49 protein-coding genes (1 of these 49 only partly in view) are annotated in these 56,355 nt (G+C 68.9%); 19 read left to right on the top strand and 30 right to left on the bottom strand.

The genetic code is table 11. The features are described from left to right. Positions 1–160: 160 nt before the first annotated feature. The 10 genes from PLC66_RS05535 to PLC66_RS05580 form a co-directional block, all read right to left on the bottom strand. Positions 161–1,339 carry a cystathionine gamma-synthase family protein gene (locus tag PLC66_RS05535; RefSeq protein ID WP_324538245.1) on the bottom strand — a complete coding sequence of 393 codons (1,179 nt, stop codon included), beginning with the start codon at positions 1,337–1,339 and terminating at the stop codon, positions 161–163. An 85-nt stretch (positions 1,340–1,424) separates the two neighbouring features. Further along, the gene (doeB, locus tag PLC66_RS05540) at positions 1,425–2,417 is read right to left on the bottom strand and encodes a N(2)-acetyl-L-2,4-diaminobutanoate deacetylase DoeB (protein ID WP_324538246.1); all 993 of its coding nucleotides are present in this window, start codon (positions 2,415–2,417) and stop codon (positions 1,425–1,427) included. Positions 2,418–2,422: 5 nt separating this feature from the next. Further along, entirely contained in the window at positions 2,423–3,628 is a 1,206-nt protein-coding gene (gene doeA / locus PLC66_RS05545; protein ID WP_324538247.1) for an ectoine hydrolase DoeA, read from the bottom strand. Between the two features lie 49 nt (positions 3,629–3,677). Beyond that, on the bottom strand, positions 3,678–4,883 hold the full coding sequence (gene doeA, locus PLC66_RS05550; protein WP_324538248.1) for an ectoine hydrolase DoeA: 1,206 nt from the start codon (positions 4,881–4,883) through the stop codon (positions 3,678–3,680). A 38-nt stretch (positions 4,884–4,921) separates the two neighbouring features. Continuing rightward, positions 4,922–5,911, bottom strand: a complete 990-nt coding sequence (locus tag PLC66_RS05555) for a cyclodeaminase (protein ID WP_324538249.1) — start codon at positions 5,909–5,911, stop codon at positions 4,922–4,924. Between the two features lie 189 nt (positions 5,912–6,100). Then, positions 6,101–7,495, bottom strand: coding sequence for a MocR-like ectoine utilization transcription factor EhuR (gene ehuR / locus PLC66_RS05560; protein WP_324538250.1), 1,395 nt, complete (start codon positions 7,493–7,495; stop codon positions 6,101–6,103). 67 nt (positions 7,496–7,562) lie between these two features. Continuing rightward, positions 7,563–8,537 carry a hydroxyectoine utilization dehydratase EutB gene (gene eutB, locus PLC66_RS05565; protein WP_324538251.1) on the bottom strand — a complete coding sequence of 325 codons (975 nt, stop codon included), beginning with the start codon at positions 8,535–8,537 and terminating at the stop codon, positions 7,563–7,565. Positions 8,538–8,541: 4 nt separating this feature from the next. Continuing rightward, entirely contained in the window at positions 8,542–9,300 is a 759-nt protein-coding gene (locus PLC66_RS05570) for a maleate cis-trans isomerase family protein (protein WP_324538252.1), read from the bottom strand. A gap of 22 nt (positions 9,301–9,322) precedes the next feature. After that, on the bottom strand, positions 9,323–10,603 hold the full coding sequence (locus PLC66_RS05575; RefSeq protein ID WP_324538253.1) for a TRAP transporter large permease: 1,281 nt from the start codon (positions 10,601–10,603) through the stop codon (positions 9,323–9,325). A gap of 11 nt (positions 10,604–10,614) precedes the next feature. Beyond that, positions 10,615–11,184, bottom strand: a complete 570-nt coding sequence (locus PLC66_RS05580) for a TRAP transporter small permease (RefSeq protein WP_324538254.1) — start codon at positions 11,182–11,184, stop codon at positions 10,615–10,617. Positions 11,185–11,551: 367 nt separating this feature from the next. Here PLC66_RS05580 and dctP point away from each other — a divergent pair, with 367 nt between their 5' ends. Further along, entirely contained in the window at positions 11,552–12,586 is a 1,035-nt protein-coding gene (gene dctP, locus PLC66_RS05585) for a TRAP transporter substrate-binding protein DctP (RefSeq protein ID WP_324538255.1), read from the top strand. A gap of 177 nt (positions 12,587–12,763) precedes the next feature. Next, a complete protein-coding gene (locus tag PLC66_RS05590; RefSeq protein ID WP_324538256.1) occupies positions 12,764–13,618 on the top strand; it encodes a DMT family transporter in 855 nt (284 codons plus the stop codon). An 82-nt stretch (positions 13,619–13,700) separates the two neighbouring features. On the opposite strand, the gene PLC66_RS05595 is transcribed toward PLC66_RS05590, so the two are convergent. Continuing rightward, positions 13,701–14,036 (bottom strand): VanZ family protein, encoded by a 336-nt coding sequence (locus tag PLC66_RS05595; RefSeq protein WP_324538257.1) that lies wholly within the window; start codon positions 14,034–14,036, stop codon positions 13,701–13,703. 105 nt (positions 14,037–14,141) lie between these two features. On the opposite strand from PLC66_RS05595, the gene PLC66_RS05600 reads away from it, so the two are divergent. Beyond that, complete coding sequence (locus PLC66_RS05600) at positions 14,142–15,296, top strand: PQQ-dependent sugar dehydrogenase (RefSeq protein WP_324538258.1); 1,155 nt, start codon at positions 14,142–14,144, stop codon at positions 15,294–15,296. A 68-nt stretch (positions 15,297–15,364) separates the two neighbouring features. Here PLC66_RS05600 and PLC66_RS05605 read toward each other — a convergent pair whose 3' ends face one another. After that, entirely contained in the window at positions 15,365–17,737 is a 2,373-nt protein-coding gene (locus PLC66_RS05605) for a protein kinase domain-containing protein (RefSeq protein WP_324538259.1), read from the bottom strand. Positions 17,738–17,961: 224 nt separating this feature from the next. Between PLC66_RS05605 and PLC66_RS05610 the strand changes: the two genes are divergently transcribed. Further along, the gene (locus PLC66_RS05610) at positions 17,962–18,330 is read left to right on the top strand and encodes a diacylglycerol kinase (RefSeq protein ID WP_324538260.1); all 369 of its coding nucleotides are present in this window, start codon (positions 17,962–17,964) and stop codon (positions 18,328–18,330) included. A gap of 16 nt (positions 18,331–18,346) precedes the next feature. On the opposite strand, the gene mepK is transcribed toward PLC66_RS05610, so the two are convergent. Further along, on the bottom strand, positions 18,347–18,913 hold the full coding sequence (gene mepK, locus PLC66_RS05615; RefSeq protein WP_324538261.1) for a peptidoglycan L,D-endopeptidase MepK: 567 nt from the start codon (positions 18,911–18,913) through the stop codon (positions 18,347–18,349). Between the two features lie 85 nt (positions 18,914–18,998). On the opposite strand from mepK, the gene PLC66_RS05620 reads away from it, so the two are divergent. The 3 genes from PLC66_RS05620 to PLC66_RS05630 all read left to right on the top strand — a co-directional run bounded on the left by PLC66_RS05620 (position 18,999) and on the right by PLC66_RS05630 (position 22,788). Next, a complete protein-coding gene (locus PLC66_RS05620; protein ID WP_324538262.1) occupies positions 18,999–20,615 on the top strand; it encodes a L,D-transpeptidase family protein in 1,617 nt (538 codons plus the stop codon). Between the two features lie 68 nt (positions 20,616–20,683). Further along, on the top strand, positions 20,684–21,916 hold the full coding sequence (locus PLC66_RS05625) for a glycosyltransferase family 4 protein (protein ID WP_324538263.1): 1,233 nt from the start codon (positions 20,684–20,686) through the stop codon (positions 21,914–21,916). Next, positions 21,916–22,788 (top strand): UDP-2,3-diacylglucosamine diphosphatase, encoded by an 873-nt coding sequence (locus PLC66_RS05630; protein WP_324538264.1) that lies wholly within the window; start codon positions 21,916–21,918, stop codon positions 22,786–22,788. The genes PLC66_RS05625 and PLC66_RS05630 overlap by 1 nt, the downstream gene beginning before the upstream one ends. On the opposite strand, the gene PLC66_RS05635 is transcribed toward PLC66_RS05630, so the two are convergent. The 9 genes from PLC66_RS05635 to PLC66_RS05675 all read right to left on the bottom strand — a co-directional run bounded on the left by PLC66_RS05635 (position 22,771) and on the right by PLC66_RS05675 (position 36,622). Next, a complete protein-coding gene (locus PLC66_RS05635; protein WP_324538265.1) occupies positions 22,771–23,013 on the bottom strand; it encodes a hypothetical protein in 243 nt (80 codons plus the stop codon). The genes PLC66_RS05630 and PLC66_RS05635 overlap by 18 nt on opposite strands. A 27-nt stretch (positions 23,014–23,040) precedes the next feature. Beyond that, the gene (locus tag PLC66_RS05640; RefSeq protein ID WP_324538266.1) at positions 23,041–24,255 is read right to left on the bottom strand and encodes an MFS transporter; all 1,215 of its coding nucleotides are present in this window, start codon (positions 24,253–24,255) and stop codon (positions 23,041–23,043) included. A gap of 71 nt (positions 24,256–24,326) precedes the next feature. Beyond that, positions 24,327–25,247, bottom strand: a complete 921-nt coding sequence (locus PLC66_RS05645) for a glutathione S-transferase family protein (RefSeq protein ID WP_324538267.1) — start codon at positions 25,245–25,247, stop codon at positions 24,327–24,329. 114 nt (positions 25,248–25,361) lie between these two features. Beyond that, complete coding sequence (locus PLC66_RS05650; protein WP_324538268.1) at positions 25,362–26,585, bottom strand: ComEC/Rec2 family competence protein; 1,224 nt, start codon at positions 26,583–26,585, stop codon at positions 25,362–25,364. A 19-nt stretch (positions 26,586–26,604) separates the two neighbouring features. Further along, positions 26,605–29,562 (bottom strand): hypothetical protein, encoded by a 2,958-nt coding sequence (locus PLC66_RS05655; protein ID WP_324538269.1) that lies wholly within the window; start codon positions 29,560–29,562, stop codon positions 26,605–26,607. Positions 29,563–29,814: 252 nt separating this feature from the next. Continuing rightward, positions 29,815–31,467, bottom strand: a complete 1,653-nt coding sequence (pgi, locus tag PLC66_RS05660) for a glucose-6-phosphate isomerase (RefSeq protein ID WP_324538270.1) — start codon at positions 31,465–31,467, stop codon at positions 29,815–29,817. A gap of 120 nt (positions 31,468–31,587) precedes the next feature. Next, entirely contained in the window at positions 31,588–32,724 is a 1,137-nt protein-coding gene (locus tag PLC66_RS05665) for an ABC transporter permease (RefSeq protein ID WP_324538271.1), read from the bottom strand. Positions 32,725–32,765: 41 nt separating this feature from the next. Continuing rightward, a complete protein-coding gene (rbbA, locus tag PLC66_RS05670; protein ID WP_324538272.1) occupies positions 32,766–35,555 on the bottom strand; it encodes a ribosome-associated ATPase/putative transporter RbbA in 2,790 nt (929 codons plus the stop codon). Next, positions 35,552–36,622, bottom strand: coding sequence for an HlyD family secretion protein (locus PLC66_RS05675; protein ID WP_324538273.1), 1,071 nt, complete (start codon positions 36,620–36,622; stop codon positions 35,552–35,554). The genes rbbA and PLC66_RS05675 overlap by 4 nt, the downstream gene beginning before the upstream one ends. 284 nt (positions 36,623–36,906) lie before the next feature. Here PLC66_RS05675 and PLC66_RS05680 point away from each other — a divergent pair, with 284 nt between their 5' ends. From PLC66_RS05680 to PLC66_RS05695, 4 genes are read left to right on the top strand one after another with little or no spacing between them, the layout of a single operon-like run. Continuing rightward, a complete protein-coding gene (locus PLC66_RS05680) occupies positions 36,907–38,088 on the top strand; it encodes an MlaE family ABC transporter permease (protein WP_324538274.1) in 1,182 nt (393 codons plus the stop codon). After that, positions 38,085–38,900: an ABC transporter ATP-binding protein gene (locus PLC66_RS05685; protein WP_324538275.1), complete on the top strand. Its 816-nt coding sequence runs from the start codon at positions 38,085–38,087 to the stop codon at positions 38,898–38,900. The genes PLC66_RS05680 and PLC66_RS05685 overlap by 4 nt, the downstream gene beginning before the upstream one ends. A 1-nt stretch (position 38,901) precedes the next feature. Further along, positions 38,902–39,843: an MlaD family protein gene (locus tag PLC66_RS05690; RefSeq protein ID WP_324538276.1), complete on the top strand. Its 942-nt coding sequence runs from the start codon at positions 38,902–38,904 to the stop codon at positions 39,841–39,843. Then, a complete protein-coding gene (locus PLC66_RS05695) occupies positions 39,840–40,490 on the top strand; it encodes an ABC-type transport auxiliary lipoprotein family protein (protein ID WP_324538277.1) in 651 nt (216 codons plus the stop codon). The genes PLC66_RS05690 and PLC66_RS05695 overlap by 4 nt, the downstream gene beginning before the upstream one ends. 326 nt (positions 40,491–40,816) lie before the next feature. On the opposite strand, the gene PLC66_RS05700 is transcribed toward PLC66_RS05695, so the two are convergent. Then, the gene (locus PLC66_RS05700) at positions 40,817–41,635 is read right to left on the bottom strand and encodes an MBL fold metallo-hydrolase (RefSeq protein WP_324538278.1); all 819 of its coding nucleotides are present in this window, start codon (positions 41,633–41,635) and stop codon (positions 40,817–40,819) included. A 105-nt stretch (positions 41,636–41,740) separates the two neighbouring features. On the opposite strand from PLC66_RS05700, the gene PLC66_RS05705 reads away from it, so the two are divergent. After that, a complete protein-coding gene (locus PLC66_RS05705) occupies positions 41,741–42,448 on the top strand; it encodes a TetR/AcrR family transcriptional regulator (protein WP_324538279.1) in 708 nt (235 codons plus the stop codon). A 90-nt stretch (positions 42,449–42,538) separates the two neighbouring features. Here PLC66_RS05705 and PLC66_RS05710 read toward each other — a convergent pair whose 3' ends face one another. After that, on the bottom strand, positions 42,539–43,453 hold the full coding sequence (locus PLC66_RS05710) for a LysR substrate-binding domain-containing protein (protein WP_324538280.1): 915 nt from the start codon (positions 43,451–43,453) through the stop codon (positions 42,539–42,541). Positions 43,454–43,556: 103 nt separating this feature from the next. Between PLC66_RS05710 and PLC66_RS05715 the strand changes: the two genes are divergently transcribed. Then, the gene (locus tag PLC66_RS05715) at positions 43,557–44,390 is read left to right on the top strand and encodes a PhzF family phenazine biosynthesis protein (RefSeq protein WP_324538281.1); all 834 of its coding nucleotides are present in this window, start codon (positions 43,557–43,559) and stop codon (positions 44,388–44,390) included. A gap of 356 nt (positions 44,391–44,746) precedes the next feature. On the opposite strand, the gene hisN is transcribed toward PLC66_RS05715, so the two are convergent. Then, positions 44,747–45,538: a histidinol-phosphatase gene (gene hisN, locus PLC66_RS05720; RefSeq protein ID WP_324538282.1), complete on the bottom strand. Its 792-nt coding sequence runs from the start codon at positions 45,536–45,538 to the stop codon at positions 44,747–44,749. On the opposite strand from hisN, the gene PLC66_RS05725 reads away from it, so the two are divergent. Then, on the top strand, positions 45,532–45,849 hold the full coding sequence (locus tag PLC66_RS05725) for a hypothetical protein (protein WP_324538283.1): 318 nt from the start codon (positions 45,532–45,534) through the stop codon (positions 45,847–45,849). The genes hisN and PLC66_RS05725 overlap by 7 nt on opposite strands. Here the strand turns inward: PLC66_RS05725 and PLC66_RS05730 are convergent, their stop codons facing one another. The 3 genes from PLC66_RS05730 to PLC66_RS05740 form a co-directional block, all read right to left on the bottom strand. Beyond that, positions 45,850–46,614 carry an enoyl-CoA hydratase-related protein gene (locus PLC66_RS05730; protein ID WP_324538284.1) on the bottom strand — a complete coding sequence of 255 codons (765 nt, stop codon included), beginning with the start codon at positions 46,612–46,614 and terminating at the stop codon, positions 45,850–45,852. Positions 46,615–46,981: 367 nt separating this feature from the next. Next, the gene (locus tag PLC66_RS05735) at positions 46,982–47,116 is read right to left on the bottom strand and encodes a hypothetical protein (protein WP_324538285.1); all 135 of its coding nucleotides are present in this window, start codon (positions 47,114–47,116) and stop codon (positions 46,982–46,984) included. 4 nt (positions 47,117–47,120) lie between these two features. Next, positions 47,121–48,020, bottom strand: a complete 900-nt coding sequence (locus PLC66_RS05740) for a LysR family transcriptional regulator (protein ID WP_324538286.1) — start codon at positions 48,018–48,020, stop codon at positions 47,121–47,123. Positions 48,021–48,159: 139 nt separating this feature from the next. On the opposite strand from PLC66_RS05740, the gene PLC66_RS05745 reads away from it, so the two are divergent. The 3 genes from PLC66_RS05745 (at position 48,160) to ypfH (ending at position 50,159) form a co-directional block, all read left to right on the top strand. Then, the gene (locus PLC66_RS05745; RefSeq protein WP_324538287.1) at positions 48,160–48,612 is read left to right on the top strand and encodes a DoxX family protein; all 453 of its coding nucleotides are present in this window, start codon (positions 48,160–48,162) and stop codon (positions 48,610–48,612) included. An 88-nt stretch (positions 48,613–48,700) separates the two neighbouring features. Beyond that, a complete protein-coding gene (locus PLC66_RS05750; protein WP_324538288.1) occupies positions 48,701–49,528 on the top strand; it encodes a dioxygenase family protein in 828 nt (275 codons plus the stop codon). Between the two features lie 10 nt (positions 49,529–49,538). Continuing rightward, a complete protein-coding gene (gene ypfH / locus PLC66_RS05755) occupies positions 49,539–50,159 on the top strand; it encodes an esterase (RefSeq protein WP_324538289.1) in 621 nt (206 codons plus the stop codon). 128 nt (positions 50,160–50,287) lie between these two features. Here the strand turns inward: ypfH and PLC66_RS05760 are convergent, their stop codons facing one another. Continuing rightward, complete coding sequence (locus PLC66_RS05760; RefSeq protein WP_324538290.1) at positions 50,288–53,128, bottom strand: TIR domain-containing protein; 2,841 nt, start codon at positions 53,126–53,128, stop codon at positions 50,288–50,290. A gap of 301 nt (positions 53,129–53,429) precedes the next feature. Between PLC66_RS05760 and PLC66_RS05765 the strand changes: the two genes are divergently transcribed. After that, the gene (locus PLC66_RS05765; RefSeq protein ID WP_324538291.1) at positions 53,430–53,681 is read left to right on the top strand and encodes a DUF1805 domain-containing protein; all 252 of its coding nucleotides are present in this window, start codon (positions 53,430–53,432) and stop codon (positions 53,679–53,681) included. A gap of 102 nt (positions 53,682–53,783) precedes the next feature. Further along, on the top strand, positions 53,784–54,128 hold the full coding sequence (locus PLC66_RS05770) for a RidA family protein (protein WP_324538292.1): 345 nt from the start codon (positions 53,784–53,786) through the stop codon (positions 54,126–54,128). A gap of 150 nt (positions 54,129–54,278) precedes the next feature. Here the strand turns inward: PLC66_RS05770 and PLC66_RS05775 are convergent, their stop codons facing one another. Further along, positions 54,279–56,355: the 3' portion of a cation:proton antiporter gene (locus tag PLC66_RS05775; RefSeq protein WP_324538293.1), read on the bottom strand. 8 nt of this gene lie beyond the right edge of the window; the window shows 2,077 of its 2,085 coding nt (coding positions 9–2,085); its start codon lies off the right edge, out of view; it ends in the stop codon at positions 54,279–54,281.

Here is a 56,355-nt window from a genome sequence, read left to right on the forward strand (position 1 = left end):
TGATGCTGTCGCCGACCTTGACGAACAGCTCGATCACCGGCACTGAATCGAAATCACCGATGTCGGGCACCTTTACTTCGATCAGATTCATAGGGGGCTCCTGGAGCGCGCAGCGCCCCGAAGGGCGCTGCGATGTGTTGAGGTTTGACAGCGAGGCGGGTCAGGCCTTGGCCAGCGCCTGCTCGAGGTCGGCGATCAGGTCGTCGCCGTCCTCGATGCCGGCCGAGTAGCGGATGAGGCTCTCGGGAATGCCGGCATTGGCCCGCTCCTGCTCGGAGAGCTCGACGTGGCTGGTGGTGCGCGGCGGGCCGACGAGGGTGCCGACCGAGCCCAGGCTGGCGGCCTTGTGAGCGTATTTCAGGTTCTCGAGCACGGTCACGACCTTGTCGAAGCCGCCCTTGAGCGAGAAGCTCAGCATGCCGCCGAAGCCGGTCATCTGCTTCCGGGCGATGTCGTGGTTGGGGTGCGTCTCGAGGCCGGGGTAGAAGACCTTGTCGACCTTCGGGTGCTGCGACAGCCAGGTGGCCACGCGCATGCCGTTCTCGTTGTGACGCTTGATGCGCAGCTCGAGGGTCTTCATGCCACGCAGGATCATGTAGGCCGAGTGCGGGTGCAGCGTGGCGCCGGTGATCTCGCGATAGTGGAAGATGCGGTCGATCAGGTCCTTGCGCCCGACGGCGAGCCCGCCCATGACGTCGGAGTGACCGTTGAGGTACTTGGTGGCGCTATAGACGACGATGTCGGCGCCCAGGGTCAGCGGGCGCTGGTTGATCGGGGTGGCGAAGGTGTTGTCGACGACGACGACGGCGCCAACGGCATGAGCGGCCTTGGCCAGGCGCTCGATGTCGACGATCTTCAGGGTCGGGTTGGTCGGCGTCTCCAGGTAGAGCACCTTGCAGCCCTTGGCGACCTCGCGCTCGATGGCGTCGAAGTCGGAGGTGTCGCACAGGCAGACCTCGACCTGCATGCGCGGCAGGAACTCGATGAAGATCTTGTTCGAGCCGCCGTACGTGTCCTTCACCGCGACGACGCGGTCACCCGGGGCGAGCAGGGTGAACAGGGTGTTGCTGATCGCCGCCATGCCGGTCGAAAAGCTGGTCGCCTCCTCGCCGCCGTCCATGATGCGGATCTTTTCTTCCAGCGGGCGCACCGTGGGGTTGGTGTTGCGCGAGTAGATGTGGCCCTTCTTGCGGCCGAGGGCGACGTCGAACCATTCGTCCATGTCGTCGTAGCCGAAGGTCACCGAGTTGAAGACGGGCAGGCAGATCGCGCCCTCGGCGAACAGGTTCTCCTCGCCGGCCCAGACGGCGGCGGTGCTCGAAGTGTTGAAATCGCTCATTGCTGTTACTCCTTTGAAGTTGGGAATGACTTCCCGGGCCGCGTGTGCGGCAGTGTGTCCATGGGGTGGTGGGGCGGGGCCGGCCTCAGTCGACGATCTCGGCCACGACGGCAAGGGTGTCGCCGCAGCCGATCAGGCCAGGAAAGTGGCGCGCAGCCAGCAGACCGTCGCGCCGGGCGTGGTAGTCCACCGGCGCCGTGCCGGTGCGGCGGACATCGTGCACACGGGCGATCAACTCGCCCTTCTTCACCGTGTCGCCGAGATCGCGGCACATCTCGAGCAGGCCGTCGTGCAGACTGGTCACGTAGCAGTCGCCATCGGGCATGTCGAGGCGGACCGTGGGGCGCTGCTCCAGCTCGCCGCGGCAGATGCCGCAGTGGATCAGGAACTGGCGCACGCCGCGGTCGGCCACGGCGACGCTGCGCGCGGTGGCGCTGCCGCCGCCGCCCAGCTCGGTGGATACGAAGACCTTGCCGGCGGCCTCGGCGGCGGTGTCGAACATGCCGACCGCGTCGAGTTCGAGCAGGGTCATCGAGTACGGGGCGTTGAAGGCCTGCATCGCCGCGCTGCAGCGCGCCTGCTGCGCCTTGTCGTCGAGCACGTGGATCGCGGCAAAGGGCAGGAAGTCGAGCGTCCGCCCGCCCGAGTGGATGTCGAGCACGAAGTCGGCGCGGGGCAACAGGTGGCGCTGCACGTAGTCGGCGATCTTCTCGGTGGCCGTGCCGTCGGGCTTGCCCGGAAAGGTCCGGTTCAGGTTGCCGCGATCGATCGGCGAGGTTCGCGTGCCGGCGCGAAAGGCCGGATAGTTCATGAACGGCACGATGATCACGCAGCCGTTCACCTCTTCGGCACGCAGCGTGTTGGCGAGCTTGGCGAGCGCGATGGCGCCCTCGTACTCGTCGCCATGGTTGGCACCGGTCAGCAAGGCGGTCGGACCCTTCCCGTTGCGGATCACGGTGATCGGGATCATCACCGCGCCCCAGGCCGCGTCGTCGCGCGAGTAGGGCAGCTTCAGGAAGCCGTGCTGCACGCCTTCGGCATCGAGATCGATGGTCGGGCTGATGGGGGACGGTCTCATGGTGCTCAATCCTTGACGAACAGTTTTCTGGGCGTGTTGCAGAAGGTCTCGACGCCGGTGTCGGTGATGAGGATGCTCTCGGTGATCTCGAGGCCCCAGTCGTCCTGCCACAGGCCGGGCATGAAGTGGAAGGTCATGCCGGGCTGCAGCACGGTGTCGTCGGTGGGGCGCAGGCTCATGGTCCGCTCGCCCCAGTCGGGCGGATAGCTGGCACCGATGGGGTAGCCGCAGCGGCTGCTCTTTTCGATGCCGTAGCGCTTGAGCACGCCGAAGAAGGCGTTGGCGATGTGGGCGCAGGTGTTGCCGGGGCGGGCGGCGTCGAGGCCGGCCTGGATGCCTTCGACGACGGCCTTCTCGGCCTCGATGAAGTGTTGCGGCGGGGTGCCGAGGTAGACCGTGCGCGACTGCGGGCAGTGGTAGCGGCGATAGCAGCCGGCGATCTCGAAGAAGGTGCCGGCGCCGCGCGCGAAGGGGGTGTCGTCCCAGGTCAGGTGGGGCGCGGCGGCGTCGGCGCCGGTGGGCAGCAGCGGCACGATGGCGGGGTAGTCGCCGCCGTGGCCGGGGTGGCCGTTGGCGGCGGGCACGCCGCCGATGCCGGTGGCGTAGATACGGGCGACCAGCTCGTTCTTGCGCATGCCGGGCTCGATGTGCTCGACGATGTCCTGGTGCATGCGCTCGACGATGCGGGCGGCGATGCGCATGTATTCGATCTCGCGCGGCGACTTGACCGCGCGCTGCCAGTTGACGAGCGCGTTGGCGTCGATCCAGTGGGCGCGCGGCAGGTGCTTCTGCAGCGCGGCGTAGGCGGCGGCGCTGAAGTAGTAGTTGTCCATCTCGACGCCGATGCGCCGCGCCTCCCAGCCGCGCGCGGCGATCACCTCGGTCGCCAGGTAGTCCATCGGATGGCGCTCGGTGGACATCACGTAGTGGTCGGGGTAGCGGACGATGTTCTCCGGCTTCAGGTAGACCGTGCGGTCGGCGCCGTTGCCGTCCATGCCGCGGCCGTACCAGATCGGTTCGCCCTCGGGCCCGACGATGACGCACTGATGGACGTAGAAGGACCAGCCGTCATAACCGGTGAGCCAGTACATGTTGGTCGGGTCGCTGACGATGAGCACGTCGATGCCGCGCGCGGCCATCGCCGCGCGGGTCTTGGCCAGGCGGGCCGCGTACTCCGCGCGCTCGAAAGGCAGTTTCACTTCGCTTGTCATGGGTTGTCCCTCGCTCCTTGGGTGTTGTTGTCGGTGATGCGCAAGCCCCTCAGGGCTTGACGAACAGTTTTCTGGGCGTGTTGCAGAAGGTCTCGACGCCGGTGTCGGTGATGAGGATGCTCTCGGTGATCTCGAGGCCCCAGTCGTCCTGCCACAGGCCGGGCATGAAGTGGAAGGTCATGCCGGGCTGCAGCACGGTGTCGTCGGTGGGGCGCAGGCTCATGGTCCGCTCGCCCCAGTCGGGCGGATAGCTGGCACCGATGGGGTAGCCGCAGCGGCTGCTCTTTTCGATGCCGTAGCGCTTGAGCACGCCGAAGAAGGCGTTGGCGATGTGGGCGCAGGTGTTGCCGGGGCGGGCGGCGTCGAGGCCGGCCTGGATGCCTTCGACGACGGCCTTCTCGGCCTCGATGAAGTGTTGCGGCGGGGTGCCGAGGTAGACCGTGCGCGACTGCGGGCAGTGGTAGCGGCGATAGCAGCCGGCGATCTCGAAGAAGGTGCCGGCGCCGCGCGCGAAGGGGGTGTCGTCCCAGGTCAGGTGGGGCGCGGCGGCGTCGGCGCCGGTGGGCAGCAGCGGCACGATGGCGGGGTAGTCGCCGCCGTGGCCGGGGTGGCCGTTGGCGGCGGGCACGCCGCCGATGCCGGTGGCGTAGATACGGGCGACCAGCTCGTTCTTGCGCATGCCGGGCTCGATGTGCTCGACGATGTCCTGGTGCATGCGCTCGACGATGCGGGCGGCGATGCGCATGTATTCGATCTCGCGCGGCGACTTGACCGCGCGCTGCCAGTTGACGAGCGCGTTGGCGTCGATCCAGTGGGCGCGCGGCAGGTGCTTCTGCAGCGCGGCGTAGGCGGCGGCGCTGAAGTAGTAGTTGTCCATCTCGACGCCGATGCGCCGCGCCTCCCAGCCGCGCGCGGCGATCACCTCGGTCGCCAGGTAGTCCATCGGATGGCGCTCGGTGGACATCACGTAGTGGTCGGGGTAGCGGACGATGTTCTCCGGCTTCAGGTAGACCGTGCGGTCGGCGCCGTTGCCGTCCATGCCGCGGCCGTACCAGATCGGTTCGCCCTCGGGCCCGACGATGACGCACTGATGGACGTAGAAGGACCAGCCGTCATAGCCGGTGAGCCAGTACATGTTGGTTGGGTCGGTGACGATGAGCACGTCGATGCCGCGCGCGGCCATGGCGGCGCGGGTCGTGGCCAGGCGGGCGTCGAACTCGACGCGGGTAAATGGAAGGGAGGGGGTCGCGGTCATGATCGGGGCTTCGCTTGGGTGGCCGGGCAGGATGGGGCTCAGGACTCGAACCGGGTGCCGCGGCCGCTGCCCACAGCGCGCCCGAAGGCGAGCTGGGCGATGGCGGTGTCCTGCGCGCCGGTGCCGGTGAGGTCGCAGATCGTCACCTCGTCATCGCTGCGTCGGCCTTCGACCTGGCCGGCGATGACCTGCCCGAGCTCGGGCATCACCGCGTCCGCGGCGACGACGCCGGCGGCAATCGCGTGGTGCAGCTCGCCGAGCACCCGCACCTGGGCGAGGCGGTCGCACACATAGCGGGCAGCGGCGATCGCGTCCGGCGCGATCTCGTTCTTGTGTTCTGCATCCGAGCCCATCGCGGTCACATGCATGCCAGGGCGCAGATGGCGGGCATGGAGCAGCGGCTCGCGGCTCGGCGTGGTGGTGACGACGATGTCCGCGTCGGCAACGGCACGCTCGATGTCGGAGGTGGTGTCGATCTCGATGCCCAGGCGCCCGGACATCTCGAGCGCGAGCCGTACCGCCTGTTCGGGCCGTGGCGCCCACACCGTGGCGTGATTGATCGGGCGCACGAGGGCCAGCGCCTGCAGCTGCAGCCGGGCCTGCTCGCCTGCGCCCAGGATTGCCACCCGGCGCGCATCGCTGCGCGCCAGCCAGCGCGCGGCGACGGCGCCGGCAGCGGCGGTGCGGATGCTGGTCAGATAGCCGTTGTCGAGCAGCAGCGCCTCAAGCTGGCCGGTACGCGCCGACAACAGCATCATCATGCCGCTCAGACTGGGCAGGCCGAGCTTGGGGTTGTCGAAGAAACCCGGGCTGACCTTGATCGCGAAGCTGTCGAAGGACGGCAGGTAGGCCGTCTTCACATCCACCTCGCCGTTGTTGTCGGGAATGTCCAGACGCAGGACCGGCGGCATCGCCACCGCTTCGGTGGCCAGGGCGCGAAAGGCGCGCTCGACACAATCGATCGTCTCGGTGTCCAGGGTCACGAGCGAGCGCAGGTCGGTCTCGCTGAGCAGGGTGATGGTGGGCATGGTGCACTCGTCCGTGGGTGGTCTGGCGGCATGGCGTCCGCATCAGGCGCGACGCCCGCCTTGGCAGCAGGGGCCGACCCGGTCGGTCGGATCGTCGCGCCGGCTGTCCGTGTGCCGGCGGCGATTGACCTTGAAACCCAGTTTAGAGTGCTGAAACCGTCTCTCTCTTGTCCTAGTGCATTAAGCGCATCAGAAACTGTGGATCTGCGGGAACTGCTTGAAGACGCCGGCGATGGTGTTGATCGCCGTCTGTACCCGCACATCGCTGGCGTCCGCACCCAGGCACAGGCGGATTGCCGCGGGGCGCTGCGAGCCCAGCACCAGGAAGGGGTCGGGCGAGGTGACAGCGATGTTGCGGTCGCGCAACTCCTTCACCAGCGGGTCGAGCATCCAGTGTTCAGGGATGCCTACCCAGGCCGACAAGGCGTTCGGGTGCTGGCCGATGACAAGCTCGCCGAAGGCGTCGCGGACCATGTTCTGGCGCAGCTCCATGCGCTTGCGCTGGATCTCGATCAGCGCCTGTGCGGTGCCGTCGCCGATCCAGCGGGTGGCGATCTCGGCCAGCAGCGGCGTTGCCATCCAGCTGTTGACGCGCAGGATGCTGTCGGCGCGCAGGGCCATGCGGCGCGGCACGGTCAGGTAGCCGGTACGCAGGCCGCACATCACCGACTTGGTGAAGCTGGTGCAGTGAAAGCTCAGCTCGGGCAGATAGCTGCTGATCGGCGGCGGACGCTGACTGAGCAGCGGGCCATAGACGTCGTCCTCGATGACGTGAACGCCGAAGCGTTCGGCGATGCGGGCGATGGCGCGGCGACGCGAGTCGGGCATCATGGCCACGGTGGGGTTGTTCAGGTTGGGCGTGCACACCAGCGCGCGGATGCGCTCGTTCGAGCACATGTCCTCGAAGTGTGCCGGCTGGATGCCGCATTCGTCGATGTCCAGGCCCTTCAGCGTGAAGCCCAGCACCTGCGCCGAGCCGATCACGCCGTGGTCGGTGATGCCCTCGCACAGGACCACGTCGCCCGGGCTGACGAGCGAGGCCAGCGCGATGAACAGCGCATGCGAGGCGCCATTGGTGATGAGCACGGTGTCGAGCGAGGGCTGCAGGCCCAGTCCGGCCAGCCACTCGAGGGCAGCCACGCGGTGATACTCGAAGCCGGCGATCGGGCGGCAGTCGCGCATCCACGGCTGGTCGTCCTGGGTGGCGAGCCGGGCACAGGTCTGCTTCCAGGCCTGGTCATGCTCGGTGGTATGCACGATGCGCGCGATCGAGAAATCGACCAGCGAGCGCTCGGCGCGGTCGAGCATGTAGGTGGCGACCTTCTCCGTCATCGGCTTGGAGACGAAGCTGCCGCGGCCGACCTCGCAGCGGATCAGGCCGTGCTGCTCGAGTTCCTTGTACGCGTTGGTGACGGTCTGCACGCTGATGCCCAGACGGCGGCTGACCTCGCGCTGGGTCGGCAGGCGGGCGCCGTCGACGAGCGTGCCGCCTTCGATGTCGGAGACGATGGCCTGCACCAGGATCTTGTACTTCGACTCGCCGGCGCGCGCTTGCTCCAGGGCTAGTCGCCAGTTCTCCATCATGTCGCTTCTCCAGTGGTCGGCCTTGTCCCGGCATTGTGCCGTGACAATCCCGGCGTCCGGAAGTGCGTCAACCAGGCTGGCCGTCGACAATGCGGCGGTGCGTCGCCATGTCGATGTTCTGACCGCTGAGCACGACTGCGGTCACGCCGCCGGCTTTGACGCGGCCGCTCTGCAGGGCGGCGATGCCGACCGCGCCGGCCCCCTCGACGATCACCCGCTCCTCGTTGTAGGCGTGGCGGATGGCAGCGGAGATCTCGTCCTCGCTCACCAGCACGGTGTCGTCGACCAGGCGCTGCACCATCGGGAAGGTGTAGCGGTTGCCGAGGCCGATGCCGCCGCCGAGGGAGTCGGCGAGCGTGGGCAGTTCCTCGACCTGAACCGGGTGACCCGCGCGCAGGCTGGCGTGCATGGCGCAGCCGCGTTCCATGCTGACGCCGATGACGCGGATGTCCGGATTCGCCGACTTCATCGCCAGGGCGATGCCGGCGAGCAGTCCGCCACCCGACAGCGGCACCAGCACCGTATCGACGGCGGGCAGATCGTCGAGGATCTCGAGGCCGGTCGTGCCCTGGCCGGCGACCACGTCGGCGTGATCGAAGGGCGGCAACTGGATCAGGCCCTGCTCGCGCACCAGGCGCGCAACCTCGAGTTCCGCCTCGTCCTGGCTGTCGCCGACGATCCGGACCTCGGCGCCGAGGGCGCGAATCGACTCGACCTTGTTCGCGGGCACCAGGCGCGACATGCAGATCACCGCGCGCACCCTCATCGAGTGCGCGGCGTGGGCGAGCGCGCGGCCATAGTTGCCGGTCGACACGCCGATCACGCCGCGTGCGCGCGCTTGCGGGTCGAGCTTGAGCAGTGCGTTGAGTGCGCCGCGCAGCTTGAAACTGCCGGTGATCTGCAGGCAGTCGAGCTTCAGGTGCACGCTGGCGCCGGTCTGGCGCGACAGACTCGGCGAGGGCACCAGCGGGGTGTGACGGATGAGGCCGCGCAGGCGGGCGCGAGCCTGGAGGAGGTCGATCAGGCGGACTTCGTCTTGCATCGGTTCAGCGGACCCGGGTGGCGTTGAAGAGGCGGCCGGGGGCGTGCGTCGGTGCGGCCCGCTGCATCAGGTGCAGTGCATGCCAGACGACGGCCTGGTTGCTCGTGATCACCGGGCGGCCGATGGCCTGCTCGATGCGCTCGACGGCCTCGCTTGCGCGCAAGGCGGTGCACGAGATGAAGAGCGCGTCGGCGTCGGCGGCGGTGGCGCGGATCCCGGCCGCGACGAGCGCCTCCGGCGCGATGTCGCTCATCGCATAGTCGTCGTCCATGTCGAAGCCGGACACATTGAGCACATCCAGCCCGCGCTCGCGGTAGTAGCTGCCGAGCTCGCGATTCACCGCCGCGCGGTAGGGCGTCAGCATCGACACCTTGTGCGCGCCGACCTGCGTCAGCGCGGCCAGGCTGGCGGTGACCGGCGTGGTCGCATGGTGTGCCGCGCGCACCTCGCCGAGCAGCTGCAGGGTCTGCTGCTCGCCCATGGCGATCGTGCCCGAGGTGCAGCCATACACGAGCACGTCCAGCGCGAGGCCGGGCAGCAGGTCGCGGCCGGCGCGCGGCAGATCCTCGGCCACGCGCTGCAGGGCCTCGAGGCTCATCGGGTTCTCGTGGCGGACGCGGTTGCAGTAGAGGCCGACGTCGGCTGGCAGCATGCGGCGCAGGTCGGCCTCGCTGTTGAGGTCGGTGGCCAGCGCCAGCAGGCCGATGCGAGCCGCCACCGGGGTGGCCGGCAGCGTGTCGAGGGGAAGGGTGTCGATCAGCATGGAGTCGTTTTCACTCGGGGAGTCAGCGGAAGGCCAGGGTGGGCAGGAACAGCGCGATCTGCGGGAAGATCACCATCAGCAGCGAGGCGAACAGCAGCAGCAGGATGAACGGCGGCGTGCCTGCGATCACGTCCAGGTAGGGTTTGCGGAACACCGCGCAGGCGGTGAAGATGTCGCAGCCGAAGGGCGGCGTGGCCGAGCCGATCGCCATCTGCAGCGTCACCAGGGTCCCGATCAGCACCGGGTCGATGCCGGCGGCGAGCACCAGCGGCATGAAGATCGGCGTCAGGATCAGGGTCACCACGATCGAATCGACGAACATGCAGCCAATGAAGAAGGCCACGCAGATCGCGAAGATGATGGTGTAGGGGCCGGCGTCGGCAAGCCCTAGTCCGCCGATGATCTGCTGTGGAATCTGGGCGAAGGAGATCAGCCACGAGAAGGCCGCGCCGGCGCCGACGAGGATGAACACGATGCCGGTGATCAGTCCGGTCGAGTAGGCGATGGCGGGCAGGTCGCGCAGGCTGACCGCGCGATGGATGAAGACCTCGAGGATGAAGGCGTAGAGCACCGCCATCGCCGCGACCTCGGTCGGACTGAACATGCCGGTAAACAGTCCGCCGACGATCAGCACCGGGAACATCGTCGCCAGCGAGGCCTTGCGCATCGCCGCCAGGCGCTCCTTCCAGGTCGCGCGCTGCATCAGCGGCAGGTCCTTGCGCCACGCGTACCAGACCGAGTAGGCGCTGAACAACACCAGGATGAGCAGGCCGGGGCCGATGCCGGCGAGGAAGAGCTCGGCGATCGACACCTTGCCGACGATGCCGAACACGATCATGCCGATGCTGGGCGGGATCAGGAAGGCAATGTCCGAGGCGTTGATGATGAGCGCGGTGGTGAACTTGTCCTCGTAGCCCGCCTTCAGCATGCGCGGGCGCAGCGGGCCGCCGATCGCCACCACCGTGGCCTGGGTGGAGCCGGAGATGGCGCCGAACATCGTGCACGACAGGGCGGCGGTGACCGCCAGACCGCCGCGGATGTGGCCGAAGAAGGTCATCGCGAGGTCGAGCAGGCGATTTGCCGTGCGCCCGCGGGTGACGATGTCGGCGGCGAGAATGAACATCGGCACGGTGATCAGCGCCACCGGGCTGATGCCGCTGATCATCTGCTGGATGATGATGTCGGTGCGCAGGTTGGGCAGGTAGAGCAGGAAGCCGGCGAGCGTCGCCACCAGCATCGGCACCATCATCGGGAAGCCGAGCAGCATGAGGACGATCATGATCAGGAGCATTGTCGTTGCCATTGGGAGTCTCCTCAGATGCTGGGCAGGTCGAGTTCGTCGTGCTCGCGCACGGTGGCCGAGATATAGACCTCGTCGCGCCTAAGGTTGGCCACCGCGGCGAGCAGGAACTGCAGCGCGGTCAGGCCGAGGCCGAAGGGCAGCCACAGCAGGGTCATCCACACCGGCAACTGCAGGGCCGGCGTGACCCGGCCGAGGGCCTGAATGCGTGCGATGTATTCGTAGGCGTACCAGGCGAGCAGGACGAGCACCGCCGCGGTGACCACCTGGATGAAGGCGAACATGAAGCGTCGGTAGGTCGGCGGAATCTGGTCGGTCAGGGCCGACATGCGGATGTGGCGGCCCTGACGGGCGGCCGCGCTGGCGCCGACGAAGGTCACCAGAACGATGAGGAACTGGTTGAGCTCCTCGGTGAAGAACAGGCTGCTGCTGTAGACCAGGCGCATGAAGATGTTGCCGATCGTATTGACCGCCATCAAGATGATTGCCCAGGCCAGAAGCTGCCTTTCGAGTACGGCCAGACCGTGGTCGATGTGTCGTGCGACACGGGAGACGACCCCCGTCCGGGGTGATTCCTGGTTCATGATTGTGCTCCTCCGGCCCTGAATGGCGCCTGGCGATTGCCGGCGCTCTTGTGGTCCTTATGCCTGCCTGCAGTGTAGTCAGGGGTAGGGAGGGTGCGAATGCACTAGAACAATATAGGACCGATCCATGCGGCCGCATCGCTACCATGCGCTTGCGAAGGCGCCAGCCGGCATGCCCTCCAGCCCTGGCTGCTCGTGGCGCCGCCGCGGCCACGATGGCGGGCGAGGGCGCGGCCGTGGGACGTCGAAGCAGCGCAAACTGTACTAGTGCAATCCGGGGGTGCCCCCGAAACCTGTAGCCTGCTCCCAAGTCGTACAGGCATTGGCTTGAACGGCCAGACCATTATCAGCAGAAGAGGAGACAGACATGAACATTGGCATCAGCATCCGGCGCCTCGCCGTCGGCGTCACGCTCGGCTTCGCCACCCTTGCCGCCGCCGCAGCCGACTGGAAGTTTGCCGTCGAGGAAGCACCGGGCGACGTGCAGACCCTGTACGCCGAGGAGTTCAAGCGCCTGGTCGAGGAACGCACCCAGGGAAAGGTGACGGTCACGATCTACACCTATGGCCAGCTCGGCAATGAAAACGACCTGACCGAGCTCACTGCCGTCGGTGCGATCCAGTTCTCGAATGCCTCTCCCGGTCACCTCGGAACTTTCGTGCCCGAGGTTCAGGTGCTGAGCCTGCCCTTCCTGCTGCCAGAGTCGGACAAGGCAAAGGGTGATGTGCTGTCGAACAGCAAGGCCTTGTACGAGGATCTGGCCAAGGACTTCGCCGCCAAGGGGCTGAAGCTGTTCACCGTGTATCCGGAAGGCGAGATGATCTGGACCACCAAGAAGCCGGTGCGCACCCCTGAGGACCTGAGTGACGTCAAGTTCCGGGTGATGACCTCGCCGATCCTGATCGAGCAGTTCAAGCTGTACGGCGCCAACCCGGTCGCGCTGCCCTGGGGCGAGGTGTATGGCGGGCTGCAGATGAACGTGATCCAGGCCCAGGTCAACCCGGCCTTCTTCATCGAGAGCGCGAAGTTCCACGAAGTCACCAGCCACCTGGTGCACGTCGGCGACGTCGAATACACGACCACCGTGGTGGCCAACGCCGACTTCTGGGACGGCCTGTCGGACGAGCACAAGACCATGCTCGGCGAGGTGCGCAACGAACTGCAGACCTTCATCCTGGACAAGCAGCGCGAGAAGAATGCCGCCTCGGTCGACAAGATGCTCAAGGACAACCCCAAGCTCAGCGTGATCAAGCTGACGCCGGAGGAGCGCGATGCCTTCCGTCAGCGCGCCGAGCCCCTGGCGGAAAAGCTGGTCGGCATGGTGGGCGGTCGCAGCGGCCAGATTCTCGAGCAGTTGAGGGCCGACATCGCCGAGGCGGAGAAGGCGGTCGAAGCCAAGTAATTGCTCAACGCGAGGACGCAAGTCGAATGGGCGCCGCAGGTCGGCGCCCATTTCGCTTCATCCGCCCGTCGTCAACATTCCGCCGTGCCCGTCGAATGCAGGGCACATCCCCGGGCGCCGCTGCAAGGCCATGCGAGCGCGCGGCCGCGAGGCGGCTTTTGTGTGCAGGGAGTCCAGATGAATGACCGACAGCGTGCCTTGGTGATGGTCGCCTTCGGGGTGCTGCTGCTCTCCCCGGATGCACTCGTACTGCGCTGGATCTCCGCCGACCCGCTGCACGTGCTGACCTGGCGTGGCCTGCTGATGGCCGCAGGCATGGCCTTCGTGCTGTGGCTGCGGTATCGGGCAGCACTGCCACGGGCGCTGCTGCGATGCGGCTGGGCCGGGGTCGGCTGTGCGCTGTGCTACTGCATCAGCACGATCTGCTTCCTGCAGGCGATCAGCCTCGCCGGGGCGGCGAGCACCCTGATGATATACAGCGTGTCGCCCCTGGTGGCGGGGCTGGCGAGCTGGGCCTGGCTGGGCGAGCGCGTGCCGCTGCGCAGCGTGGTCGCGATCGGCGTGAGCGCGCTCGGCATCGCGCTGATCGTCAGCGACGATTCGCCCGGGGCCAACCTGACCGGCAACCTCTTTGCGCTTGCCGGTGCCGCGCTGCTGGCACTCAACTTCACTCTGGCGAGAAGCCGTCCCACCATCGACATGAGCCCGGCGCTCATGCCGGGCGCCTTGCTCGCCGCCGCATTCGCGTTCGTGGTCGGCGGGGCGCCTGTGCTGCAGGAGGCCGAGCTCATGGTGCTGGCGGTGATGGCGGGCGTGCTGCTGCCGCTCGGGTTCATGCTCGTGCAGCTCGGACCACGCCGGATCGGCGCCGCCGAGGTCGGCTTGCTGCTGCTGCTCGAGGTCGTGCTCGGACCGGTATGGGTGTGGCTGGTGCTCGGCGAGGTGCCCGGACCCACGGTGCTCGTCGGCGGCGCCGTCGTCATCACGGCCCTGGTCGGCCATGCGCTCGCGGGCTGGCGCGCCGAGCGCTGAGACCACCGATCGGGCTCCCACGCCGCGCGTGGTCCGGGGCGCCGATCGGGGCGCCAGCCGGCGGGGAGGGCCGCCGGCCGTTTCACCTGCGGCGCAAGGCGAAGGGCACCAGCACGAGCAGGCCCACGGCGTCCGCCAGCCAGTCCCAGGGGTCGCCGAAGCGGTGCGCGGTCATCGACTGCGCGAGCTCCATCGCCGCCCCATACAGCAGCAGCCCGAGCGCGATCGGCAGCGGGCGCTCGGGCCAGGCCGCCAGCGCGAGCAGGGCGAGCAGGGCGAACAGCACCGCATGCTCGATCTTGTCCTGCCACGACACCAGCTTGACCACCTCGGGGGCGGGGAGCAGGGCCAGCCAGAACACCGCGAGCAACAGGAACACGAACAGGAAGCGAAGCGTCGTGCGAACGGAAGCGGGCATGCGAAGTCCTAGAAACGCGTTGAAGTTGTCATGTCATGGGGCAAGACGCCACGCGTGGCGTTCCCCGCGACGTACTCAAAGCCCGCAAAACGAAGGAGCTCGAGGATGCAGAAGTTGTCCAGCACTGCCCGTCCCCTGTTGCTAGCCGCCGCGCTGGCGTCGTCCTTTCTTGTCGCCGGCACGGTGTTTGCCCGCGACGTGGTCGTGCGCACCGAGACCGGCAACGTCAAGGTGACGGAGTTTGCCACCGGTCTCGACACGCCGTGGTCGATCGCCTTCCTGCCCGACGGTCGGCTGCTCGTCACCGAACGACCGGGGCGCCTGCGCGTGGTCGGCACCGACGGCAGCCTGTCCGAGCCGATCGCCGGCGTGCCGGCGGTGCATGCGCGCGGCCAGGGCGGCCTGCTCGATGTGGTGCTGAGCCCGAGCTATGCCGAGGATGGTGTGATCGTGTTCTCCTATGCCGAGCCCACCAGCCGCGGCGGGCGCACTGCGGTAGCGCGCGCGCGCCTCGACCTCGAGCGCATGGAACTGCAGGACGTGCGCCGCATCTTTGCCCAGAACGAGGACCCGTCGGGCAACCAGCACTGGGGCTCGCGCCTGGTGTTCGCCCCCGACGGCACGCTGTTCGTGACCCTGGGCGACCGTGGCGGTGCGCGCGACCGGGCGCCGGCGCTCGACAGCCACATCGGCAAGGTCGTGCGCATTGCCCTCGACGGCAGCGTGCCCCCGGACAACCCCTTCATCGGCCGCACCGGCGTGCTGCCCGAGATCTGGTCCTACGGTCACCGCAATATCCAGGGCGCAGCCCTGCATCCCGAAACCGGCGAGCTGTGGACCCACGAGCACGGCCCGCAGGGCGGCGACGAACTCAACCGCACCCGTGCAGGGCTCAACTACGGCTGGCCGGAGGTCACCTATGGCCGCGAGTATGTGACCGGACGCAAGATCGGCGAAGGCAGCAGCCGTGCCGATGTGGAGCCGCCGGTGCTGCAATGGACCCCGTCCATCGCGCCGGCCGGCATGGCTTTCTACACCGGCGACGTCTTTCCGCAGTGGAAGGGGAACGTGCTGGTCGGTGCGCTCAAGTACCAGCTGGTGGCCCGCCTCGTGCTCGATGGCAACGCGGTCCGCCATGAGGAGCGCATGCTGACCGAACTCGGCCGCCGCATCCGCGACGTGCGCCAGGGGCCCGACGGTCACGTGTGGCTGCTCGACGAGACCGAGGGCCGTGTGCTGCGCCTCGACCCGGCGCAGTAGGCGGCGCGAGATCGGCAACAAACACATACGGCGCCGGGCGGGCGAGCGGGGCGCTTCGCGGGCGCCTCTCAGCCCGCCTGCTTGATTGCCAGCACCGCCTGGTTGCGCAGCGTGCGCAGCAGGGCGAGTTCCTGCTCGCTGATCTCGATCTCGCCGGCGCGGTCCTTGTCGGCGTAGATCATCGCCACCGGGCGACCCTTGATCGTGAGCGGCAGCAGCACGAAGGTGCGCGAGGGCACCGACTTGCGATACCAGTCGGGCACGCGGGTGGCGATCTTGGGGTCGTCGATGTCGGTGATCAGGATGTCCACGCCCTTCGCCGTGGCTACGTTGAAGACATTGTCGGGGTGGGCCGAGAGGCTGAAATGGACCTGCTTGGCCAGTTCGGCCACGCCTGGGCCGAGACCGAAGCGGCCGGTCATCGCGTTCGTGCGCGCGTCGCGGATGCATAGCAGCACGCGCTTGAAGCCCATCGCCCGATACATGGTCTCGAGGATGATGCGCAGCACGTCGTTGAGCTTGAAGTCTTCCACCAGGCTGTTGCTGATGTCCTGGATGCCCTGGCTGAGCACGACCTGGGCATCGGCCGCCTTCTGGCCTTCCTCGGTCGCCTGCACCGGCTCGATCTGCTCGAGCAGCGCCTCGGTCGGTAGGCCGGTGTCGGTGAGGGCGCCCGGTGCGACGGGCGTGCCATCGACGAAGTGGCGCAGGTGACGGCCGATGCGGGTGTTCGGCAGGCTGACCTTGATGATCTGGGCGAAGTCCTTGATCTCGTCGATCGAGGCCTGCATCAGCTCGCGCGCATCGCGCGCGTCCACCGGCACCGCATCGGCAAAGCGGCTCATGATGCGCTGCATGGCGCGGTCGCGCTCGGCCGGGCTCAGCAGGGCGACGGCATCGCAGTATTCGTTGGCGCAGGCCGCCAGGGCGCGTAGGCGCTCTTCGGCATTCACCGGGCGGCGTGCCGGTCCGTCCTCGATGCGGCGCATGCTGGCCTGGATCAGGTCGGGGAAGCCCCAGTTGCGCGCCAGGGCGACGCCGAGCTCCTCGAAGCCGGTGCCGAGCACGCGCTGCGCCGCGACCTCTTCCTTGCAGCCTTGCTGCTGCATCAGGCGACGGATGTCCTCGCTCTCTTCCGGAAAGTAGAATTGGCTAAGCAGGCGGCCGAGGTTGTGGAACACGGCGCAGATATAGACCTGCTCGCCGTCGCGCAGGCGCAGGCGGGTGGCCAGTGCGCGCGCGAACAGGCCGGCCAGGCAGGCGCGCAGGAACTCTTCCTTCAGCAGGGCTGCATTGGCCTTGTTCTGCAGGTGCTCGAACAGCAGCACGGTGATGGCGATGTTGCGCACCGCGTCGAAGCCCAGCACCACGATCGCGCGCGAGACCGTGCTGATCTGGCCGCCTCCGGCGGGGCGGTAGTGGGCCGAGTTCACCAGCCGCAGCAGCTTGTTGGTGAGCGAGAAGTCGCGCAGGATCAGCGCCGACAAGGTGCCGATCGTTTCCGATTCGCTGGACGCGATGCGGTTGATCGCCACCACCGATTCCGACAGCGCGGGAAAGTCGCCGCGGTGCTTCATGCGTCGGATCAGGAAGTCGAGGGCCGCCTGCCTGCCGTCCGGGGCCTCGGCGAGCTCCGTGTCCTCGGGTTGCAGCCAGGCCTCGAGCGCGCGGCGGAACTCGTCGGCGTCGGCAAAGCGTGCCTCCGGATCGAAGGCCGCGGCCCGCAGCGCGATCGCAGCCAGCGGCTCGTCGATCGGCGCGCCCTCGGCGGGCAAGGTGACTGGCGTCGTGCGCGCCACTTCGATGAGCTTGCGTGGCTCGGTCTCGCGATGGACGCGCCGACCGCTCAGCATCTCCACCAGCATCACGCCGGCGGCATAGACGTCGTTGCGCGCGCTGACCTCGCGCCGCTCGATGTATTCGGGGGCCATGAAGCCGGGCGTGCCGGACAGGCCTTCGCGCGCCTTGGGGTCGTCCATCCGGCTGGCGATGCCGAAATCCATCACGCGTGGCTTGCCGCCGGCGTCCAGCAGCACGTTGCTGGGCTTGAGGTCGCGGTGGATGACGCCCTGGGCGTGGGCCTGGGCGAGCGCGGTGAGGATGTCGATCATCATCGGCACCGCTTCGGCCGCGGGAATCGCGCCGCGGCGTCGCATCTGGGCGGCCAAGCTCTCGCTCGGGACGTACTCGAACACGAGGTAGAGGTCGCCGTCTTCCTCGCCGGCTTCGAACACCGGCACGATGCCGGCGTGGCGCAGCCGGCTCACCGAACGCGCCTCGCTCAGCAGCGCGGCATTCTGGCGCCGCTCGGCGGGCGCGAAGTGCAGGGTCTTCACCGCGACTTCGCGCTCGAGCTGTGGATCCCAGGCGAGGTAGACGATGCTCTGCGCGCCGCGCCCGAGCTCGCGTCTGATTTCGAATCGCCCGATCCTGCTCGTCATGAATGGGACTCTGCTGCCGTGTAATGAAGAGGCGGGCACGCGGTGGCCACGCGGGTGCGCAACGCTAAAGCAGAACGCGCGTGGCGTCCAGCGTCCCGCAGAGCTCCGTCGCGGGCGCGCTGACGACAAACCCTGCAACACGCCGCAGCGCGCTCATGCACGGACCGTAACTGGTTTCATGTCATCATCGCCGCCCCTGGATCTGCAAGGATGAAAAGCGCGACATGGAGAGCCCGTTCAAAGGCAAGACCGGCCTGCGGCGTGTCTGGAATGCCTTCCATTACTCCGTGGACGGCCTCAAGGCCGCCTACCGGCACGAGGATGCGTTTCGCCAGGAGCTGTGGCTTGCGGTGCTGGCCGTGCCGCTCGCGCTGTGGCTGACGGACTCGGCCGTCGCCCGCGCGCTGATGATCGGCAGCGTGCTGCTGGTGCTGATCGTCGAGCTGGTGAACTCTGCGATCGAAGCGACTGTCGACCGCGTGTCGCTGGAGCGTCACCAGCTCGCCAAGCGCGCCAAGGACATCGGCAGTGCCGCCGTGCTGATTGCGCTGATCAACGCGGCGGTGGTGTGGGGGCTGATGCTGTGGGGCTGAGGCGGGCGGTCCGGCTTCAGGCCGCGCGCGGTCCCCAGCTACGCACCGGCCCGGTGTCGATATGCACGAAGTCCGAGTTCGGGTAGTAGCCCACGCCACCGGCGCCGAGGGCGAGTGCGGCATCACGGAGGCGCCGGGTGTCTACCCCGACCAGGCGGATGTCGATGGCCTTGCCGTCCATGTGCAGGCTGCGCTTGGCGACGCCGCCCCCGCCGGTCTTGCGCAGGGCATTGTTGGTCGCCGGTGAGCGATAGCCCGAGATAATCTCGAAGGTGTCGCCGCCGCAGGCTATGCTGAGGGCGTGGAGCAGGTCATAGAGCCGGGGGTCCATGCGTGTAGACTCACCCGTACGGAAGTCGCGAAAGAACCAGTTCATGCGCTGCAAGGCAGGCTGGATGTAACCGTTTCCGTTGCGATAGACGAGCTGAAGGCGCTCGTTGGTGTGGGTGTGGCGGAAGCCGAGATGGCGGTCGTGCTGTGCAGCGTGCGAAGCGTGGAAGGAAAGGCCGAGCGGCAGGGTGGCGAGGCCTTTCAGGAACAGGCGCCGGCGCGGCGCGGCGTGATCGCGGGAAATCTTTGACATGAATAATAATGAGTCCGAACAAGCACTTGAACGCGGCATCCTAAACGATGTCGGGCTGCGTTTGGGCAAAAGTTTTGTAACGACCGTGAGCTGTTGCGGGCTGCTGCTGATCGCGCCGCAGCCGGCAGTGGGCGAGGAGGCGGCCGTGCAGCTCGCCAATGCCCCGACCCTGGCGCAGCAGGACGGCGGTGTGGCCGTCGTGCTGGAGCAGCAGTTGCGCCTGCGCCCGGCGACCATGGACGAGACGGTGGCGCTGTTCTACCTCTCACGCGCCTACCGCCCGGCCTGGGAGCACGCCCCGCGCGCGCAGGCGCTGCTGGCGGCGGTGGAGGCGGTGGGCGAGCACGGACTCGATCCAGCCGATTTTCGCCCCGCTGCGCTGCGTGCCGCCGCCGCCGCCGACCCGGCAACGCTGTCGCCCGCCCACCGCGCCGAACGCGAGCTGCTGCTGAGCGACACGCTCGCCGAGCTGCTGCGCCAGATCCGCTACGGCAAGCTCGACCCGCGCAGCCTGTACCGCGAGTGGAACTTCACCCCCGCCCCCAACCCCTATGAGCGGGCCGTCGAGCTGGCCGGCGTGGTGCAGGCGGCGGAGCTGCGTGCGGCGATCGACGCTCACGCGCCCGATCTGCCGCTGTATCGGGCGCTGCAGCGTGGCCTGGCGCAGTACCGCGCGCTGGCGGCGCTGGGCGACTGGCCGAAGGTGCCGGGCGGGCCGACGCTGCGCCCGGGCGAGCGCAGCGGGCGCGTGGCCGCGCTGCGCGCGCGACTGCAGGCCGATGGCGAGGCCGGGCTCGCTGCCGCGGACCCGAACCGCTACGACGAGACGCTGGTGGCCGCCGTACGTCGCTTCCAGGAGCGCCATGGGATGGAGGTCGATGGCGTGATCGGGCGCCAGACGCTGGCTGCGCTCAACGCCTCGCCGGCGCAGCGCGCCGACCAGATCCGTGCCAACCTCGAGCGCCTGCGCTGGGTCGCGCAGGACCTGCAGCAGGACCGCCTGCTGGTCGACATCACCGGCTATCACGCCGATCTGCGCCTTGGCGGCGAGACGGTGTGGGCCTCGCGCATCATCGTCGGGCGGCCGACCCGCAAGACGCCTTCGCTGCGCGACAGCGTGGTCAACCTGGTGTTCAACCCCAAGTGGGTGGTGCCGCCCACCATCCTGCGCGAGGACGTGATTCCGGGCATGGTGCGCAACCCCGGCTACCTCGCCAGTCATCGCCTGCGGGTGGTCGACCGCAGCGGGCAGACGGTTGATCCCGAGCACATCGACTGGGCCGGCGCACGCGGCAGCGGCTTTCCGTACATGATCGTGCAGGCCTCGGGCCCGGACGGCTCGCTCGGTCGCATCAAGTTCTCGCTGTCGAACCGCTACTCGATCTACCTGCACGACACCAACGCACCGTCCCTGTTCCGTCGCGCCGAGCGGGCGCTCAGCTCGGGCTGCGTGCGCGTGGAGAAACCCGCCGAGCTCGCCTTGCTGCTGCTCGACGATCCGCTGCGCTGGAGCGCCGAGGCCCTCGACAGCGCGCTCGACAGCGGCCGCACGCGCACCGTGAATGTCGGCCGCGAGGTCACGGTGCTGCTGCATTACAGCACCGCCAGCCTGGATGAGGCCGGCGCGCTGCAGTTGCGCAACGACATCTACAACTACGACCCCGCCATCGTCGCCGCGCTGGATGCGCCGCTGCGGCCCTGAGCGACCGTCATCTGCCGGCAACGCCGGCTTAACGTGGCTGACTTGTGCGCCGCCTATGCTGCGGCGCCATGAGAACGCTCGATTTCACGACCGAAGAGCTCTGCCAGTCGCCGCGTCTGCGCGTCGCACTGGTGACCGAGACCTGGCCGCCGGAGGTCAACGGCGTGGCGATGACGCTCAGACGCATGGTCGACGGCCTCATCGGCCGCGGCCACAGCGTCCAGCTCGTGCGCCCGCGCCAGACCCCCGCCGACATCGCGCTCAGCACCCATGGCCTGCAGGAGCTGCTGTCGCGTGGCCTGCGCCTGCCGCGCTACGACGGCCTCAAGCTCGGTCTGCCGGCACGCACCCGGCTGCTGCGCGAGTGGTCGCGCCAGCGCCCGGACCTGGTCCATGTCGCCACCGAAGGGCCCCTGGGGTGGACGGCGGTGACCGCGGCCAACAAGCTGCGCGTGCCGGTGACCTCGGATTTCCACACCAATTTCGACCACTACAGCGCGCACTACGGTGTCGGCTGGCTGCGCCAGCCGGTGGCGGCCTACCTGCGCCGCTTCCACAACCGCACCGCCGCCACCTACGTGCCGACCTCGGCGCTTGCACGTGATCTCGCCACCCAGGGCTACGAACGCATCGAGGTGATCTCTCGCGGGGTCGACACCACGCTGTACTCGCCGGCCCGGCGCAGCGAGGCGCTGCGCCGCGAGTGGGGCGTTGCGGTGGACGGGCTGGCGGTGATCTGCGTCGGCCGCGTCGCCCCGGAAAAGAACCTCGGCCTGGCGCTGCGCGCCTTCGCCGCGATCCGCCAGCAGCGCCCCGACGCCAGGATGATCCTGGTCGGTGACGGCCCGCTGCGCGACAGCATCGCGCGCGAGCACCCCGACGTCGTGCTCGCCGGCATGCGCCATGGCGAGGAGCTCGCGGCCCACTACGCCTCGGCCGACCTGTTCCTCTTCCCCAGCCTGACCGAGACCTTCGGCAACGTCACCCTCGAGGCGATGGCGAGCGGGGTGTGCCCGCTCGCCTACGACTACGCCGCCGCGGCCGAGGTGATCCAGGATCTCGGCAACGGCGCGGTGGTGCGCTGTGGCGACGAGGAAGGCTTCATCGAGCGCGCAGTCCAGCTGGCCGCCGCCGATGCGTTGCGCACCAGCCTGGGCCGCCACGCCCGCGAGACGGCGCGCGGCATCGACTGGGAACAGGTGAACGACGCCTTTGCCGCTGCCCTCGTCCGTGTCTGGCGCCAAGGCAGCGGCGTCCCGGAGAAGGCCGCCACCATCGGCGCGCAGGAGGCGAGCAGCTGATGCAGCGCGTACGTGCGATCTTCATTTCCGACGTCCACCTCGGCACGCGAGCCTGCCAGGCCGACAGCCTGCTCGCCTTTCTCAAGACCTACGAGTCCGAGTATCTCTACCTGCTCGGCGACATCATCGACTTCTGGGCGATGAACCGCAGCGTGCAGTGGGCGGCCTCGCACAACACCGTGGTGCAGAAGGTGTTGCGGCGTGCCCGCCACGGCTGCCAGGTGTTCTTCATCCCCGGCAATCACGACGAGGCCCTGCGCGAATACGCAGGCGTCGCCTTTGGCGACATCCGCGTCGAGTCCGAATGGATTCACGAGACCCTCGATGGCCGCCGCTACTGGCTGGTGCATGGTGACGAGTACGACCAGGTCACCCGCCACCACCGCTGGGTCGCGGTGCTCGGCGACGTCGGCTACAACACCCTGGTGCGCATCAATCTGCTGTTGTCGCGCGCGCGCCGGCTGCTGCGCATTCCCGGCTACTGGTCACTGGCCGGCTATGCCAAGCAGAAGGTGAAGAAGGCGGTCAGCTTCATCTTCGACTTCGAGGACGCGGTCGCCCACGCCGCCCAGCAGCGCGGTGTCGATGGCGTGGTCTGCGGCCACATCCACTGGCCGGCTGACCGTCGCATCGGCAAGGTGCGCTACCTCAACTGCGGTGACTGGGTCGACACCTGCAGCGCCATCGTCGAGCACTACGACGGCCGCATCGAGGTGGTGAACTGGGGCGTGCGCGGCGCCGCGGTCGAGGTCGAACGCGAGGAGCTTGCCCCTGCCGCTGTTCCTGCTCCGGCGCGGGGCGACACCGTGCCGGTGCTGCTCCGCAGCCGAACGCACAAGCCCGAGCGCACCTACCTAACGCCGGACGTCTGAGGCGCCGGCTCCGCCCCCGCCCGGCGGCGTGTCGCGCATCAGATCGAGTGCGAGGCGGATGCCGAGCACCGCATTGCCGAGCGCGAACAGCGCCACCAAGCCCATTGCCAGCGGCACCAGCGGGTAAGTGCGCAGCACCCAGGCGAGCACGGCGGACAACAGGTTGAGCACCAGCATCAGCCAGAAGCGGCGGTCCTGCGGCTGGTAGAGGCGAGACAGTTTCATGCTTGTGGGGGGACTCCGGGGCTGGGTTCAGGCGCGCGCGCCGACTTCGGCCAGGCGGCCGCGGCGCACCATGGCCAGCACGACGAGGGCGAGCACGACCTCGATCATGCCAATGGCGACGAACACCGCCGGATAGGGCGCGGCGAGCCAGAGCGAGAACACGGCCAGCAGGCCGCTGCTGAGCAGCGGGCCGGTAGCGAAGCCGAGCGAGCCCGCCATGTTGAAGGCGGCGAGCGCGCTCGCGCGGCAGTCGCTGCCGCCGTAGTGCGCGGCCAGCACCAGCGAGGGCGCGTACATCAGCGCCGCGATCAGCCCGCCCACCGCCATCGCCGGCAGGATCAGGGTGCCGGGCAGGAAGCCGAGCACGGCGAGGAACACGCCGTACAGCACGCTGCCGCTAACCATCATCGCGAGCGGATCCCAGTGCCGCGACAGGTGGCCGGCCGGATAGGTGAGGACCGAGAACGGGATCAGGAAGGCCGCCATTGCCAGGCCGATCTGGCGCGCATCGAAGCCGATCACCAGGCCGAGGTAGAGCGATAGCGTGGATACGATGAAACCCACCGTCAGGCGGTCGGCGAAGGAAAACGCCAGCGGTACCAGCAAGGGGCGGCGGCTGCGCAGGGTGTGCACGATCTCGCCCACCGCCATGCGCGGGCGGCCGTGCGTCGAGTCGGCCAGACCGAGCGCGCCGGCCAGCGCCAGCGCGAGCGACAGCAGCCCGCCGCCAAGCGGCACCCACAGCGGGTCGACGCCGCCGACGAAGCCGCCCAGGGGTGCGCCGGTCGCCACGCCCAGGCTGATCGCGGCCCCTACCGCGCCCATGCGCGCGCCCAGGCCGGCCTTGCCCGGCTGGTCGGCGCCGAGCGCCATCAGCAGCGACAGCGCCGACATGTGGGCAAAGCCCTCGAACAGGCGCAGGCCGAGCAGCAGCGCGTAGCTGTCCGCGCGCTGGTAGGCCCAGGCAATGCCGAGCAGGGTCAGGCCATTGACCGCCAGCGCCGTCACCGCGAGCGCCTTGCGTCGGCCGAGGCGGTCGGACAGCAGCCCTGCGATCGGCGCGCCGACCAGCGCCCCGATCATGTTGATCGACATGAACAGATGGCTGGCGAACTGGCCCAGGCCGGGAAAGCGCTGGGCGGTGAAGTCCGGCAGCACCGGCACCATCGCGGTGACGGGCAGCATCAGGCCGTAGAGCAGCAGCAGCGGCAGCAGGGGCGTCTTGGACAGGGGGCCGGTCATGGCTCGGTCGGGCGGTCGAGGCGGCAAGGATCAGGGGGGAGAGTGAGGCGGGGGGGCTGGCGCGGTGCCGTTCAAAACTCGAGCCTGGGTCCTGCAGGGACGATGCGTGTCGGATTGATGTGCGGGTGACTGATGTAGTAATGGCGCTTGATGTGGTCGAAGTCCACCGTGCGCGCGATGCCGGGCACATGATAGAGCCGGCGCAGGTAGCGCGACAGCTGCGGGAAGTCGGCGATGCGCTGGCGGTTGCACTTGAAGTGGCCGACATAGACGGGGTCGAAGCGGATCAGGGTGGTGAACAGGCGCCAATCGGCCTCGGTGTGCTGGTCGCCGACCAGCCAGTCGCGGGTGGCCAGGCGGGCCTCGATGCGGTCGAGGGCGGCGAACAGGCGCTCGAAGGCCTGCTCATAGGCGGCCTGGCGGGTGGCGAAGCCGCAGCGATAGACGCCGTTGTTGATGTTGTCGTAGATGAAGGCGTTGATGTCGTCGATCTCGGCGCGCAGGGCTTCGGGGTAGAGGTCGATGCGGGCATCGCCCCACTCGTCGAAAGCGCGGTTGAAGAGGCGGATGATCTCGGCCGACTCATTGTTGACGATCGTGCGCGTCTTCGTGTCCCACAGGACCGGGACGGTGACGCGGCCGCTGAAGTCGGCCTTCGCCGCGGTGTAGAGCTGATGCGCGTGCTCGAAGCCGTTGGCATGGTCGGGCAGGGCGGCGCTGAAGGCCCAGCCCTGCTCGGACATCACCGGCTCGACCACCGAGACCGGGATCACGTCTTCCAGCCCCTTGAGGCTGCGCACGATGAGCGTGCGATGGGCCCACGGGCAGGCCAGCGAAACGTACAGATGGTAGCGGCCGGGCTCGGCCGGGAAGGGCGAGTCGGGGCCGATATGGTGGCGAAACTCGGTCACCGTGCGGACGAATTCGCCCTGGGTGTCATCGGTGTCGTACCAGCCTTGCTTCCACTGACCGTGGTCGAGATAACCGCTCATGCGTGTCGCTGTCCTGTCGTTGTCGTGATGGGCTGTCGTGATGGCGTCGGGCGCGCTGGCCTCGGCGGCGCCCGCGCCAGGTGCCCGATGTGACAAGGCAGGCGGCGCGGCGTTTCAAATTTCGAGCGATACGCCCTTCGGATGATGGGCGCGATAGCCGCGCGCCGACTGGTCGGCGCTGCGGCTCCAGGGCTCGGTGCAGCGCGTCAGGTAGTTGAAGTGCAGCTGCGGCCGCCCCGGGCCCTTGTGTTGCTGCAGCAGCAGGTCGATGGCGCGTGCATGCGGGTGGCGGAACAGCGCGCCACTGGTCGACAACAGGTAATGGCTGCAGCGCAGGCGCGCGAGCAGGGCCTCGCTCAGGTTGGCGACACTGCCGTGATGCGGCAGCTTGAACGCGTTCAGCGTCAGGACCTGGTCGGGCGCATCGAGCCATTGCGCGAGCGAGGCCTCGAGCACGGCCGGCCAGGCGTCACCTGCAAGCAGCACGCGCGCCTGCGGCTTGGCCGCCGGGTACTCGAGCACGAAGGCGATGCTGCTGCCATTGGCCGGGCTGCGGTCGCAGCCGAAGGGCGCGTCCGCGCCTGGCTCCCCGCTGCCGCTGCCGAGCGCGTCCTCCAGCTGCGCGCCCAGGTCGCTGTCGTCGTCGGCTGGCAGCTCGAAGCGGTCGGCCATGGCCGCCGTCTCCTCCTCGTCCTCCTCCGCCCCCAGCACGTCGCCGAGCGGGCGCAGGCTGCGACTGGCCGCCAGGCGCTGGCGCAGCGCGGCCGTGTCGCCCGAGCTGATGCGGGCCTTGCGCAGCTCCTGCACCCAGCGGTCCTTGAGCGTGAGCAGGGCGGCATGATCGGGCGACAGCAGGGTGAGCCGGCAATCGCCCGGCAGCTCCACCACCGGCAGGGCGGGCTGGCTGCGGTCGACCGCCACCGGGCCGCGTGGGAAGTCGCGGTTCCACACCGACTCGCCGGTGCGGGCCTCGTAGTCCCCGATCAGCACGCCCAGCATCTCGCCCTGCAGGGCGCCGAGCGGCTGGCCGGCGGGGTCGGGCACGGCATTGAGCTGGTCGCGGCCGTTGAACCAGATGCGGTCGAAGCGGCACTGCAGGGCCTCGGCGTCGAGCAGCAGGCGGATCACGCCCTCGATGTGGTCGGCATCGACATGGGTGATCACCAGCAGGTCGAAGCGGCGCTCGGCCGCCGGCAGGTGCAGGATGCGCTCGCGCAGCGCCGGATAGGTGTGGGCGGGGCCGCCATCGATGAGCAGGCGGTGGATGGCACTGCCGCTGCCGTACTCGATCCACAGGCAGTCGCCGTGCGCGGCGGGCAGCATCTCGATGCGGAACATGGCGGCACTCCTCGTGGTGTCAGGCCGGCGCGGCGCTGTCGGCGGGCGGGCGCGCCTGGCCCGGGCGGGATTGCGGCAGGTGCCATTCGGCGTCGCCCAGGCTGACCAGGCTCAACGCCATCAGGTAGCCGCGGCCCAGCATGCGCCGGCGCACGCGGCGCATCACGGTGCCGAAGTCGGCGTCGGGCATGTCGACGGCGAGCAACTCGGACACCAGCTCGCTCGCCAGCGGCGCGGCATGGCGGCCGAGGATCTTGGCCAGGGTGCCGAGCACCACGCCGGCGCGAAAGGCACTGAAGGTGTTGGCCAGGCCGCTGTAGCCCATCTCCGGGTTGTCGGCGGCGGTGAGGCAGCCCAGCAGCAGCACGATCGGCCCGGGTTCGACCGGCGGCGGGTTGATCAGGTGCTCGTTGAGCTCGGGGCGGAAGCGCCACTTGAGCTCTTCGTCGAGGGCTTCGCTGCCGATCTCGAGGTAGTCCAGCCCGTCGTCCAGGTCGTGGTGGGCGAGCAGGATCAGCAGTGGAGGGGCGTCGCGCGCGACCGCCGCCTCCCATTGCGCCCAGTCGCTCACCACCGTGGCAGCCGGAATCGCCGCGGCCAGCGTCGCCCCCAGTTCGGCGCGATGGTCCTCGGGCACCTTGTCACTGCTGGCGCACAGTGCCGCATCGAGGGCGCGCAGGCGGCGGCGTGGCGCAGTGGGGGTGGACAGATCCTGCAGCCGTGCAGGGTCGGTGCGCTCGATCACCTTGCGGATCGACCAGAAGCCGAGCGGGCAGATCGTGTCGCTGCGCCCGCCGGCGGCCGCGGCCGCCTCACTCGTATCGCAGGCCGGGCAGCGGACGGCCTCGCCCGCCAGCACCGCCTGCCAGCCGGCACACAGGCGCGCGCCGCGGCGCGGGAAGCCGCGGTCGTAGACGAACTCCAGCGGCACGTAGCGCCTGGGGTCGTGATTGACCAGCTGCAGGCGCTCGCCCGGATCGACGAAGCCCTGGCTGCGCAGGTCCTGGTACAGCGTTGCGCCATGGCGCGCGAGGTCGCAGAAGAGTTCGAGCACATCCGGGTCGTCGGCGTCGAGCACGGCGTCGCGCTCGTCCACGCCCTGCTGGCTGCGCCGCCGCACCAGCGACACGTCCTTGAGGAAGAGTTTGTCGTTGAGCAGCCGCACAAGGGCGCTGGTGCTGCCGAGGTCGAAGATCTTCCCGCCCTTGCCGGCAAACACCCGTATCTCGGCCGAGCCGAAGGTGATCGTGGCATCGAAGGCGCCCCGCTCGGGCAGCTCGATCACCGCGCGCTGGCCAAACTGCACGGCGAGCTGCAGGTCCGCGCCGGCGTCGGTGCAGGCGGCGGCGCCTTCACGCTCGACCGCGGCCCTCAGCCTGACGGCCTCGAACACCTTGCCCTTGAAGCGGAACAGCAACTCGGCCTCGAGCTCGTCGATGCCGTCCGGCACCTCGATCGGCAGGTCGCAATCCTCGCTGCGGGCGCTGCGCCTGGCGGGCAGGTGGATGAGCCCGGCAGCACCTTGTCCCTGCCAGCACAGCTCGACGCTGAGCGCCAGGCCTTCGTCCGGGATGTCGACGGTGGGGATGGGGGCGTCGGCCACGGCTGCCTGCGCCTGCGGCAGGCCGATCCAGCAGCGGATGATCTGCCGGCGCCCGGCGACGAAGCGCAGGCGGGCGAGGCCATCGACGATGATCAGCGCATTGACCCGGCGCTGGTCGGCCTCGGTCTCTGTCTCGGCTTCGGTCTCGGTCCCGGCTGCGGCGCCGTACGGCGCGGCCATCGAACGGGCGCCTGGGGCCATGCGTGCGCGTGAGGGCGGCTGCGGCCCGGTGGCATTCGCAGCCGTTGAAGCGTCGGTGGCGCGCGCGCGCGGGGCCTCGGTTTCATCGAGGATCGGGGCGGGCCGCGGCAGATTGCGCATGAATTCGGCGGCGCGGCGATGGGGCGATACCGGTCGGCCTGCGCGAAGGTCGGCGGCGAGACCGATGAGCCCCAGGGCGCGGATGCGTGCATCGCTCGGCCACGCTGGACCCGCCAGGGCCAGCAGCCGGGGGATGAAATGCTCGGCGGGCTCGCCGGCGATCAGCGCCGCGATTTGCCTATCGGGCAGCGCCGGCTGCGCGTCGGCGGGCGCGCCTGCGAGGAGCGCAGCGATGTCCAGCCGGCTCGCGCCGGGCCCTTCGAGGTCAGGATGCCCAGCCTTCGGTAGCGCGCGGAGGGGAGTGCCCTCAGCGTCGGCGGTGCCCGTGGCGGCCCACACGGTGAGGCGAAGCGCGCGCGCCTGCTCGGGATCCAACATGCCGGCGGCCTCGTCGGCGTCGGCCTGGGCCAGCAGCGCCAGCAGCTGGGCACGCAGGCGCGGCGGCACCGGTGCGATCGCCGCGATCTGCTCATAGGCCGACCAGGGCTCCTCCCAGAACAGGAAGGGCAGCGTGTCGTCGGCGTAGAAGAGGCTCTCGAGGGGCGACGAGTCGCCCAGGCGGGCGCGCGCGAGCGCCCACCAGAAGCGGGCGTCCTCGGCGATGCCATTGTGCGGCTCCGGCAGCTCGGCCGCACTTTCGAGCGCGCGCTCGATCGGCAGCGCGGCGAGCAGTCGGTAGTTCGCCGTCCTGCCCTGATGCAGCCCGGCCAGCAGCGGCGCGATGCGGCTCGCGTCGCCGACGGCCTCGAGCACCCTGGCCGCCACTTCGGCGTCGGCCTCATCGGGGGCGACTGCCAGCCCGCGCAGGCGTTCGCGCACGCTTTCCAGCGGGATGCGGGCCGCCAGCGCAAGGGCGAGTCCGCGCGGGTAGGACGCGCTGGGCGATTGATCGGCGATGGCCCAGGTGGCCTCGGCAAGCGCCCCGTGCTGTGCAGGGTCGAGCTCGAGATGCAACGCCGCCGCCAGTGCCGCCAGGCGAACCAGGACGTCGGGCTCGTGGCGCCCGATCTCGAGCAAGGAGGCGATGGCCGCCGACGGGTTCAGCGGCGGCATCGGCGAATCCTCGAGCAGGCGCGCGAGAGGGGGCAGGCCAATGCACGGCGGTCGAGCACGGCGTCGAAGCCTGCAAGCCTCTCCACATACAGGACCGTCATCTCGCGTCTCCCCGCGCTGACCCATTTCGGATACCGGCCGCCGGCAGTGCAGCGCGGCCCGCGGCTGATCTGAATGTAGGCAAATCTGGCCCGAACTCCAACCGCAGATTGACCCGTCGTGCCTTGCGGTGGGCGGCCGCGGCCGCACTCCTCACGCCGGCTTCGCGTGCTGCCTCCGGTAGCGCGCGATGAGCGCGGTGGTGCTGCCGTCATGAGCGTGGCGGTCGGCCGGCGCGCCGAGGTCCTCGAGCACGCGCGCGGCGAGCTGCTTGCCCAGCTCGACCCCCCACTGGTCGAAGGAGTTGACGCCCCACACCACGCCCTGCACGAAGGTGCGATGCTCGTACAGGGCGATCAGCGCGCCCAGCGTGTGCGCATCGAGGCGCTTGAGCAGCAGGGTGTTGCTCGGCCGGTTGCCGCCAAAGCTGCGGTGCGGCAGCAGCTGCGCGATGCGGTCGGCACGGATGCCGGCAGCGCGCATCTCGGCCTCGAGCTCGGTGGCGGACTTGCCATGCATCAGCGCCTCGGCCTGCGCTACCATATTGGCGTAGGCGATGCGGGCGGCTTCGGCGCGCTCCGCGGGGGCCTCGAGCACGCCGATGAAGTCCACCGGGGCGAAGCGCGTGCCCTGGTGCAGCATCTGGAAGTAGGCGTGCTGGCCGTTGATGCCCGGTTCGCCCCAGATCACCGGGCTGGTGTGGCAGCCGACCGGGCTGCCATCGGCGCGCACCGACTTGCCGTTCGACTCCATGTCGAGCTGCTGCAGGAAGGCGGGCAGGCGGTGCAGGCGCTGGTGGTAGGGGGCGATGAGCTGGGTCGGGGCGTCGAGGAAGTCGACGTTCCAGATGCCGATCAGCGCCATCAGCAGCGGCAGGTTGTGTTCCGGCGGCGCGCTGCGAAAGTGCGCATCCATCGCACGCGCGCCGGCCAGCAGGGCGTCGAAGGCGGCAGGGCCGATCTGCAGCACGATCGGCAGGCCGATCGCGCTCCACAGCGAGAAGCGCCCGCCGACCCAGTCCCAGAAGCCGAACATGTTGTCGGCGTCGATGCCGAAGGCGCGCACCGCGTCGGCCTGGGTCGACACGGCGACGAAGTGGCGTGCCACCGCGGCCTCGTCGCCCGCATGCGCGACCAGCCAGCGCCGTGCGGCGTGCGCGTTGGTGAGCGTCTCCTGGGTGGTGAAGGTCTTGGAGGCGACGATGAACAGCGTGCGCCGCGGGTCGGCCTGGCGGAGCACGTCGTCGAGCTGCACGCCGTCCACGTTGGAGACGAAATGCAGCCTGAGCCGCGGATGGGCCAGGTCCTTGAGCGCCTCGCACACCATCAGCGGGCCGAGGTCGGAGCCGCCGATGCCGATGTTGACCACGTCGGTGATCGCCTCGCCGCTGTAGCCGCGCCATTGGCCGGCGCGCACGCGCTCGGCAAAGGCCGCCACGCGCGCGCGCACCGCGGCTGCGTCGGCGACCACGTCGCGTCCATCGAGCATCAGCGCGGTGTCGGGCGCAGCGCGCAGCGCGCTGTGCAGCACGGCGCGGCCCTCGGTGACGTTGATGCGCTCGCCTTCGAACATCGCGCGGCTGCGCTCGGCAACGCCTGCCTCGCGCGCGAGCTGCAGCAGCAGGCGCAGCGTGTCGTCGGTGAGGCGGTTCTTGGAGTAGTCGAGGACGAGGCCGCAGGCCTCGGCCTGCATGCGCCCGGCGCGCCCGGGGTCGGCGGCAAACAGGGCCGTAAGCTGTTGCGACTGGACGAGCTGACAGTGTCTGCCGAGCGCCTGCCAGGCCGGCGACTGCGCGATGGAGGTCATGGTTTGCAGAGCAAGGGGGTGAGCGCGGAATGCGCGAAGGCGGCAATGATGAGCGCAAGCCGGGGCCGACTCAAGCGGCAGCGGCCGGGCGTCGTTGCCTGCGCACGACAGGCCCGGGGGTCAGGCCTGCATCTGGCCGATCGTGTGGCGCAGGCGGTGGTGGGCGAGGGCGAAGAAGACCGCGCCGATGAGGGCGACCATGACGAACTCGGGCCACACCACGGCGATCCCCGCATCGCGGAACAGCACCCCCTGGGCAAGGCCGACGTAGTGCGTGGTGGGGGCGAAGGACATCAGTACCCGCACCAGCTCGGGCATGCTCTCGCGCGGGGTCAGCGCGCCCGACAGGATCTGCAGCGGCAGCAACACCAGGATGGACATGAGGCCGAACTGCGGCATGTTGCGCGCCAGGGTGCCCATGAAGATGCCGATCGAGGTGGCGGCAAACAGGTAGAGCAGGGTGCCGAGCGCGAACAGCAGGGCCGAGCCCGGCACCACCACGCCCAGCGCGATCTTGACCACGACCTGCAGCGAGAAGGACGAGGCCACCAGCACCACCACCGCCATCGACCAGACCTTGGACAGCATGATCTCGAGCGGCGTCACCGGCATCACCAGCAGGTGCTCGATGGTGCCGTGCTCGCGCTCGCGGATCAGCGCCGCGCCGGTGAGCAGGATGCCCAGCATGGTGATGTTGTTGATGATGGCGGTGACGGCGGCGAACCAGCCTTGCGTCAGGTTGGGGTTGAACAGCGCGCGCGGCACCAGCTCCACCGCTTGCGGCGTGACCGAGGGGTAGCCCTGCACGAAGGCGCGCACCTCGTCGTTGATGATGCGCTGGATGTAGCCGGTGCCGGTCTGGGCCTGGCTCTGGCGGGTGGCGTCCACATTGAGCTGCAGCGCCGGCGAGCGCCCGGCCAGCACGTCGCGCTGGAAGTTGGGCGGGATGTCGAGCACGAAGGTGTGGCGGCCGGCGTCCATGCCCTTGTCGATGTCGGCCAGCTCGATCATCTCGGGCGTGATGAACTGCGGCGGCTGCAGCGCGGCGACGATGCGGGCCGACAACTGCGAGCGGTCCTCGTCCGCGATCGCGATGGCGGCGCGTTGCAGGCTCTCCGGGCGGGCGCGGGCGTCGGCGTAGATCGAGCCGGTGAACATGAACACGATCAGGAACAGCATCGTCCAGTCGCCGAGCAGACTGTGGAACTCCTTGATGCCGAGGTGCCAGGTGTTTCTCAGCGTGCCGCGCGTGTGCATGGGGGCGTCCTTGCCTCTGTCCCGGTCCGGTGGCCCGGCGCCTAGCGCGCCTGCTTCTTCAGCAGCAGCACCGAGGCCAGGGTCAGCACCGGGATCGCGATCAGCAGCGGGACGAAGGCGGCCCACAGGTCGCCGAAGTCGAGCGCCTTGGCGAAGGTGCCGCGGCTGATGTTGAGGAAGTGGGTGGTCGGGTAGGCCTGGCCGATGAGGGCGCCCACGCCCTCGAGCGAGGACACCGGGTCCATCATGCCGGAGAACTGGATCGCCGGCAGCAGGGTGCCGATCGAGGTGCCCGCCATCGCCGCCACCTGGCTGTCCGTCAGCGTCGACATCAGCAGGCCGAGGCCGGTGGTGGCGGTGACGTAGAGCAGGGCGCCGAGGACCAGCGTTGGCAGGCTGCCCTTGAAGGGCACGCCGAACAGCGTGATCGCGAGCACGAACAGCAGCGCGAAGTTGAACAGCGACAGCGCGATGTAGGGCAGCTGCTTGCCGAGCAGGAACTCGAGCTTGGTCACCGGCGTGGTGTAGACGTTGAGGATGGAACCGAGCTCCTTTTCGCGCACCACGCCGAGCGCCGTCAGCATCGACGGGATGAAGACCAGCAGCAGCGGAATCACCGCCGGCACCATCGCCACCAGGCTCAGCATGTCGGGGTTGTAGCGGTAGCGCACGGCGATGTCGGCCAGTGGCGCAGGCGCGGTGCCGGTGGCCGCGGCGACGCCCTCGGCGAGCGTCTGTGCATGCACGCCCAGCATGTAGCCGCGCGCCACTTCGGCACGCATCGGCATCGCGCCGTCGAGCCACATCGCGATCTCGGGTCGGGCGCCGCGCGCGAGCTCGCGGCCGAAGCCGGGCGGGATCTCGAGCGCCAGCGCCAGCTCGCCGCTGCGCATGCGGCGGTCGAGGTCGTCGTGGCTGAATAGCGGCGCCTGCTCGGAGAAGTAGCGCGAGCCCGACAGGTTGAGCGTGTAGCGCTCGCTGTCGGTGCTGCGGTCGTGGTCGAGCACGGCGTAGTTGAGGTTCTCGACGTCGGTGGTGATGCCGTAACCCATCACCAGCATCAGCAGCACGGTGCCGAGCAGGGCGAGGGTGAGGCGGAAAGGGTCGCGGCGCAGCTCGGTCGCCTCGCGCGCGCTGAAGCTCAGCAGCCGCGCCAGGCTGAAGCGCGGCGGGCGGCGGGGGGACGAGGGCGGGCTCGATGTCAGACCCGGCGCCGCCTCCGGTGCAGGGGACGCGGCGGGCAAGGGCGCATCCGCCGCTGCCTGGCCGGCGTGCTGTGCCGACGGCGGCTCGACGCCACTCGCCTCGGCCAGATAGCCGACGAAGGCGTCCTCGAGGCTGGGGGCACCGCGCTGCGCCATCAGCGCAGCCGGGGTGTCGCTGGCGAGGATGCGGCCGGCATGCATCAGCGAGATGCGGTCGCAGCGCTGGGCCTCGTTCATGAAGTGGGTGGTGATGAAGATGGTCACCCCGTCGCGGCGCGACAGGTCCACGATCAGTGCCCAGAAGCGGTCGCGCGCCACCGGATCGACGCCCGAGGTGGGCTCGTCGAGGATGAGCACGTCGGGCCGGTGCAGCACCGCCACCGCCAGTTGCAGGCGCTGGCGGATGCCGAGCGGCAGCGCGTCGGGCAAGGCCTCCATCACCGGCGCGAGCTCGAAGCGCGCGGCCAGCTCGGCAATGCGCGCTTCGCCCGCGGGCGTCGGCAGGTCGAACAGGCGGGCATGCAGCTCGAGGTTGCGGCGCACCGACAGCTCGCCATACAGCGAAAAGGCCTGCGACATGTAGCCGACGCGGCGCCGGGTGTCGATGTTGCGCGCATCGAGCACCTCGCCGAGCAGGCGCGCCTCGCCCTCGGTGGGCGGCAGGAGGCCGGTGAGCATCTTCATCGTGGTCGACTTGCCGCAGCCGTTCGAGCCGAGAAAACCGAAGATCTCGCCGCGGCGGACGTCGAGATTGACGTCGTCGACCGCCACGAAGTCGCCGAAGCGCATCTGCAGCGCGCGCGCCTCGATCACCACCTCGCCCGCATCGAGCGGCGGGATGGACAGGGGCGAGTGATCGCTGCGGCGCTCGGGCGGCAGCAGGGCGAGGAAGGCTTCTTCCAGGCTGGCGCTGGCGGTGCGCGTGCGCAGCTCGGCGGGCGTGCCCGTCGCCAGCACGCGGCCGGCATCGACCGCCACCAGCCAGTCGTAGCGTTCGGCCTCTTCCATGTAGGCGGTGGCCACCAGCACGCTCATGCCCGGGCGGCGCAGCCGGATGCGTTCGATCAGCTCCCAGAACTGACGCCGCGACAGGGGATCGACGCCGGTGGTGGGCTCGTCGAGGATCAGCAGGTCGGGGTCGTGGATCAGCGCGCAGCACAGGCCGAGCTTCTGCTTCATGCCGCCCGACAGCTTGTTGGCCGGGCGCGATTCAAAGCCCTCCAGGCCGGTGGCGGCGAGCAGCTCGGCAATGCGGCGCTCGCGTTCGCTGCGCGACTGGCCGAACAGGCGACCGAAGAAGTCGACGTTCTCGAACACCGACAGGGTGGGGTAGAGGTTCTTGCCCAGGCCCTGCGGCATGTAGGCGATGCGCGGGCACACGGCGGCGCGGTGGCGCGCGCTCGCCATGTCGCCGCCCAGCACCTCGATGCGGCCACGCTGGATCCTTCGTGCGCCGGCGATCAGCCCGAGCCAGGTGGATTTGCCCACCCCATCGGGGCCGATGAAGCCGATCATGCGGCCGGCCGGGATGTCGAGGCTGACCCCGTCGGCCGCCCGTGTCGCGCCATAGCGGTGCTCCAGCCCATCGAGGCGGACGACCGCTGGCGTGGCGCCAGGGGCGGTCACGGCAGCTTCACCTCCAGCGCGGCAGGCCAGGGGCGCGCCGCGTCCAGGCGCACGTGAGCGAGGCCGGGCAGGCCGGTCTTGACCTGTTCGGGGTACTGGCGCAGCAGTTCGGGATCGACCCGCGCCTTGACGCGGAACACCATCTTCTGGCGCTCGCTCTGGGTCTCCACCGTCTTGGGCGTGAACTGCGCGACGCTGGCCACATAGGACAACTGGGCCGGAATCACGAACTGCGGTGCGGCATCGAGCACGATGCGCACCTCGCTGCCCATCGCCACGCGGCCGGCGGCGCGCTCGGGCAGGAAGAAGGTCATGTACACGTCACCGACATCGATCAGGCTGACCACCTTGCCGCCACTGCCGATCACCTCGCCCGGCTGCACCACCCGATACTGCACGCGGCCGTCGCGCGGTGCGCGCAGCACGCCGTCCTCGATGTCGGTGCGCAGGCGGGCCACCACCGCCTCGGCGGCGGCAATGCCGGCCTCGGTCTGCGCGACCTGGGCGCGCGTCGCCGCCACGGCCGCCTGCGCCGCGGTGATCTGCGCCTGGGCAACGCGCACGTTGGCCTCGGCGTTGCGCGCGCGGGCGGCGTTGTCGTCGGCGATCTGGGCCGAGGTGGCGCGCTCGGAGAGCAGCGCCTGCGAACGCGCGCTGGTGCGGCGGGCGACGTCGAGCTCGGAACGGCGCTGCACCAGCACCGCCTCATTCATCAGGACGTCGGCCTCGCGCTGCGCCACCAGCGCGAGCGCGGTCTGGCGCGCGCTGCGGGCGTTGGCGAGCTCGGCCAGCGCCTGCGCGAGCTGGGCTTCGACCGACTTCATGTCCATGCGCGCGACGACGTCGCCGGCGCGCACGAAGTCGCCTTCGTTGACCAGGATGTCGGCCACCCTGCCTGCGGCGCGTGCGGCGACATCCACCTGGGTTGCCTCGATGCGGCCATTGCCGCGCACCACGTTGCCGTCGTCGGCGGGCGGGCGCAGCGTGGTCCAGGCGGCAAAGGCGATGGCCAGCACAACGAGGGCGGCGATGCCACGGAGAACGAGGGACTGGGTTTCGGCTTTCATCGGGGCGTCCTGACGCGCAAATCGGGCCCTGTAGTAAGATGACGCCGGCTTTCTCGGATGACCGGCTGGCAGCCGGGGCAAGCGGCCGACGGCGAACGGAAATGCCGCCGGGTCTCGGCCTGGGCACGGTCGTCGGGCGGGTGCACGGGGCCTCGTGATTATGCCATCCGCAGCAGCTCCGGGGCCTCGTGATCATCCGGGCGGCGCGAACCCAGCGCGGGATTCCCTGTCTGGCTACTCCCGCACACTGACGATTCTTCAAGCGCAAGGCGAGACGTCCAACCATGTCTGCATCCACCCATCCCTTATGGCCGCTCGACCGCGTGCTGGCGAGCCCCGGGCGCGCCGAGCTGACGCCCGACGCCGCGGGGGGCGGGGCCTTGCTCAGCCTCACGGGTGATTGGACGCTGGCCCACTACAAGGCGCTGAACGCACGCGCCGCGGCGCTGCGCGCGCGCATCGGCCCTGAGGTGCGCATCGACCCGAGCGCGCTCGGCGCGATCGACACCGCCGGTGCAAAGCTGCTGCACAGCCTGCTCGGCGCGCAGCGGCTGGCCGAATTGGCGGCCGATGCCAGCGCGCTGCCCGCCGAGCGCCGCGCGCTGCTGAAGGCGGTGGCGAGCGCGCTCGACGTCGAGGCGGCCGCGCCACCCCGGGCGGGCAATGCGATCGCCGACGTGCTCGAACACGTCGGCCGCACCATGGGCGTGTTCTGGCAACACGTCGTCGGCCTCACCGGCTTCATCGGCTTGATACTCGAGACCGCCCTGCGCGTGATGGTGCAGCCGCGGCGCTGGCGCATCACCGCGCTGGTCGCCAACCTGGAAAAGACCGCCCTCGATGCGGTGCCCATCATCGCCCTGCTCACCTTCCTGGTCGGCGCGGTGGTGGCCTTTCTCGGCGCCACCGTGCTCGCCGACTTCGGCGCCAGCATCTTCACCGTCGACCTGATCGCCTACTCCTTCCTGCGCGAATTCGGCGTGCTGCTCGCCGCCATCATCGTCGCCGGCCGCACGGCGAGCGCCTTCACCGCGCAGATCGGCTCGATGCGCGCCAACGAGGAGGTCGATGCGATCCGTGTGCTCGGCCTCGACCCCATCGAGCTGCTCGTGCTGCCGCGGGTGTACGCGCTGCTGCTGGCCCTGCCGATGCTGAGCTTCGTCGCCATGGTGTCGGGCATCGTCGGCGGCATGCTGGTGTCGGCGCTCACGCTCGACATCTCGCCGGTGATGTTCCTGTCACGGCTCGAGAGCAACGTCGGCCTCATCCACTTTCTGGTCGGCATGGCCAAGGCACCGATCTTCGCCTTCCTGATCGCCGTCATCGGCTGCCTGGAAGGCTTCCGCGTGCAGGGCAGCGCGCAGTCGGTGGGCGAGCACACCACCTCGGCGGTGGTGCAGTCGATCTTCGTCGTCATCGTCGTCGATGCGATCGCCGCGCTGTTCTGCATGGAGATGGGCTGGTGACGGCGGGGCCGGCGAGCGCCGCCGACAACATCATCGAGGTGCGTGGCGTGCGCAACCAGTTCGGCGCGCAGGTGGTGCATGAGGCGCTCGATCTCGACGTGCGACGCGGCGAGATCCTGAGCGTGGTCGGCGGCTCGGGCACCGGCAAGTCGGTGCTGCTGCGCACCATCGTCGGCCTCAACCGGCCGCGACTCGGCAGCGTGCGCGTGTTCGACCAGGACCTGCTGGCCCTGCCGGCGACGCAGCGCATGGCGGTCGAGCGCCGCTTCGGCGTGCTGTTCCAGAAGGGCGCGCTGTTCTCGTCGTTGACGGTGGCCGAGAACGTGGCGCTGCCGCTGATCGAGCATGCCGGCCTGAGCGCACGCGAGGCGGCGCAGCTGGCGGCGCTCAAGATCGCGCTCGCCGGCCTGCCCGCGCTGGCGGGGGAGAAATACCCGTCGGACCTGTCGGGCGGCATGGTCAAGCGCGCGGCGCTGGCGCGTGCGCTGGCGCTCGACCCCGACATCCTCTTTCTCGACGAACCCACGGCCGGACTCGACCCGATCGGGGCGGCAGCCTTCGACCAGCTCATCCTCACCCTGCGCGATGCGCTCGGGCTCACGGTGTTCATCGTCACCCACGACCTCGACACCATCTACACCATCACCGACCGCGTCGCCGTGCTGGCGCAGAAGAAGGTGCTGATCAACGCCGCGCTGGACGACGTCGCCGCCTGCGACGACCCCTGGATCCGCGAATACTTTCACGGCCCGCGCGGCCGGGCGGCGGCCGTCGCGGTGGCGGGCACGGCTGTGGCAATGGAGAAACCCTGACATGGAAACCCGCGCCCATCACGTGCTGATCGGTCTGTTCACCGTGGTCGTCATCGGCGCCGCGCTGCTGTTTGCGCTGTGGCTGGCGAAGGCCGACAGCGACCGCCAGTTCGAGGTCTACGACATCGTCTTCCAGGAGGCGGTCACCGGCTTGTCGCGCGGCAGCACGGTGGAGTTCAACGGCATCCGCATCGGCGAAGTGACCGGCCTGCGGCTCGACCCGCAGGACGCCCACCGCGTCATCGCCCGCGTGCGCGTCGACAGCGAGGCGCCGGTGCGCACCGACACCCGCGCGCGCCTGGTGCCGGCGGGCATCACCGGCATCTCGATCATCCGCCTCACCAGCGGCGATGACCCGACCAGCGCCAAGCTGCAGGGCAGCGATGACGAGGTGGCGCAGATCATCGCCACCCCTTCGCCGATGAGCCGGCTGCTTGCCGACGGCGAGGATGTGGTCTTCAACGTCAACGAATTGCTGATCCAGGCGCGGGCGCTGTTCTCGGCCGACAACGTCGCCGGCATCGGCCGCACCCTGCAAAACCTGGAGCAGACCACCGCCGGCCTGGCCGCGCAGCGCCAGGACGTCAGTGAGGCGCTGCGCCAGCTCACCCTTGCCAGCCAGCAGGCCAATGCCGCGCTGGCCGAGGCGACGCGCGCGATGGGCGCGGCCAACCGCCTGATCGACGTGCAGGGCACGCGCACGCTGGACAGCGCAGAACGCTCGATGCAGGCCTTCGAGCGCGCGATGACCACCCTCGACAGCCTGGTCGCCGACAACCGCGGCCAGCTCGACAGCGGCATGCGCGGGCTGGCCGAACTGGGCCCGGCGATCGGCGAGCTGCGCAGCACGCTCGCGTCGCTGCGTGCCATCACGCGCCAGCTCGAAGACCGGCCCGCCGACTATCTGCTCGGGCTAGAACCGACCAAGGAATTCACCCCATGAACGCAGACCGCAAAGGCTTCGGCTCCTCCCGCTCCCTCGGTCGCCTGCGCAGCGGCGTGGCGCTGACCTGCGCCGCCGTGCTGGTGTCGGCCTGCACCATCCTGCCCAGGGCCGAGCCGGTCGATGTCTATCTGCTGCCGGGGGGCGAGGGCGCCGCATCGGCCCGCGGCGCGCGGCCACCGCTGCCTGTCTCGCTGCGCATCGCGCGCCCGGCCGCCGGCGTGCATCTGGCCGGCCAGCGCATCGTGGTCATCCCTGAGGACAACCTTGTCAGTGTCTACAAGGGCGCGGGCTGGAGCGACCCGGCCCCCATCCTGGTGCGCAACCGCCTGCTCGACGCCTTCCGCGCCGACGGGCGCATCGCCGCCCTGAGCAGCGACGAACGTCGCCTGCACGCCGACTTCGAGATCGACAGCGACCTGCGCGCCTTCCAGACCGAATACCGCGACGGCCGGCCCGAGGTCGTGGTCCGCCTCGATGCGCGCCTGTACCGCCCGGACAACCAGCGCATCGTCGCCAGCCAGCGCTTCGAGTTCCGCCAGACGGCGACCGATACGGCCGTGCCGGCGGTCGTGCAGGCCTTTGGCGTGGCGTCCGACCGGCTTGCAGAGGCGGTGGTGGAGTGGGTGGTGGCTGGCGTGGAATGACTGCCACGGCGCGCGCGACGGGGTCGCGTGCCAGGCGGAACTGCTCCAGGCCCCGAGGGTGTAAGGGCTGGTCAGACTGACCCGGCAGTCACCTTGCGCCAACGGGCGGCGGCAATGCGGCTTCCAGCTGCGGTTGGGCTTACCGATGCACTGCGGTCAGTTGCCGTCCACCTTGAACTCAAGCTTTCGATCCTGACCTGCCCGCCGAACAATCCGCCGATGCCGAGCGCCCACACTGGCATCGGGTGGCGAGTGTGAGCCAAATTCTGTACGCAAAAAAGCCCCCGGACCGGGCTGTGCCGATGCCGGGGGGCGCGGTGGCGGGCTCATGCCGCGAGGGGTTCGCTCGCCAGCGAGCCGTCGATTCGATCGCGCATGAATGGGTCGGCCGGCGCACCAGCCCCGCACCAGATCGACTCGATCGCTCCGGTCAAACGGTCGAGGTCGCGGCCGAAAGGCAGATGCGAGGACACTACCCGCTCGGGCGCCAGGCCGCGAAGCGCCGCAAGACGCCTCCGGAACCTCGAGTGATCGAGGTCGCCGAGCCACGGCGAATCGATCGCGGACCAGGTGCGCATGCCCTGCTCGAGGGTGTCGTCATCGACCAGGTGCAGACTGTCCGCGGGCGCCGGAAGCACTGCGCCCAGCGCATCCGCGACGAACAGGAGTCCACCTTCCATGTCCATCAGTCCAAGCGTTTCGGGCGCATCGTAGTACGGCGGCCGCAGCGGCATCAGACTGCGCCCCGCCCAGGTAAAGGGCACGCCGGGCTCGAGCAGCTCGATCCGGCTCGTGTCGAATCCCATCAAACCCATTTTTCCGGCCCCGAGAAAGGACGTGAGCACCTTGGCGTTCGGGGCGAGCGACAGGACTTGCGCGAGGTTACCGATGTGGTCTGCATCCGTGTGACTCAGCCAGACCCAGCGGATCTCCTCGGGCGCAATCCGGCTTCGCAAGGCCTCGATCCAGGCTTCGCCGAAGGCCGCGGCGCCTGTATCGATCAGGAGCGGTTCGTCGTCTTCCAGCAACAAGCTGTTGACCGCCAATGTGCCCAGACCAGGGACAGGCAGGATGGCGGGAATCAGTGTCCAGCGTTCGTCGATGCGCCGGGCTTGTTGCACGCGGGGTTGCTCGATGATTTCCATGAAGTGTCTCCGTTGAATTTCACAAAACATTGGTGTTTTGCGAAACAAAATCTAAGACGACTTCCGGCGCTTGTCAATACTTCATTAAACAGATATGTTCATCCAATGAAAGAGAAGCGCAACTACACCCTACGCAAGCGAGCAGCCACGCAAGAGGAAACGCGCACGCGCATCGTCGAAGCGACGATGGCCTTGCATGAAGAACTGGGGCCCCGAGCGACCACCATCAGTGCCATCGCCGAGCGCGCCGGCGTGCAGCGCCTGACGGTGTATCGCCACTTCCCGGACGACACCGCGGTGTTCCAGGCATGCACCTCCCACTGGCTGTCCTTGAACCCGCCGCCCGACCCCGCGCAGTGGTTGAAGATCGAAGACGGCGCGCAACGCGTGCGCGCCGCCCTTTCACGGCTGTACGCCTACTACCGGCGAACCGCGCGGATGTGGGAAGTCTCGTTTCGGGATGTCGCGGACGTCCCGGCGCTCCAGCAGCCGATGCAGGGCGTAAGGGACTACCTTCGGGCGCTGGGAGACGGGCTTTTCGATGGCATGGGCGAAGGCGCACCCGCCCCGGCGCAGGAAGCGACCGTACGCCACGCGCTCGCCTACGCCACCTGGGCGTCCCTGGCCGAACAGGGGCTCGAGGACAGCGCCATGGTCGACCTGGTCCTGTGCTGGATCGACGGCCTCGGTACGGCGAAGAAAGATCCCGCCGCGCCCGGTGACGCCAGATCGCCTGCCGGCGACGACCCGGAACGAATTGAGGAGGAGCCTGGTCCGTCCGCTCCGAAAAGGAAGCCACGACCTCGCCGATGAGGACATGCAGCACCTCGCGCACATGGGCTTCTCGACCGCCCGGCAAGCGCGCGTCCTCGATCGTGTCGCGCACCATCCAGGAGCAGTGAGTCAGGGCGAGGGTCGTGGCTCGCGGGCGAACAGCGCGGCCTGCTCCCGCAGCCAGAGGCGCAGGGCCCGGATGCGGGGGTTGTCCTCCTCGCCGGGGCGGCTCAGCAGGTAATAGGCGAAGTCGGTGCCGCGCCAGGGCAGCAGGGGGCGCAGTTCACGTGCCTGCAGCAGCGGCTGGGCCAGGGACCAGCGCCCGAGGCAGAGCCCCAGTTGTTGGCGGCAGGCATCGAGGGCGAGGCCCGCATCGGTCACGCCGATCGTGCCGGCCTCCTCGACCCCGGCCTCCCGCAGCCAGGGGCGCCAGCCGCTCCAGGGCTCGGTGGCCCGAATGCCGGTATCGTCGAGCAGGGGGGTATCGGCCAGCCAATCAGCGGGGCGACGGTGAGGACGACCGTCGAGCAGTCGGGCGGAGGCCAGCACGGTAACGGCGTCGTCCAGCAGCAGCTCGGTATGCAGCCCCGGATAGTCACCGTCGCCGAAGCGGATGGCCAGATCCGCCTGGCCGGTGCGCAGATCCGTCAGCCGGTCTTCGGCCTTCAGGGTCAGTCTCAGTCCGGGATGACGTGCGAGCAGCCCGGCCAGGCGTGGCAGCAGCCAGTGCCGGCAGAAGCCGTGGGGCAGGGCAAGCACCAGCGGGCCCGCCAGTGGGGGCTGGCTCAGCTCGGTGGTGGCACTGGCGATGATGCCGAAGGCGTCGGCGATCCTGGCCTGGAAGCGGCGCCCGGCCTCGGTCAGGCGCACGCCCCGCGCCAGCCGGATGAACAGTGGCATGCCCAGGGCCTGCTCCAGCTCCTTGATGCGGTGGCTGATGGCGGCGGCGGTCAGATGGAGCTCGCCCGCTGCGGCGCTGAAGCTGTTGAGCCGGGCCGCAGCCTCGAAGGCGCGCAGGGTGTTGAGGGGCGGGGATGCGGGCATCTTTAAGGGTAAATTCGGCTAAGCCTTAGGGCCAAAATATAGCAGTTGTCTTAAAAATGGCTAATGTCAAGATGCGCCTGTCACCACCACAGGAGAGTCATCCATGAACGAGCAGCTTTATCGCCTGGCGGCCTTCAGCACCAGCCCGGCGGGCGGCAATCCCGCCGGCGTCTGGCTGGGCGAGGCCCTGCCCGACGCCGCCGCCATGCAGCGCATCGCCGCCGAGCTCGGTTATTCGGAAACCGCGTTCGTGGCCCCGCTCGACGGAAACGAGCGTCATATCCGCTATTACAGCCCGCTCCGGGAGATCAGCTTCTGCGGCCACGCCACCATCGCCGCCGGCGTGGTGCTGGGCCAGACGGCGGGAGCCGGCCGCTACCGTCTGCAGACGGCGGTGGGCGAGGTGCTGGTCGAGGTGTTTCGGGACGGCGAGCAGTGGCTGGCGGCGCTGACCTCGGTCGAGCCGGAGCAAAGGGCGGTGCCGCCCGGCTGGCTGGAACGGGTGCTCGAGGCGCTGGACTGGCGTCCCGAGGAGCTGGATCCGGCGCTGCCGCCGATGCTGGCCTATGCCGGGGCCTGGCACCTGGTGCTGGCGGCGGGCTCGGCCGCGCGCCTGGCCCGGCTGGACTACGATGTCGCGCGGCTGAAGGCGCTGATGGAGGACGCCGGCCTGGTCACCCTGCAACTGGTATACCGGAAAGACGAGCTGGTGTTTCATGCTCGCAATCCCTTCCCGGTGGGCGGGGTGGTGGAGGATCCAGCCACCGGGGCGGCGGCCGCGGCCCTGGGCGGCTACTTGCGGGCGGCGGGGCTGATGCCGGTGCCGGGCGAGTTGCTGATCCGCCAGGGCGAGGCCATGGGCCGGCCCAGCGAGCTGCGGGTGAGGGTGCCGGCCACGGGCGGCATCCGGGTCAGCGGCGCGGCAGTGGCGCTGTAGCCGGGCCGTCGGCCCGGCGCCGCCATCGTGTGCCCCGGCGCGCATCTCGGCGGCGTCATCCTTGTCGATCAGTCCGCGCCTGACGAAGGTGGAGGGGACACGGGTCCGCACGCGCGGCGCACGTCGGCAAACGCCGCCGCGTCGAGTCCAAGGGCGGCATGAAGGCTGACGCTCGGCGCATCGTCCGGGGCATTGTTTGTATCGGACCCGACTCGAAGACACCGTCGATGACGTAGCAGTGGGAACGTGCGCGCTCGTTCAGCCTTGAGCCGAAATGGTGGATGAAGGCGACCGCCCCGATCCGTGCTGTGACCGGGCAAGCCGGGCGATGCTCGCGCAGCAGCGCTCCACCACGGTCATGCGGCGTGACGGAGGTGCTCGACGAGTTGCACATGCAGGCGTGGATCGCCGCAGGCAACGACTGCGCCGCCGTTCTCGGCGGAGCTGCCGTCCCAGGCGCTCACAGCGCCGCCCGCGCCCTCGATGATGGGAATCAGTGCCTGAATCTCGTAGGGCTGAAGACTGGCCTCGACGATTGCATCCACGAACCGCGCTGCGAGCATGCAGTACGCGTAACAGTCACCGCCATACCGCGTCAGCCGGGCGCGGCTCGCGACTGCGTCGAACGCAGCGCGCTGCTCGGGTGTCTGGAACATGTCGGGCGTCGTGGCCATCAGGACCGCCGACGACAGGCTTTCGCACGACCGCGTCCGCAGCCGGACCCCGTTGGACCAGGCGCCGGCTATCGTGCCGACGTATCGCTCTCCGGTGAAGGGTTGGTTCATCACGCCGAGCACCGGGCCATGTCCGTCGTTGAGGGCGATGAGCGTTCCCCACAACGGAAGTCCGGTGATGAAAGCACGCGTGCCATCGATCGGATTGAGCACCCAGGTCAGCGGACTGCTGCCACCTTGCGCCCCGTCCTCCTCGCCGAGGATGCCGTGCGTCGGGTAGCGGTCTCGGATCAGTTCGCGCATGGCCTGCTCGGCCGCCTTGTCGGCGACGGTGACGGGGTCGAACACCTGGCGGCCCTTGTCCATGACCTCGAGTTGCGATCGGAAATAGGGGCGGATGGCCTCGGCCGAGGCATCGGCCAGTTGTTCTGCGAAGTCCAGGTATTCGGCGAGCTGATCTGCGGTGAGTGGCATCGATTTCGGGCACGGCAGCGGCAGTGCCTTATACGCTCATGTTCGAGCGCGGCGACGACGACGACGCGGGCGCGGGCCAGGAGCTGGCCTTTCGCAGCTACGCGACCTACGACGACCTGGTCAACAACCTCAATCCGTCGGATGTCTTCTCGCCGATCAACATTTCCGGCAACTTCAGCACCAGAGGCCTCATGGCAAGGGTCGGCGGCGAGGAACCGCCCCATCCGGTTCCACTTCCATCGACATTGGCGTTGATCGTGGCGGCAATCCTGGCAGGACCTGTGCGTGCTGCCTTGATGCGCATCGCCTAGCTAGCGCTGGCCGAACACCGGCGCCCGCTTGTCCATGAAGGCCTGCAGGCCTTCGCGGAAGTCGTTCTCGAGGAAGCAGCGGTGAAAGCGATCTCGCTCCGCGAGGAGCCCTTCGGCGAGGCCCGTCTGGGTGCTGCGCACGCTGTCCTTGATGCGGCAGGCGACGGGACTCGAGAACCCGGCGATCTGGCGGGCGATGGCGAGGGCCGTCGACGCGAGATCGGCGTCCGGCACGACGCGCGACACCAGGCCGGCAGCCAGGGCCTCGTGCGCATTCATCGCGCGGCCGGTGAGCAGCAGGTCCATCGCCACGTGCTTGCCCACGACGCGGGCGAGACGCTGGGTGCCGCCGGCCCCTGGCATCGCCGCGAGCGTTATCTCGGGGTGGCAGAAGCGCGCCGATTCGGCGGCGACGACGATGTCGCACATCTCCACCAGCTCGCAGCCGCCGCCGGCGGCAAGCCCGTTTACCGCGACGACGACCGGCTTGCGTGCGTCGGCCACTGACTTTACGCAGCCGGTGAAGGCCTCGGCGACAGCCTCCTCATGCGTGATCCCGGCCATCTCCCGGATGTCGGCGCCAGCGCAGAAGTGCTTGAGGGCGGAGGTGATGAGGATCACCCGCACCCCGGGTGATGCATCGAGCGCCACCACGGCGGCATCGATCTCGTCGCAGAAGGCGCGACTCAGGGCGTTCAGGGCCTCGACCCGCTGGAGCACGATCCGGCCCACGCCCTCCGAAACCGCAACAATCAGACTGGCCATCGTTCTCAACTCCTCGTGTGTCGTCGTGGCGCTAGCGGTCATAGGCGCTGCGCTTGATTATGCAGGCGCCGAACGGCCCTGTTGGCTGCGCGCAGAGCCTTCAAGGCCTACTGCATTGCGGCAATTCACCTAAAGTCTCGGCGTGGTTCGCCGCGAGCAATCCCGGCTTGATGGGCGCGCCCGCCTTTTCGCGAACATGCGGCGGGCCGCGACCATCCCGACCCTGCTGCTGCGCTGATCGGCGCGCGCGCACCGGCCTGGCGGTGCGGACCGAAACGCGCGAGCGTAGGGCTTCTCGGCGGCCCTGATCAATGGGCAGGAGGCTTAGCGCGCCCGTGTTCGGGGGGCCTTCCCGAGGTCTGCCCGTTCAGGCCAGGCCGTCGAATACCCGCCGCACCGCCTCGTCATAGGCCGCCTGGGCGGCGGCGAGCCCGGCCTGATCACGGGCTCCAGCCTGCGGATGGACTGTTCCCAATTCTGCAACGAAGGCGACGATCTGCATGCCCTCACCAGCCCGGCGGCGGTGCGACGAAGCGTTCGGCGAGAAAATCGACCAGCGCGCGCACCTTGGGCGGGACGAACTTGCGCGTCGGGTACAGCGCATAGACACCGAGCGTGACGGACCGAAACGCGGGCATCAGCTCCACAAGCGAGCCGGCTGCCAGATCGTCAGCCACCAGGAATCCAGGCTGCAGGACCACCCCCTGGCCGGCGAGCGCCATCGCGCGGCAGGTGTCGCCGCTGTTGGTATGTACGGCGGGCCTGGTGCGCACGCTCACGCGTCCGTCCGGCCCGTCGAACTGCCATTCGTCGCCGCCAGACCAGTAGCTGTAGGCGATGACCGTGTGACTGGCGAGGTCCGCCGGCACCCGGGGCGTGCCATGGGCCGCCAGGTAAGCGGGGGCGGCGCACAGCAGGATGCGGGTGCGGGCGAGTTGCCGGCAGACGAGGGTGGAGCTGGGCAGGGCGGCGATCCGGATGGCCACATCGAAGCCTTCCTCGAGGAGATCGACGGTACGGTCCGACAGCGTCACGTCGAGCCGCACCTGCGGGTGCAGATCGCGGAACGCGCCCCAAAGCGGCGCAAGGTGCCGGATGCCGAAGGTGACCGGGGCGTTGATGCGCAACAGCCCGCGTGCCGCACCACTGCGCGAATGCAGCTCCGCTTCGGCTTCCTCGAGCCCGGCGAGCAGTTCCCGGCTGCGGGCGTAGAAGCGTTCGCCATCCTCGGTCAGGGACAGGCGTCGAGTGGTGCGGTGAAGCAGGCGCACGCCGAGGCGCGTTTCCAGCTCGCCCACATAGCGCGAGGTGGCCGCCTTGGACAAGCCGAGCGCCTCGGCCGCGCCGACGAAGCTGCCGGCATCGACCACCGCGCAGAACGTCTGCATCTCGACAAATCGGTCCATTGTCGCGATTCCTGGAACAGTCTCTAATCTGAACGGCTGTTTATCTCAACTTCTGCGCCACGTAAAGTGCCGTCCATGGTTAGCGCATCGCAAAAAGACGCAGACCAACACACAGAAAATGACCCCACGGAGAAACACCATGACTCACCCACTGATCAAGCGCCTGCTATCCACCAACGCCGGCTGGGCGGCGCTCGCGCTGCGCATCCCGGTTGGCATCATCTTCGCCGCGCACGGCGCGCAGAAGCTCTTCGGTTGGTTCGGGGGCTACGGCCTCGACGGCACCGGGCAGTGGATGGCCTCGATTGGCCTGGCGCCCGGATATCTGATGGCCTTGCTCGCCGGCAGCGGCGAGTTCTTCGGCGGCCTGTCACTGATCGTCGGCCTGCTGGTGCGCCCGGCAGCGGCGGTGCTCGCGATCGCGATGCTGGTGGCGATCTTCGCCGTGCATATCGGCAACGGCCTGTTCATGAGCAGCAACGGCTACGAATTCGGCCTCGCCCTGCTGGCGGTTGCGGTGTCGCTGATGCTCAGTGGCGCCGGCCGCGCGTCGATCGATGCGGCGCTCAGCCGTAGCGTGGCCAAGGCCTGAGTGCCGGCCTGCGGAACCGGGCCCGCGAGGGCCCGGATCGACACCGGCCGGTCGGCCCAGGCCGTCGCCGCCTGACTGGAGAGCCCTGATGCAAACCTTGCCCACCCTGTTCGTCTCGCACGGCGCGCCCACCTTCGCGCTCGAACCCGGTCGCGCCGGCGCCGGCCTCGCCGCGCTCGGCCGCCGGCTACCGCGTCCGCAGGCGGTGCTGGTGGTGTCGCCGCACTGGATGACGCGTCAGCCCCAGGCGACGCTGTCGCTGCGGCCCGAAACCATCCACGACTTCGGCGGCTTCGATCCGGCCCTCTATACCCTGCGGTACCCGGCCGAAGGCGCTCACCTCGCGGCACACCGTGCCCTCGAACTGCTGCAGGCGGCGGGTCTGTCCGCCACGCCGAATGCCGATCGCGGCCTCGACCATGGTGCCTGGGTGCCCCTGTTGCACCTGTACCCCAAGGCCGACATCCCGGTGTTCCAGGTGTCGCTGCCGGTGTGGCTCGACGCCGACGGCGCCTACCAGTACGGCCGCGCACTTGCGCCGCTGGCCGACGAGGGCGTGCTGATCGTGGGCTCGGGCAGCCTGACCCATAACCTCTACGAGTTCCGCCTCGGCGATCCCCGCGCAGAAGGCTATGCGGCGGAGTTCGCCCACTGGGTGCGCGACGCGGTGCTGGCAGGCGATCACGAGCGGCTACGCCAGGCGCTCGTGATCGCACCGCACGCGCGCCGCGCGCATCCCACCGTCGAGCACTACCTGCCGCTGCTGGTCGCGGCAGGCGCGGCCGCGCAGGCCGTCCCCGCGAGCGTCATCGAAGGTGGCATCGTGCATGGCGTGCTGTCGATGGATTCCTTTCTGTTCGGTGCCGAACGCACCGCGATGCAGGGTGCCGCCACGAACAACGCATTGCCCAACTGAGGCCCGACCAATGTCCGATCAAGATCTCATCGTTCAACACGCTTCGATTCCAGCGGCGCGCTTGATCCTGCTGTTTCACGGTGTGGGCTCGCGCCCCGAGGACCTTGTGCCGCTCGGCCGCATGCTCGCCGAGGTCGACCCGAGCGCCTGGGTGGTCAGCGTGCGCTCACCCGAGCCCAGTGACCTGGGCAGCGGCTGGCAGTGGTTCTCGGTGCGCGGGGTGACCGAGGACAGCCGCCCGGCGCGCATCGCGGCGGCCATGCCGTCGTTCGTGCGCTGTGTGCGCGACTGGCAGGCGAGGGCGGGGGTGGATGCCGCCGCCACCACGCTGATCGGCTTCTCGCAGGGGGCGATCATGGCGCTGGAATCCACCCAACTGCCCGAATCCGTGGCCGCGCGCGTGATCTCGCTCGCCGGCCGTTTTGCCTCGCCACCGCGCGTGGCGCCGGCGCACACGCAGGTGCATCTGCTGCACGGCGAGCAGGATCCGGTGATCGATCCGCGCTACAGCCTGATCGCCGCCAGAACGATGCAGGCGCTCGGTGCGGCCGTCACGGTCGAGCTCTTCCCGAACCTGGGGCATGGCGTGGATGCGCGTGTTGCCGGTCGCGTGAAGGCCTTGGCCGGCTGAGTGGTCCGCCGTGGGCTTGCGCGTGCCGGGCGAACCCACGCCCGAGGCTCACGGGTCCAAGTGCAAGCCTTGCCTGCGCGTGGGCACTGTGGTCACCAGGCGTAAGCGCTTGTGTTCCCCTTGCGCACTCAGCGGTCCAGCTCTGGACACAATCCGACGTAGGGCATGCTGCCGACGTATCGCTCCCAGTTGCCCCGCGAGATGTTCTCCGGCAGGCGCGCACAGGCGTCCTCGATCAGGTCCCGCGGGCGAAGCAGCCATAATCCCACCGCGCCGTTGTCCATCACCGCGGCCAGATAGCGGCCGCCGGGACTGAAGGCGAGGCTGCCCACGCCCCTGGAGGCCTTGAGCTGGGCGACCTCCTGTTGCCGCATCACATCCCAGACGCGCACCATGCCTCCCGTTGCCACCGCGAGGTGGCGTGCGTCCGCGCTGAACCGGCAGTGGCGCTGCCTGCCCGGGTCGTCCAGCATCGCGATGTCCTCTCCAGACACGGTATTGCGCACGCGGATTCCCGATACGCCGGCGTTGATCGCGAGGCGAGCGCCATCGACGCTGAGGCCGCAGACGTCGGCCGCGAACCCGCTTCGATCCTGGCCGATGCGGGCCGAGGCATGCGCCATTGCCGGCAGCGTCCAGGACTGCAGGTTGAGGGGCTCGCCAATGCGTGTCGCCTTGCCCCGCGTGACGGCGATGACCCGCTGCGGCTCGATGGCAAGCGAACCGATGTTCGCATCGAGCGGTTCGGGTAGCGGTGCTGATGCAAGCGCCTGCAAGGAGGCTCCGCCCCAGATCTGGAGCCTGTCTCCACGAGTGACCGCCGCCAGTCGGCCCGCATCGGGGCTCAGCGCGAGCGCCTGCACGACCTCAGGCGCAATGGCGCGCGCGCGTTCGGTGCCGGTGGCGATCTCGAGCAGCCGTATCCGGGTGCCGGATGCAAGCGCCAACGCGCTTCCATCCTCGCTGAAGTGCAGGTGATCGGCCGATCCCAGAGGTGTGCTGACAAGGCTTTGAGCGTCAGACAGCACCAGCCGATGGAGCGTGAAGCCCTCAGCCGACTGCGTGACGACGTTGAGCTGTTCGTCGTCGCCCGAGAAGCCGATCGCCACTGCGCCGGCGAGCCCATCGAGCTGCCTTTCGTCACCGCAGCCGGACGGAAAGGCCAGGACCTCGACGCCCTTGCCGGCACCAATCGACAGCCGCCGGCCAGCGGGGGCAAATGCAGTCACGGGGCTGGTCGTGTCGACGAGTGCCTGCGCGATCTCGCACTGCTGCTCGGCGTCAAGCACGCGGACCAGGGACGCGCTGCCATGCTGCATGACCGTGGCCAGGTAGCGACCGCCAGGCGCGACGGCGATCAGGTAGGACGCGTCCGGCACCGCCAGGTCGTGGATCCGCGATCCATCGGACACCGTCCATACGCCGATGCGCCCCGGACTCCAGCCGTAGCCGATCGCCACATGCCGGCCATCGGGACTGAACAGCGGTTGCCCTGCCTGCGGGGCCTCGGCTGCCAGAGAGCGCCAGGGCGACGCCTCGCCCTTGCTCAGGCCCTCGAGCGACCAGATCAGCGGTTCATCGTCCTCGCCGAGGGCCGCGAGATAGCGACCGTCAGCGCTGAATACAGGCCCGAAAACCGACGGCAGCTTGACGAGCGCCCGCACATCGTCGCCATCGGGCCCCAACTGCCACAGTGTCGCCGCGGGCGGCTCGTAGCGGTTCTGCTCGGGTCGCCACTGCTCCCGGATGACGAGCACGTGTGCGGCACCCGGTGCGAGCGCAACGGCCACGGCGTCGGCCGAGTCCTTGATGCGCGCCTTCAAGGCGTAGCTGCGTGCGTCACGCACGGCGACCCAGCCTCCCGCATGCTTCGGCTCGATCGTTGCCATCGTGCCGCCGTCCGGACTGAGCACAACCTCTCTTGCATCGGTCTCGGCCTTGCCGCCTCCGACGGATTGCGCGTCGTCCAGGTTCCAGACCGTGCTGGCCGACGCTGCTTTGCTGGCGGTGACGATATGGGCTTCGCCCAGGAAGGCCAGCGCGTCGATAGGCGGCGTCTGGTCGTCACCCAGGTGGACGACGCGCTCGGGCAGGCGCGCCAGCCCGGCGCGGAGCACCCGGTCCGCTTCGACGGAGTGCTCGCCCACCGCGTCGACGCGGCGCAAGGCCTCGGCGGCCAGTTGCACACTGAGGTGCAGGCGACTGGGATCGTCGGAGTACTCGAGGGGGGTGTCCCGTATCCGCTCGGCGAGGGCGGCGAGCCGGCGCGACATGGCGATCGCCTCCTGGCGGCCCGATTCCTCGCGCTGAAGCAGGAAGAGCGTGCCCAGCGCAGCTGCAACGATCAGGGCCGCGCTGACGCCGGAGAGCAGCAGGTATCGGCGTCTGACCGCCTGGCGGCGGCTTTCGAGGATGTAGCGGGTCTGCAACTCGGTCGGCGGCGGGGATTTGTTCGGGCCCTCGGTGAGCCATTGCTCGGCCGCCTTCAGATCCGCGCCGCGCAGTGCAAGGCTCGGTTCGCGCGCCTTTCGCTCCCATTCGGTCGAGCGCACCAGCAGGCGGGTGTGTGCCTGTACCCAGTCGAGATCGGTGTCGACCGCAGCGAGCAAGATGTGCAAGGCTTCTTCGAAATCCTTGCCGGTGAAGAACACCCAGTTGAGCCGCGCCAGCGCCGGCGGCGTCTCGCCGGGCTCGACCGCCCGGAAGACGAGGGGGATCAATCGCTTGTTCTGGGCGCTGGCGTGCTCAAGCTCGCGCAGGCAGACCGCGCTTCTGATCGAGTCCGGGCTCAACACGAACGCGACGGCCTCAGCCGCATCGATGGCCGCGTGGATTTCCCTCATCCAGTCGGCCGTTGGCGGGATGCCCTCCCAGTCGACCCATGTCTCACGTCCATGCGCAACGATGCCTGCGTGCAGGCGGCGCACGAAGTCGGTGTCAAGACGCGAATAGGAAATGAAGATGGACATCGTCGCTGTCGGCTGCCGCCCGCCGCGCATCAGCCGGTGATGAAGTTATAGGCGGGCCGGCGGCATGGGGCCAAGCTCGATCTGAGCTCATGGGAAGCTCAGGCGCCGCGTCCACCTGCCCGCGCCTGTGGGATCCGTTCGGTTGGCGCTGCAGTCTGGCCCTGGTGGTGGGGATGAGGCGGTGGCGCCGGCAAGCTGTTGAACCCTGGGACGGTCCGCTGCAAGATGGGAGCCGACTGGCCAACACAAGCAGGCCGTCGGTCGGTCCTTTTTCATGCAGTTCTCAGCGAGCGAGGTAACCATGAAAGTTGAAAGCATCCGCGTTGATTTCAAGCGTCCGCTCTTGATCATGAAGGCCCCGAACGGCTTTGTCGCTTGCGGCTACATCAACGTCGAGACCTGCAACCGAACGGAGGACGCGTGTGCGTTGGTGAATGCCGCAAACTTTGACGACATGAAGGCGGCGTCGATCGTCGCGGTCTCCCAACAAGCGGCGGCACTGGGCATTCGCATCGGCGATTCCGGCGAATCCGCCCTGCTCAAGATGCAGTGAGCAGGGAAGCGCGGTTACCGATCACCCGTTGTTTCACCGGCAGGTTACGGTGCCAGCCCGATCTGGCCTAAATGAACGCAGGAATGCTAAGGGGAGTTGACCATGGTCCAGCGATTTGAAGTCGGTGCGCGCATCTCACAGATGGCCGTGCACAACAACACGGTCTATCTGGCGGGCCAGGTGCCTTCGGATACGAGCCAGGATATTCGTGGGCAGACACGACAGGTACTGGCCAGTATCGACGCGCTGTTGGCGAGCGCCGGTTCGGACAAGTCCAAGATCCTGATGGCGCAGATCTTTCTCGCCGATGTGAAGGATTTCGATGCCATGAACGAGGTCTGGGACGCCTGGGTCGTGGCAGGCCACACACCGCCGAGGGCCACCTTGCTTTCCGGAATGGTCAAGTCGGAGTGGAAGCTGGAGATCGTGGTCACCGCGGCCCTTTAAGCAGTCGGGCTGCCTGCCGGGAGAAGGTCGGGGTGCGCCGATTGGCTTCAGCGAGTTCCTCGATTGCGGGCCTGGGGCGGCTCCGACTTCCTTTGAGGGCGAGGGTTCGGCCAACTTCGCCAATGGCTGAACCTTCGGCGGCACTGTAACTCAGGCCGGCAGCCGGCCGCGTGGCTCACCGAAGTCCATGCTCGTGGGGGCGGGCGAACCGATGGCCACATCGTCGCCCTGCTCGTCGCGTGGCGTTGCCGGATAGATGAGCAACATGTTCATCTCCGGGAAGATGCTTGCCAGGCGACCCGGCAGCAGGCCCATCGCCGGCCGCCAGGCGAGCCCCCCTGGGCGCGCCCCGTACAGCACGAGCGCGTCGCCGGATCCGCCGCTCTCCTTGATCGTGCGCACGAGGTGCGACCAGCGTGCAAGGCCGACGCTTCGCACCTCGCACTGCGGGGCAATGCCCTTGATGCGCTTGACGATGGCGGCTTCGTGCGCGGATTCGGTGAGGATCACCAGGGTGCCATCGAGTTGGCGCGCAAGGCGCTTGATCAGGCGGATCGCGATCGGAAAGCCGGGCTCATGTTGCGCATCCGGCGGGATGGCGACCAGCAGGCGGCTGCAGGTGCTGAGCGGCGCGCGCGGCCTGCTGACGATCAGGTTGTAGTCCCGGTCGCTCAACATGTTCTCGAGCAAGGAGCCGAAGAAGAACTCGGGTGTCGTGGTCCGTTCGCTCCAGCCGATGATCACGTCGGTCCCGCTCAGCTCGCGTCGTGCCTTGAGAATGCCGGCGGCGAGGTTGAGATCGATGCGGGTCGTGGGCTGCGAAGAGACGTCGGCGGCCGAGAGGTGACTGGTGGCGCGCGACAGCACCCTTTCGGCGGCGGCAACCTGCTCGTTCGCACCCTCGCGGTCCTCGACGACGGTCAGCGGAAACACCGGTTGTTGCTGATCCGGCTCACGCAGCATGACCGCCAGATCGAGCAGCGCCTGTTGTGGTGCACGTTCGGACAGACTGACCAGGATGCGCTGCTTCGAGCCGACCTCGGCATCGTCAGACAAGGTGGCCCGCCGCGCGACCTTGCGGCCATAGTGATCCACCTGCCAGGGCGCGATGACGCAGGTCACCAGCATCATCATGATCGCGCCGTTGACGACGGCGTCGTCGAACAGGCCCAGGTCATAGCCGACGATGGTTGCCGCCAGCGTGGCGGCTGCCTGGGCAACACTGAGCCCGAACACCAGGCGTGCCTGATCGCGGCTGTATCCGAGCAGAAACCGGGTGGCCTCGGCAGCGAGCCACTTGGTCAGCATGACGCAGGCGACCATCGTCAGCATGATCAACAAGGCCCTCGCGTCGGCGAAGAACACGCGGACATCGAGCAGCATGCCGACCGAGAGCAGGAAGAAGGGGATGAAGATCGCCTCGCCGGTGAAGTGGATCCGGTTCATCAGCACGCTGCTGTGCGGGATCAGGCGGTTCAGTGCGAGCCCGGCCAGAAAGGCGCCGATGATGGGTTCGGAGCCGGCGAAGTGAGCGAGGCTGGCGCAGCCGAACACGGTCGACAGCACGAAGGCGAACTCCGACACGCCGTTACGTTCGACCTTGCGAAAGAACCAGCGTCCCAGTTTGGGCAGGCCATAGAGCATGGCGGCGATATAGACGATCAGGCTGCCGACCAGGGTGTGCCAGAAGTAGTCGCCGGCATCGCCCTGGGTCGACGCGGCGATGACGGCGAGGACGAGCAGCGCGAGCGTGTCGGTGATGATCGTGCCGCCCACGGCAGTGGTGACCGCCTGATTGCGGGCGATGCCTAGCTGCCGGGTGACCGGGTAGGCCAGCAGGGTGTGGGAGGCGAACAGGCTGGCGAGCAGGATTGCCGCCGGAAGCGGGAAGCCGAGCACGTAATAGCCGAGAAGGGTGCCGATGCCCTGTGGAATCGCGAACGTGAGCAGGCCGAAGACCAGGCTGTGGACGCGGTAACGCTTGAGGACCACCAGGTCGATCTCCAGCGCAGCCGAGAACATGATGTAGAGCAGGCCGACGGTGCCGAACAGGACGAAGGACTGATCGCGGGCGAGGACGCCTAGCGCGTTGGGGCCGAGGATCGCCCCTGCCAGGAGCAGGCCGATCGTGCCCGGCAGCCGCCAGCGCCCCATCACGATGGGGGCGAGCAGGATCAGGAAGGCGACCAGCGCGAAGACCAGGACCGGATCTTCGATCGGAAGGTAG

The sequence above is a fragment of the Thauera sp. genome, assembly GCF_035444905.1.
GTDB lineage: Bacteria > Pseudomonadota > Gammaproteobacteria > Burkholderiales > Rhodocyclaceae > Thauera.

Bases quoted from the DNA above. Each gene is read 5' to 3' on its own strand.
- PLC66_RS05535 (WP_324538245.1), bottom strand. From the start codon at position 1,339: ATGAGCGATTTCAACACTTCGAGCACCGCCGCCGTCTGGGCCGGCGAG.
- doeB (WP_324538246.1), bottom strand. From the start codon at position 2,417: ATGAGACCGTCCCCCATCAGCCCGACCATCGATCTCGATGCCGAAGGC.
- doeA (WP_324538247.1), bottom strand. From the start codon at position 3,628: ATGACAAGCGAAGTGAAACTGCCTTTCGAGCGCGCGGAGTACGCGGCC.
- doeA (WP_324538248.1), bottom strand. From the start codon at position 4,883: ATGACCGCGACCCCCTCCCTTCCATTTACCCGCGTCGAGTTCGACGCC.
- PLC66_RS05555 (WP_324538249.1), bottom strand. From the start codon at position 5,911: ATGCCCACCATCACCCTGCTCAGCGAGACCGACCTGCGCTCGCTCGTG.
- ehuR (WP_324538250.1), bottom strand. From the start codon at position 7,495: ATGATGGAGAACTGGCGACTAGCCCTGGAGCAAGCGCGCGCCGGCGAG.
- eutB (WP_324538251.1), bottom strand. From the start codon at position 8,537: ATGCAAGACGAAGTCCGCCTGATCGACCTCCTCCAGGCTCGCGCCCGC.
- PLC66_RS05570 (WP_324538252.1), bottom strand. From the start codon at position 9,300: ATGCTGATCGACACCCTTCCCCTCGACACGCTGCCGGCCACCCCGGTG.
- PLC66_RS05575 (WP_324538253.1), bottom strand. From the start codon at position 10,603: ATGGCAACGACAATGCTCCTGATCATGATCGTCCTCATGCTGCTCGGC.
- PLC66_RS05580 (WP_324538254.1), bottom strand. From the start codon at position 11,184: ATGAACCAGGAATCACCCCGGACGGGGGTCGTCTCCCGTGTCGCACGA.
- dctP (WP_324538255.1), top strand. From the start codon at position 11,552: ATGAACATTGGCATCAGCATCCGGCGCCTCGCCGTCGGCGTCACGCTC.
- PLC66_RS05590 (WP_324538256.1), top strand. From the start codon at position 12,764: ATGAATGACCGACAGCGTGCCTTGGTGATGGTCGCCTTCGGGGTGCTG.
- PLC66_RS05595 (WP_324538257.1), bottom strand. From the start codon at position 14,036: ATGCCCGCTTCCGTTCGCACGACGCTTCGCTTCCTGTTCGTGTTCCTG.
- PLC66_RS05600 (WP_324538258.1), top strand. From the start codon at position 14,142: ATGCAGAAGTTGTCCAGCACTGCCCGTCCCCTGTTGCTAGCCGCCGCG.
- PLC66_RS05605 (WP_324538259.1), bottom strand. From the start codon at position 17,737: ATGACGAGCAGGATCGGGCGATTCGAAATCAGACGCGAGCTCGGGCGC.
- PLC66_RS05610 (WP_324538260.1), top strand. From the start codon at position 17,962: ATGGAGAGCCCGTTCAAAGGCAAGACCGGCCTGCGGCGTGTCTGGAAT.
- mepK (WP_324538261.1), bottom strand. From the start codon at position 18,913: ATGTCAAAGATTTCCCGCGATCACGCCGCGCCGCGCCGGCGCCTGTTC.
- PLC66_RS05625 (WP_324538263.1), top strand. From the start codon at position 20,684: ATGAGAACGCTCGATTTCACGACCGAAGAGCTCTGCCAGTCGCCGCGT.
- PLC66_RS05630 (WP_324538264.1), top strand. From the start codon at position 21,916: ATGCAGCGCGTACGTGCGATCTTCATTTCCGACGTCCACCTCGGCACG.
- PLC66_RS05635 (WP_324538265.1), bottom strand. From the start codon at position 23,013: ATGAAACTGTCTCGCCTCTACCAGCCGCAGGACCGCCGCTTCTGGCTG.
- PLC66_RS05640 (WP_324538266.1), bottom strand. From the start codon at position 24,255: ATGACCGGCCCCCTGTCCAAGACGCCCCTGCTGCCGCTGCTGCTGCTC.
- PLC66_RS05645 (WP_324538267.1), bottom strand. From the start codon at position 25,247: ATGAGCGGTTATCTCGACCACGGTCAGTGGAAGCAAGGCTGGTACGAC.
- PLC66_RS05650 (WP_324538268.1), bottom strand. From the start codon at position 26,585: ATGTTCCGCATCGAGATGCTGCCCGCCGCGCACGGCGACTGCCTGTGG.
- PLC66_RS05655 (WP_324538269.1), bottom strand. From the start codon at position 29,562: ATGCCGCCGCTGAACCCGTCGGCGGCCATCGCCTCCTTGCTCGAGATC.
- pgi (WP_324538270.1), bottom strand. From the start codon at position 31,467: ATGACCTCCATCGCGCAGTCGCCGGCCTGGCAGGCGCTCGGCAGACAC.
- PLC66_RS05665 (WP_324538271.1), bottom strand. From the start codon at position 32,724: ATGCACACGCGCGGCACGCTGAGAAACACCTGGCACCTCGGCATCAAG.
- PLC66_RS05675 (WP_324538273.1), bottom strand. From the start codon at position 36,622: ATGAAAGCCGAAACCCAGTCCCTCGTTCTCCGTGGCATCGCCGCCCTC.
- PLC66_RS05680 (WP_324538274.1), top strand. From the start codon at position 36,907: ATGTCTGCATCCACCCATCCCTTATGGCCGCTCGACCGCGTGCTGGCG.
- PLC66_RS05690 (WP_324538276.1), top strand. From the start codon at position 38,902: ATGGAAACCCGCGCCCATCACGTGCTGATCGGTCTGTTCACCGTGGTC.
- PLC66_RS05695 (WP_324538277.1), top strand. From the start codon at position 39,840: ATGAACGCAGACCGCAAAGGCTTCGGCTCCTCCCGCTCCCTCGGTCGC.
- PLC66_RS05700 (WP_324538278.1), bottom strand. From the start codon at position 41,635: ATGGAAATCATCGAGCAACCCCGCGTGCAACAAGCCCGGCGCATCGAC.
- PLC66_RS05705 (WP_324538279.1), top strand. From the start codon at position 41,741: ATGAAAGAGAAGCGCAACTACACCCTACGCAAGCGAGCAGCCACGCAA.
- PLC66_RS05710 (WP_324538280.1), bottom strand. From the start codon at position 43,453: ATGCCCGCATCCCCGCCCCTCAACACCCTGCGCGCCTTCGAGGCTGCG.
- PLC66_RS05715 (WP_324538281.1), top strand. From the start codon at position 43,557: ATGAACGAGCAGCTTTATCGCCTGGCGGCCTTCAGCACCAGCCCGGCG.
- hisN (WP_324538282.1), bottom strand. From the start codon at position 45,538: ATGCCACTCACCGCAGATCAGCTCGCCGAATACCTGGACTTCGCAGAA.
- PLC66_RS05730 (WP_324538284.1), bottom strand. From the start codon at position 46,614: ATGGCCAGTCTGATTGTTGCGGTTTCGGAGGGCGTGGGCCGGATCGTG.
- PLC66_RS05735 (WP_324538285.1), bottom strand. From the start codon at position 47,116: ATGCAGATCGTCGCCTTCGTTGCAGAATTGGGAACAGTCCATCCGCAG.
- PLC66_RS05740 (WP_324538286.1), bottom strand. From the start codon at position 48,020: ATGGACCGATTTGTCGAGATGCAGACGTTCTGCGCGGTGGTCGATGCC.
- PLC66_RS05745 (WP_324538287.1), top strand. From the start codon at position 48,160: ATGACTCACCCACTGATCAAGCGCCTGCTATCCACCAACGCCGGCTGG.
- PLC66_RS05750 (WP_324538288.1), top strand. From the start codon at position 48,701: ATGCAAACCTTGCCCACCCTGTTCGTCTCGCACGGCGCGCCCACCTTC.
- ypfH (WP_324538289.1), top strand. From the start codon at position 49,539: ATGTCCGATCAAGATCTCATCGTTCAACACGCTTCGATTCCAGCGGCG.
- PLC66_RS05760 (WP_324538290.1), bottom strand. From the start codon at position 53,128: ATGTCCATCTTCATTTCCTATTCGCGTCTTGACACCGACTTCGTGCGC.
- PLC66_RS05765 (WP_324538291.1), top strand. From the start codon at position 53,430: ATGAAAGTTGAAAGCATCCGCGTTGATTTCAAGCGTCCGCTCTTGATC.
- PLC66_RS05770 (WP_324538292.1), top strand. From the start codon at position 53,784: ATGGTCCAGCGATTTGAAGTCGGTGCGCGCATCTCACAGATGGCCGTG.